Here is a 57671-nt window from a genome sequence, read left to right on the forward strand (position 1 = left end):
GAGATTCATAACGCAATCGAAAACCGGGTGAAATTGCACCGCCCAAATAATTGTTTTGAGCATCGACAAAATCATAGGTAATACAAGTTCCTGCATCAATAATTAAACGATGTTGCTCCGGAAAAAGCAAAGTAGCTCCAGAAGCCAAAACCATACGGTCCACTCCTAAAGTTTTTGGGGTTTCGTATTTATTTTGAAACGGAAAATGGGTTTCGGAAGAAATTATATTCAGATTTGAATGTCTGCGCAGCAAATTTAAAACCGATTCATCCAACTTTCCCACCGATGAAAACACGGAAAAGGTAATTCCAGAAAAATTTTTAAAAATATTTTCAATTTTTTTTTCAGCTTCATCTTTCAGAAAAACAGCGTGCATCAAAATACTATCTTTCTCAAATACAGCAACTTTAATTCGGGTATTCCCCACATCGACGGTTAAAAGCATGTTTACTTGTTTGTGCAAACAAAGATACAAATTGATTTTTTTAAAAAATTGTTTTGCATAAATGAAAAATGGTTCTATATTTGCACCCGCAATCAACAAGCAATACACGCTTAACGAAAGCAACAAAAAGGTACCTTAGCTCAGTTGGTAGAGCAACGGACTGAAAATCCGTGTGTCCCTGGTTCGATTCCTGGAGGTACCACATAAAACCCTTGATATCACTGTGATTTCAAGGGTTTTTTAATGCCAAATACGAAAAATGGTCAAACTTTGCTCGCCAAGTCAATAACGGCAACACTTCGCAAAGATCTCATTCACATATCCGCTCAACTTTTACTGAAAAACTGAAAGCGATTTTCACCTTTAAAGATTCTCTGCAATACATTGTAAATAAACGGACTTAAAGGATGGAATTGTATCGATTTTTGACAGCATCTTCATTCTCGAATCAAAACCAATTAACTTATTTCAAGTAGTCCATATTTAAGAACGATTTACCTCTTAGGTTTTCGAACAAATCAGGTTTTAACAAACTAGACATTTCTTCTGAAACTAACACAAATCTTATACAAAATTTCATAGTAAGTTATAAAGTAATTTTTGAAATAACGAGGAAACCCTAACTTTCAAAAAAACAACTCCATCGTGCGTAAAAACTGTTCGAAAATGATTAAAAAATTATATATTTGAAACAGAACATCAATCAAAGATATCTCTCAAAATACCACTTCTTCATTTAGTTTAATAGTTCAAACAGGCATTTTAGAGGAAATGATATTAAAATATAGATTCAGAAATTAGTTACATTTACAGATCAAGCTTATTCAATCAGCAAAAATGGACAAATACGAACTAGGACGTAAAGTTATAGAAGATTTAAATTGTGAATTTAAATCTTTAGACATTGAAAAATTTAATGAAGCTGACACCAGATTCAGATTTATAGATACCATATTGACACAGTGTCTTGAATGGGATTTAAAAGACATTAATAACGAAGACGTAAAAGATGGCAATTATGCTGATTACAAACTAAATTTATTCAGGCCAGTAGCGGTTTTAGAGGCAAAAAGAGTTGGAAATTATTTCGAATTACCTGTGGGGAAGAAAAAAATAATTATGCCTTTAAAATCTATTTGCAAAGACAATCCAAATATAAAAGCTGCACTATTACAAGTTAGTGGTTATTGTCACGAAAGAGGTATACAAATTGGTATCATCTCTAACGGATGGCAAATAATAGCATTCATAGCCAACCGGAATGATTCAATTTCCCCTTTGGATGGGGTAGCACTTGTAATCCCATCATTAGAAGTTTTCTTGAATAATTATAAAGAGGTTTGGAATTGTCTATCAAAAATTGGCTTTCAAGAAGAATATTTAACAAAGAAGCTTGTAGGCTCAACTGAAGAAGTATTGCCTCCTAAATTATCATCAACAATAACAGATTATCCGGGAATAAAAAACAGAAACCCTTTTCAGGTTGATCTTGAAATTTTAAGTGATTTAGTACTTGAGGATATAATTAGGGAAAAATCAATCGAAAAGGATTTTTTATCTGAATGTTATTGTAAAAGCGGATCGTTATCACAATATTCCATCTTAAGCAAACAAATTCTCAGCACTAGATATACATATTTATTTGAGAGCAATGATAAAAAAGCCACATTAGATCAAATTGCAACCAAAAAAGGAATTTCTGGCGAACTATTAGAACTTTTTGCAAATAGCATGAGCAAAAGACCTATTTTATTGATAGGTGATGTTGGTGTAGGAAAATCCACTTTTATTGACAACTTACTATTAGTTGAAGCACCTCAAGTATTTGAAAAATCTATAACTTTTAAAATTGACTTAGGTTCTAAAGCAATAATCTCATTAGATGTCAGAGTCTCGATAATTAAAATTATCAAGGAGCAATTACAGGATTTATACAACATAGATATTAACGATGATGATTTTGTTCGTCATGCTTATTTTTCTGAGCTAGCAAATTTCAAAAAAAGCGTTCAAGTTAAGCGATTATACGAAATTGATTTAAACAAAGCTATCGAAAAAGAAATAGATTTTTTATCTGAATTAGTTTCTGATGAAATCACACATATCAAGAAGTCATTGGAACACATTTCTAAAAATCAGAAAAAGCAAATAATTGTATTTATTGACAACTGCGATCAAAGAAATGACAATGACCAAGAAACCGCTTTTCTGGTTTCCCAAGAGTTTGCAGCTGATTGGCCTGTGGTTGCATTTTTATGCTTAAGACCTGAAACTTTTCATCGAACCAAAAAGAAAGAAGGTGCATTAAGTGGATATCATCCAAAGGCTTTTACAATTGCACCCCCAAGAATAGATGAAGTTATAATCAGAAGATTATCATTTGCTCAAAAAATCACAAGTGGCGAGATACATTTAAGTAATTTGCAAAATAAAACAAGCTTCTCAAAGCTAGATGAATTGATAGAATGTTTTAAAGAATCCTTAGAGGTAAATCATGGTTTGTATAAATTTTTCGAGAATGTATCTAACGGAAACATACGGATTGCCATTGAACTAATTAAAAAATTTTTTGGTAGTGGGCATGTTGATACTGAAAAAATTCTAAATATTATTGAAACAACAGGAAATTACACAATTCCAGTTCATGAAGTATTACGGAGTGTGATTTTTGGCGATAATATTTATTACAGTCCTTCTAACTTGGAAATAACAAACATTTTTGATGTGAGAACAAATGATTCAAAAGATCATTTCACAATTTCATTTATTCTTGGAATACTCAATGACTGTTCGGTAAACAACAGAAATGAAGGTTTCATCGAAATTACTGAAATTTACTCTCAGATGCAGAAAATTGGCTACATCCCATCGACAATTGATTTAGCCTTAAACTTCATGTATTCTAAAGGGTTATTCGAAACCTCAGAAAAAGGTAATGTATTAAATATAGAGAAAAACAATTTAAAAATTAGAGCTACTGGGACTGGAATTTATCATTTAAATTATTTAATAAATTCGTTTACTTATGTAGATGCTATTATAGTAGATACACCCATTTTTGATATTGAGTCAAGAGGAAAAATCACGAACTCTCATGACATAAATAAAAGACTAGAAAGAACGAAATTATTTACTGATTATCTAGATGGGGTATGGAAAGAAAACAACTTTCAAAACTCTCATTTTCTTTGGACACAAAAATCCAAAGAACTTCGAGAAGATATTGATAAAATTATTGGTCGTGTTAAAACAACACATACTCAGCCATAAAAAACTTAAATGTGATACACTCTGTACCACACAAAATCTTAAATAAACCGCATTAATTGCGGTTTGTTTAAGATGGAAAACAAATGAGGTCCAGAAAATGGTTAATTTTTCTCAAGAAAATCTATTTTATCATTATTATTTTTGTCTACAGCAAAACTAATTAATATGAGATTTTCAGAGCCTCAATTGACTAGAGTGGATCCTATATCTGCTTTAAAAATACTTTCTGTTGTTAGAGACTTCACCAACTATGATATCGAAGCCTTGAAATCTGGAAAAGATTTGAAAACAATTATTGAAGACCCGAAATATACATTAGAAGAAAAATATCTTATTTTAAAGAATATTCTAACGCATCTGGATTTAAAGAATAAAAATTCATTAGCTAACAAAAAAATAAAAGAATTTGAAGCTTTAGGTAATTCCGAAGCTTTTGAAGCTTTAGATAAATTAACTGACTATTATAATAGTATCTGCAAAAGTTGTAAAAGTCAACTCATAATGACAAAAAGACATTATCAAAAAAGCTTGAAATTTGATTCAAAGATTGATAATTTCAATGAAAGTGAGCGAGATACAAAATTCTATGAATTAGGAGAATGGGAAAGACTTCCTTTAATTTATAAAAAACATGAATTTATTAGCTTTTTTCATCAAGAGTTGGGCAATTTTTTTAGTGAAGACCAAATAAATGGAATACTGAACAACTCATTTGACTACACTATTGAACAACCCTCTATTCGTTTATTGGCAATTGAGTATGAAGACAGCGCTGGAGTTCATAGAGCATTTCACAGAATATATAAAAAGTATAAAGAAAGACGAGAAATACTAAAAGATAAAGCGATCAGCCACAGTGTTAAAAAATCCAAATCGAAAGAAAGAAAAAAAGAGGATTTGAAGTTTAGCAGAAATGACTTTATGCAAAAAATTAACGAAAAACACTATATCAAAGCCACCAATAAAATCAACTTCGCTATTATTATGTTTCTGTCTTTTAAAAAGATAAGAGAAAATTATTTAAATAACTGTGATGATAATAAATCAATACAAAAATTTTTTCAAAGCTTATCATGTAATATAAAATGTTAAAATATGTAAAAAGTACGCAAAAAGTAACCGATTACACATTTTAAAAAAATCATAGGTCCAATCAGTTAGTTTTACCAAAAATTAACTAGTGACATATGAAAGAAAAAATACAGTATTACCTAACCAACTTATTTTCAGAATTGGAAAACTCCATTTCTAATAAAGTTGAAAATTCAGTTGAAAGAGCTCTATCAAAACATGATTTTAGCTCAACAAGCACAAATTCATCGTTATTAACCACGGACGAATTAGCCAAACACCTAAGTGTTTCTAAATCACACATCAACAAACTACGAAAGAAACATAAAACCTTTCCGGTTATAAAAATTGATGGGGCAGTTCGTTTTAAAATTTCAGAAGTAGAGACTTTCTTTCATAACCTAAACGACAAATAAGGGTTATGGAGGAACTTATTATATTCGTTGTAAAGCAACGTGGTGCCTATAAGTTGAGAAAGTTTCTCTACTATAAATTTCTAGAATCATTAGGCTTGATGAGATTGTCTTCTAATGCAGGGACATTTATAGTTCTTGAATTAGAAATGTACTATGTAAGAATAGATGAGAAAAATTTAGCTCCTTTCATACAAAAGAAAATTATCGAGTGTTATCCTGATGGAATGGATGACATCTCATTAGAAACAGTTTTAGATTGCGTACTTGACGATTACAATTATGCTTTCAGTGAAAAAGCACTTTCTTTTGGTGAACCAATTCTTTACGAGTCCAATATAGACACCAAACACAAATCTTTCATGCCTTTTCAAAATGGGGTCGTAGAGATTAGCTCTAAAAGTATTGAAAGGTTAGAGTTAGGTTCCTTTCCACACAAACGCATTGACTCAGATATTATCCAGAGATCTGTTGAAATTAAAGGGGCCCAATTTCTCAAAGGAGAGTACACCAAGTTTGTTTGGTTATTAGCTGATAAATCCCTTCATCGTTTTAAGGCATTTGTTACTGTGATTGGGTACTTAGTTCATCGTTATAAAGACCCAGCCAATCCTAAGATAATCATTCTACTTGACCAAGTAGCCAATGACAGTAATGGTGCCAATGGTGGAGTTGATAAATCTTTACTTATTAAAGCTTTATCCTATGCTTTAAGGATTTTTGAGATTGGTGGCAAGTCTTTTAAGACCGATTACACTTTTACTTATGATGGAATTGATGAGCAGACAGCAATTATGCTACTAAATGATGCGCCTAAAAATGCTCATTTGGATTCATTTTTTAATTTCAGCACCGATGCCATCACCATACACAGAAAGTACAAATCGTCATTGATTATCCCTTTTGAAAAATCTCCAAAGGTCGTGATTACTACTAACCACATGATTAAACAGACTCATGGCAACAGTTCTGAAAGACGTAAATATCAGATTGAGCTATCTAATCACTTTGGTGCTAACCATACACCTAAAGATGAATTTGGTCACTTGCTGTTTTTGGATTGGGAAGCCGATAGTGAGCAGTGGCACCACTATTACAATTTCATCTTCTTCTGTGTTCAGTATTATTTGTGTTTCGGACTGATTAACCCTCCTAAAATCAATATTGACAACAGAGCTTTGTTAGCAGAAGTCGGTGAAGAACTCATTGAGTTCTTAGACGAGAAACTAGCCGAAGGCATTACCAAACTTCACAAACAAGATTTATTTAACGAATTTGTTTCAAGTGGTGCAATTATTAACCGTAACAACCTACCTGCTAAAGGTACTTTTACTCGTAAAGTCAAATTGTACTTTAACTATAAAAACATCGATTTCAAAGAGACTCCTTCTGACACCAAAAAGTACTTTGAAATTATTACGGATAAAACCATTGAAGAACTGACCCAAAAAGACATCAATTCAGTGGATACTGACTATAAACTTGTTGATACACCTATCAAACTCAAAAAGGCTATAAAAGACCTAAAAAACTCTTAAAATGAAATATTTAGCGTTCGATTTAGAGACCACAACTAAAGACATCCATAGTTGTGGGTTACTTGGCTTTGCCTTATCCGTGGCTCCCTATAAGGGTTATTACATTGCTTATACTGATGATGAAAATTATAATAAAACAGTATTAGAGACTCTCAAACCATTATTTGAAGATGCTTCCATTGAAAAGATTGGACATAATCTAAAGTTTGACATCAAAGTTTTGAAACGTTATGGCATTACTGTTAAAGGGCGTATTCACGACACTATGGTTGCAGACTATGTTTTATTTCCTAATCGTAAAAAGCATGGACTAAAACTACTTTCCATACTACATTTCAATTACAAACAAATTGAGTTTGGTGACATAGCCATTGGACCACAAAAAAATAAAACGCTTGTTGGTGTCGACCTTAAAAAAGTTACTGATTATGCCTGTGAAGATGTAGATCAGACTCTTCAATTGTATAGCCATCTTGTGCCACAAATTTACGGTAAAAATTTACAAGAGATCTATGATTTGGACTGCGCTTTAGTGTCTGTCATAGCTGATATGGAAAATAACGGCATTACCATTGATACTTTAAAAGTAAATGCTATTGCTGATGATTTAACTAAGGATTGCGAAAGGCTTTTATGTGAAATGCAGTCATACACCAAAAAAACATTCAATATCAATTCTACAAAGCAATTAAATGAATTTCTATTTAATGAATTGCAAATAAATCCTATTGGATCTAAAGGCAAGAATGGACTATATAGTACTTCGCGTAAAGTCCTATTGCGCTTAACCGCTCAACATCCCGTGATTTCAAAAATTATTGAGTATCGTGGTTTGGTAAAAGTGCAAAAAACTTTTATTCCCGCACTTGGTAATATCAATCCTGTAACAGGGAAATTACACACCTCAATTAATCAGACTGTTACCGAGACAGGACGATTGAGCAGCAGCAATCCCAACCTCCAAAACATTCCAAGTCGAACATCAGGCAAAAGGTTACGCGAAGTATTTACAGCCTCTTCACCTAACCACATACTAATTGGAGCTGACTATTCCAATATTGAACTTCGAGTTATGGCTGCAATCAGTATGGATAAAACAATGATTCATTCCTACAAGAACGGCATTGACCTACACAGTTTGACAGCTGCCAAAATATTCAACAAACCATTTGATACTATAACAAAAGAACAACGCAATGTTGGCAAGATTGTCAATTTCGGTCTTATCTACGGTATGTCTGCTCATGGACTCAGAGAAAACCTCTTCGTTAACGGAGGAATGGACTACTCTTTAGAATTCTGCGAGCAAATGATTCATGACTATTTCGAGTTATACCAAGGAGTTGCCAAATGTCGTGAAGAATTAATCTATGAGGCTACAATCAACAGCTATGCTCAGACATTATTGGGTCGCAAAAGACCTCTGAAAGACATTAACTCCCTTGACCCTAAAAAGCGTGAGAATGCAAAGAGACTAGCACTTAACACACCTATTCAGGGAACTGCTGCTGACATCATTAAAATTGCAATGGTCAATATCCATAAGCGCATTCTTTCAGAGAATCTGCAATCAAAAATGATTCTTCAAGTACACGATGAGTTATTATTTGACGTACCCAATGATGAGGCTGGGTATATGTCAGCCCTAATTAAATACGAAATGGAAAATGCATTTACCATGATCATCCCACTAGAAGTTGAACTCAAAACCGGATCTAACTGGTCCGAAACACATTAATAATCTTTAAATATAATATTATGAGGCAATTTGATTACATAAAATTGGAACAAAATGGTGTTTATTACATAGACAAACAGCACCTTATTGAACATCCTACTATCAAAAAAAGGAACCATATTAACACCCCAGAAAATATCTTCGAAGGGAAACCCTTGTTTGGTAAAAACATTGACATTTATTACAATGAGGAAAAATCATTTTTAAGCATTTCTTGCAGTTTACCATATCTAACACATGGTCACAATTATTGCAATTACTATCCTTCTGAAGCATTTGAAACAATAACCCTCCTATCAAGAATCTTAAAAGTTGACCTATTTAAGTCGACTGTAAAACAGTATGAGTTTGCTATAATTCATAATGCTCAAAGTCCAACTTCGGATATCCTTAAAAACATTTTGTCTATACAAGGATCGAATCTGCTAAAAAAGGAGAAATATATTTCTATTTATTCAAATCCAAATTTTGATTTCAAAATCTATGATGTCAAATATAATCTCAAGAAAAAACCACCTAAAGTTCTTTTTGACAGTATAATTTTTGAAAGCGAGAATATTGTTAAAACCGAAGTAAAATTCTTAAAACCTAAAAATCTAACATTAAATCAATTATTGAAATCAGATTTCAGACCTGAAATAGCAATAATTGAAGAAGTTCTATACCAAAAGCTAATTTATTCTTCTATATCAAATGCGATCGTCGGTGAAAAATTTGATGACATCCTTTATTATACACTACAAAAAATTGGACTGATTTGTGATGTTGACATAAACAATTTCGTCCTACAAACTATTGATGAAATGAACATTTCCCACAGCAAAAAAACCGCTAGAAGGAACTCATTAAAAGTAAAACAACTTGTCATTTCAGACTCAACAAAAAACAAATTCATTACCAATGATTTAAACTATGATGACCTATCCTTTTAAAAATTTATTGAATAAAATAAAAAGTAGGGACCTTCCCGAAAAATTGTACCACTTAATAAAATTGTAATTATGGCTATTCTTAAATTGATTGTAAAACAGTCTCAGTCACAAAAAAAGACTAAAAGTAATATGTATATGCTAATGTACCGTTACACACACAAAGAACCATCTGTATATTTTTATACTGGAAAAAATATTGACATTCAATATTTTGATACTAAAAACCAATGCATCAAAAAATCATATTCTGGTTATAACAAATTCAACGTTCTACTTTCCAAACAAAGGCAAAAAATTGAAGATTTTATCAATTCTGCCTTGGCAAACGACATTGATCCGACAAGTACATACATCAAAGCACTTTACAATGGTGATAAACAGGAAAAAATCAAAAAAGTATCAATTACTTTTTGGGATTTTGTAGACTTGTACATTAATGATGCTAAAATGAAATTGAAACCCAATACACTTAGAAGTTATAATAACATCATTAACAATCTTAAAGCCTATGAACTTAATAAAGATGTTACTTTAAATTGGGAAAGTTTCGATACTGACTTTTATTTTTCATTCTTTGATTTCTATACCAATGTTAAAGAACTTGGAAATAATGGTTTTGGAAAGATCATTAAAGTTTTAAAGTCTATTTTAAATAGTGCTACAGAAAGAGGTTATAATCATAGTATGGCGTATAAGAGTCGTGAATTTAAGGCTCTAAGGGAAGAAGTAGACAACATCTACTTAAGCGAGGAAGAACTTAAAACGATAATTGATCTGGATTTAAGCTATTGTAAAAAATATGAACAGGCGAGAGACTTGTTTATTATTGGTTGTTACACTGGTTTGCGCTTCAGTGATTTCTCAACACTTACCACCAATAATATTTCATTGAACAGGATAACTCTCAAAACCCAAAAAACGGGTGCAAGAGTGGTCTTACCGCTATTCCCAGAAGTAAAAGCGATTCTTGACAAATATAACGGAACACTCCCAAAAGTATATTGCAATCAAAAAATGAATCAATATTTGAAAATCATTGCCAAAGAAGCTAAACTTAATGAGATGATTGAAAAAACACATACTAGAGGAAGTAAAACCATTAAGAAGTTTTATCCAAAACATGACATGGTCTGTACACATACCGCAAGACGGAGTTTTGCTACCAATTTATATAAAAGAGGAATTGACACACTGGCTATCATGCAGTTAACCGGACATTCAACTGAAAAGTCCTTTATGAGTTATATCAAAATATCAAAAGAAGAAAATGCACAACGCATTTTAGATCAATTCCTAAGCAAATCGGCTTAAGGGTGATATCTACATATCAGAATTAAAGGATAGCGAAATGCTATCCTTTTTATTTGCGTCAAAAACACATGTTTGCAATTGATTGTAAATTCTTTGTATTTTTACATCTGAAAATATCGAAAATATAAAAGCGTAAGCTATTTTATTCTTGCAAGGGAAAACTGGTAATTTAAATCTGCACTAGAATAAATAGACTCTACGCCCACCCTCTGGCGTGGGCTGTCTGTTTATTTGTGTAGCGGTATACCAGTACCTCCCTTGCAGTAAGCTTTCAGTTCCACGCTTCGTGTTTCTAATCACTTCTGTTCAGGAACTAACAGAAACTAAAAAATGTTAGTTTATGAAAAAAGTTACTGTTTTGACCTTTACATTAATCGGTCTACTATATTTTAACTGCAATTCTTTTAAAAAACCTAAATCCACTAAGTACCACATCGCCGAATTGGAAAGACTTCATGATTCATTAGGTGAACGCAACCGATTACTTTTAAGAGAGTATTCCTATAATGTTGTACATAATAAACTGACCCGCGACCAAGCTTTCGATCGTGCGCAAGAAATGAAAAAAATTGGAGAAAGACGTATCGAGATTCAACACCAGATTGACAGTTTAAAATTACTTCCAACACCAAACAAATAGTTTAAACGCCTTATGAGACTAAGACCTTTGTTAAGTACACTTAAATTCGTACTTATTCTATCGACATTAACAGCACATTCACAAGATATTGAAATTGGGCAAGATGCTGAGTTTGTAAAACAATTTGTAGAATATTCAACCAAGAATCACAGAAAACCTGATCATTTTGGAAATAGAGCAAACTCATATTGGACTTGTGATACAAAATACTATAACGGCGAGATAACAGAAGTCTATCAATGTTATCAAAATCAATTACTATATGATTTTGGCATAAAAGCCAACTATTGCAAACGCTTTATCATGGAAAAAGACAAACTTTCTTATGTCCTGACACAATTTGAAAACGTATCTTTTAATCAATTAAAGCAGAATTATGCTACACTACATTCAGAAAACAAAATTGGTGATTTCTATTTCTTTGATAGTTTCAAACACTACTCTAAAATTTACCTTTCCAAAAATGGTCTGGCTACCATTGAAATGAGGAAAACTGATATTTCCAAGCTACCGAAAAAAGTACAACAAACTATTAATTTAAGACTAAAAAACTTATACGATTCCGGTTTAGATAATCAAAAAAGCAACTACCCTAATGAAATGGTTAGTAAAAGACCTCAAATCAATAACGATTCATTAAATGATGAGCAGATAAAAATTATATTTTTCACTGGTAAATTTGAAAAAATGATTAAAAAGACCTTTTCAAAGTGTGGCAATGAAAAGAAGAGAATTAGCTTGAATATATTTAATCTTGGAGAGGGAGACTCTGAAGCAGATGTAACAGGATATTGCATTGACGGAGAAGACTATGCCACTATCACACATGTAAAATTAATGACTGAAAATTTGTATAATCAAAATTTCTTTATCTTTAGACACTACTATTTTCAAGGCATTCTTAGGCTTATATTCAGAACATATGGGTTAGACTTTTCTGTTGATGAAACTGAAGAGCAATTTTCATATAACAACGATGATAAATCCATGTTGAAATTTAAATTATGGAATTACAACAATCTGAGAAATGCAAAAATTGAATTGTACTTTAATGACAAATTCAACAGAGATTTGATTACAATAACTGAAAATAGTGACAATTCATTTACTGTTCACACGACTTTATGATTCAAAAAACTAAGTTTCTTTCAGTGTCTTTTTTTTATAGAGGAAGGCACTCAAAGAAACATTTGCTATTACAGCATAAAAAGAAATACGACATAACCTCTTTGACTCATTTATAGAGTCGGTATACCTGTTTGCAAAGTCCTCCCTTTAATAAAAGATATGCAACAGGTATTTTTTATGAAAAGTTGTGAAGGTTACCTCAAAAACAAAATCATGGTAATCAATAAAACAAAACAGCTTTTTGGCGAATTCAAATTGCAAGGCAATTGGACAATTAAAACTCAATCCTTCGAGGGTGATTATTGTTTTAACGGTAATATCTATATTTCAAGAGAGGTTCATCTTCGTATCGACAAAAAAATAATTTTTCAGATGGTTCAGATAACCAAATTACTTGTAGAGATTAACAACGGACTGGATTATTTAATTGTCTTTGAAAATTCGAAAACTAAAGAAAAACTATTCTTTATTGACCAACTTAGTAAAGCTATGATTGAAAGTGGTGATTTCTTACCTGAACACAACTATTGTACTTTGCTATTTTCTAACGAATATTAAATTGGTCAACGGACATCTTGTTGGTTCCTTTTTCTGGAACCAACAAGATGTTCGTCATTCATCTTTTTAATTATTCTCTTTAATTCAATTCTTAAATAAGTACTTAATTATAAGTGCAAAATTGGTGTTTTTGAAATGGATGATTGGTTTAAATTGAAGTGCATTTTTGGTGAAACACAAGTGCAAGATTGGTGTGATGAAATGCAAATTTGGTGATAAAAAGTTTCTTTAGTGTTGCGCAGTGTTTGCGCTTTGAGTACAGTTACAAAAATTCTAAACAGCATCGTAATGGGTAATGAATTAGCTCCATACAAACCAAATATCGCTTTTGATAAAAAACTAACAATCATTGTTCCAAGTCAAATCCTAAGCAATCAAGAACTATCATTCAATGAAAAACTTATTTTAGCTCTGGATTTCACTTTAAGCAAAAAGAAAGGATATAACCAGTTTTCTAATGCTCGTGTGGGGCTTCTACTCCATTTGCATCAAAATATCGTTTCATACTGCCGTAAAAACCTTGTCTCGCTTGGTTATCTCAAAAAAGAGAAATCAAAATTTATCTTGACAGATAAATTCAAAGAAAACACAGTTTGTGATTTCCGAGATATCATCCTTCCTTATCAAGTTTACAATTTCAAAATGAATACCGGAGCTAAGTTACTTTGGGGTGAATATAATTCGATGAAAAAAGGCAAAAAAGCCTATTTTGCATCTCGTGAATATTCTGCAAATAGGCTTAATTGTAGTGTTGAAAGTATCTCAAATTGGACAAAGCAGCTTTTTGAAATGGGCTTTCTGAAGCATTATGAAGTAATTTCTGGATATGAGAAAAAGATTAAGATTGTGATGACAAAGGAATTTTGAAGTCCAATCTATGATTTACTCAACTTTCTTATTTACAAACTATGAATCTTTAAAATCATCTGTTTTGCATAAAAAAAAAAACAACATACATTCTGTTTTAAGTACTGTTTTCTAATTATTAAATTTTAAAACTCAATGTATCTCCTGATTATATACACTACCTACCTTACCATCAAAAAACTTTCAGTTGAACACTAAGAAGAGGAGATTATCAATTCAAACAACAGTATTTTCCAAAAACGCAACATACTATAATTCAAATTATTACATTTAAACATTAATTAGTCGTATCTTTGAAGTACACTACACAGAAGACTAAAGACCTTATTTATTTTCACCCGAAAAATAAGACTGGCACTCAAGCTTCCGATATAACAAATATTAAATTTTTAATCGATAAATTCGTAAACCATTTTAAAATGAAGCAACAAGAAATCATAACTGTTTTTACAACTATCCCTGAAGATGTTAAAAAAAAACATACCGTTATAACTACGTATCCTGAACTCGACAAGTTTTTTGAAAAAGGAATGTATGTTGAAAACATTGTACAAAGTTGTTTAGCCGATGGGAGATGTGCAATAACATTTGTTTTAAGACACTACAGCTAATTATTACTTATGTAATGCTCAAACACGTAATATAGCTCTAATATAGTATAGGGCTCATATAACGTTGTTTTGTATTAAAGTAAGTTATCGCAATCAACTTTTATTGGTATTGATTTATATTTACATATGAGATATCGTCTAGTTTTCCGTTTGAAATAAATGCTGTTACTTAATTTCAAGATTTTACATCTCTTTCAATCGGATATCTTTTCTCAATGTTTTTTTTATGAAAAGTTTAATTGTCTTGGCACGAGCAAGTTGCCCATACCGGAAATCTCGAAGTAACAAACCTCGAAGGTGATTTATTCAAAAACAGTACTCTTTTATAATATTTGGCTTCGATTCTTCAACAAACAAAAGAACTAAACATGACACTGATTATAGATAAAACAAAAAAATACAACTATTTTTTAAGAAACTAATTATCATATTTTTACAAATAAAACTTGTTTTTGTAATAAAAAACCCATATACATTAAAATTCCCTACTGCATGAAACAACAAAACAAATTGTCATGGATACTACAGACCTTGAAAAAGAAAAATCTCATATAATTGTTGAAATTATTCAATACATACCCAATGCTGTTTTAAGCAAAACGATTATAAAAAAAGCTACTGGAAACATCACGGCCTCTTCCTTTGATGCAGGAGAAGAATTGGCTGAAAAAACATCACCGTATGACAACTATATTCAAATTATTGATGGATCTGCCGAAATTACCATTAACGAGAAAACACATTTTTTAAAACTGGGAGAAGGAATAATTATTCCGGCTCATGCTAAGCATTGTTTTAATGCCAATGTGCAATTTAAAATGATTTCAACAATAATAAAAAGTGGTTATGAAGACTAGAAAGATTGTCTTATGTTTCCAAAATTGAAACTACAATCACAAACAAATGAAGCTCTACATAAAATACATGGTTAGCATTCGTTGCAAAATGGTAGTAAAATCCGAATTAGAAAAAATGGGAATAGACTATAAAACCCTAGAATTGGGGTTTGTGGAAACCTGTAATGACTTAAATACCTCCCAAATAACAAAGCTAAAAAAAACGCTGTTGAAGTCGGGTCTTGAGCTCATGGATGACAAAAAAGCCGTATTAATTGAGAAAATAAAAAAAGTGATTATTGAAATGGTTCATTACTCCGATGAACTTCCTAAAATAAAATATTCCGACTACATCAGTGAAAAATTAGGTCAGGATTATACACATCTGGCTAAGATTTTCTCTGAAGTAAAGGGTATTACCATTGAACATTATATCATTGCCCATAAAATTGAACGGGTGAAAGAATTGTTGCTCTACGAAGAACTCAACCTCACACAAATATCCTACATTCTTAATTACAGCAGTGTTTCACATCTCTCACAACAATTCAAAAAAGTCACCGGGCTCACTCCTTCCTTTTTCAAACAGCTAAAATCTAAAAAACGCATCGCTTTAGAGAATATCTGAATTATATAACTTTTTTCAAGAATTCCATAACAGCTTGGTTATTTCAAATCTTAACTTTAACTAAATCAGTAAAAATTGAGATTTTGAAACTTTATATCAAATATATGGTAAGTAACAGCTGTAAAATAGCTGTAAAAGAAGAATTAAGGAAACTTAATCTACGTTCTGTTGTCATTAAGTTAGGAGAAGTTGAAATAAAGGGAAATCTGCTTTTGGAAGACAAGCAAAAGCTTAACAAAAGCTTATCAGCTTACGGCCTTGAACTCATGGAGGATAAAAAGTACATTCTGGTTGAGAAAATAAAGAATTGCATCATCGATATGGTTCATTATTCCAATGAAAAAATCAAAATAAATTTTTCGAATTATTTAAGTGAAAAACTGAACCATAATTACACTTATATGGCTAATATTTTTTCGGTAACACAAGGTCTTACCATCGAACAGTTTATAATTTCTCATAAAATAGAGCGCATAAAAGAATTAATAATTTACGGTGAACTCAACATAAGTGAAATCGCCCAAAAGCTGCATTACAGCAGTGTTGCCCATTTGTCAAACCAGTTTAAAAAATTAACCGGAATTTCTCCATCCTGTTTTAAACGACAAACTGTAAGACAACGAAGTCCTATTGAAAACTTAGGAGCGCCGGGATATTTGGCAACATAATTCTTAGGATACGCATGAATTGATTGTGAAATAAAAACATCTGTCATGACGATAACCAATACATCCATTATAAAAAAAATTTTGTTGCTTATCCTTGTTTTCACAGGGATATATTATTCAAAAGTGTTTCTGATGCCTTTACTTTTTGCAGGTATTTTAGCCACACTTTTTTTGCCTTTTTGCAATTGGATGGAAACAAAAAAGCTTTCTAAAAGCATGTCAGTTCTGCTATGTTTTTTAACCCTTACAATTATTGTTTTAGGTATAATCCTGCTTTTATCCTGGAAAATTTCAGAATTAATTAACGATATAGCTTTGGTAAAACAAAAAGCAATTGAAACCGGCATTAACATTCAGGATTATATCTTCAATCATCTGAACATTACTGTCGAAGAACAGTTTAAAATACTGAAAGATGAGCAGCCATCCTATTCCAGCATTGTACAGATTGTAGTGGGGTCTTTAACCTACATTTTCAGCAATTTTATCCTTGTAATGGTCTATTTTATTTTTCTACTGTATTATCGTATACACATAAAAAATTTTATTTTAAAACTTGCCGGTATTTCACAACGAAGCGAGATGGAAAAAGTTATTTACAGTGCTTCAAACATTGCACAACAGTATTTAATAGGCCTTTCCAAAATGATTTTTTATTTGTGGATAATGTATGGTGTTGGTTTCAGTAGTATTGGAGTAAAAAATGCGGTCTTTTTCGCCATTCTTTGTGGCTTGTTGGAAATCGTCCCCTACATAGGGAATATTTTTGGTATCACAATCACTGTTTTAGTAAGCGCCTTACATGGAGTGTCCTTCCCAATATTAATTGGAATTGTGATTATTTACGGTACCGTTCAATTTATACAAGGTTTTATACTTGAACCACTTCTGTTGGGACCACAGGTCAAAATCAATTCGTTGTTTACTGTTATAGCCTTAGTTCTTGGCGGATTGCTATGGGGCATAGCGGGCATCATTCTTGCTATTCCAGTTACTGCAATATTCAAAATCATCTGTGATAATGTGGAAACATTGAAACCTTATGGCTTTTTGATTGGTGTACCCAATGGCATAATAAAAGAAAAAGGGTTTATTGAAAAAGTAAAAAACATGTTGTGGCATTTCAACACTAAAAAACAACTTTAGCCAGACAAGAAGACTGCTGGCTTTCTTTAAAGCTAAATCGGTAATGGTTCCGAAAATCCATAGACAACAGTAATAGTAGGAATTATGCAACTTATTTAAAAAGTTGTATAACACTTATTTACAAAAATATAACCAACTTTACCTATGATTAAGATACTTCAATAGTTCGTGAAAACATATAAATAAGTTTTAAAGCGACATATTAACAGATGAAAGTTCGATTTTGATTAGTTTGTTATTTGACAGGGGCTGTTGGTTTCAATAGCCCCGCTTTTTTTATAACCGTAAAAGGCAATAAAAATAAACACAGGAAATTTCATGTGGTTAAAATACTGGATAAAGTCAACTTCATCTTAAAAAGATTACTACTAAAAAAATAAATTAAAGATAAACTTATGAAAACAATAAAAAAAATCGCGATGCTATTCGTTTTACTTACAGTAACAATATGTTTGGCACCGCAAAAAGCAACCTCTCAAATATCTGTGAGTTTTCAGTTGTTTTACGATGATTTGAGTCCTCACGGGTATTGGGTAAATGACCCAAATTACGGCTATGTTTGGGCTCCAAACGTCCAGCAGGGATTTTCACCTTACAGTACTAACGGGTATTGGGTTTTTACCGATTATGGCTGGACCTGGGTATCTAATTATTCTTGGGGCTGGGCGCCATTTCATTATGGACGCTGGTTTCATGATCCGTATTATGGCTGGCTTTGGGCTCCCGATACGGAGTGGGGACCGGCATGGGTTACCTGGAGACAATCTGAAGGGTATTACGGATGGGCCCCAATAGGTCCAGGCATAAGTATTAACATTGCTTTTGGCAGTAGCTATAATCTGCCCTATAATCAATGGACTTTTGTTAGAGACCGTTATTTTGGAAGCCCTAACATCAATAACTATTACGTAAACTCATCGAACAATGTTACGATAATTAACAATTCGACAGTGATCAACAATATCCAAACCAATAATACCACCCGATCAAAATATAATGCAGGGCCGGATAGAGCCGATGTTCAAAAAAGAACCAATGCCCCGATTCGACAGCTATCTTTAAAAGACAGAGATCAGCCGGGACAACGTTTGAATAAAAATGAACTACAGTTATACAAACCCCGTATTGAGAAAAATGATACGCAAGGTCGAAAACCTGTTCCTCCCAGAGTGGTAAATAAAGAAGATATAAAACCTATATCCGAAAGAAACAAAGAAGCACAAGTTTTAAAAGAAAATCCAAAAGTTAACCAAAACCGTAATAAGGAAGTAATTAAACAGCGGGATATAAAAAATCAGAGTAGCGAACCACGGGTTAAACCACAGAATGTCCCAAAAAAACAAAACGGCCAAAATAAAGAGTCTGGTAACCGACGTGAAACACCTCAAGGAACTCAGCAACAACGAAGTGAAGAGCTAAACAAACAGAAAGAAGCTCAGCAAGAACGTGGGAATCAACAAAATAAACAGAGAGATGTTCAACAACAACGAAGTGAAGAGCTAAACAAACAAAAAGAAGCCCAGCAAGAACATGGGAATCAACAAAATAAACAGAGAGATGTTCAACAACAACGAAGTGAAGAGCTAAACAAACAAAAAGAAGCTCAGCAAGAACGTGGGAATCAACAAAATAAACAAAGAGAGATTCAGCAACAAAAAAGTGAAGAGTTGGATAAACACCAAGAAATACTAAGAGAACATGCTGAAAAACAAAATAAACAACTGGATGTAAAACAAGTCGAGCTTGAAAAACAGAGAGTTGAAAAACAAAGAAAAGAGAAAAAAGATTTTGAAGAGCAACCGGTTAAATAAAATCAACAGTGTTTACTCTCTTTTCGAAATGAAAAATATTTGCACTGCTTTTACTGAATTCTTACTTGTTGATTATGTAAATGGATAACCTGGCAAGTACGAAATACTAAACTCTAAAAGCAGTGCAATTTTATCAAAAAAAACATCTTATATTATACAAAATCACAGTTTATTTAATAAACGTTTTTATTGTTACTAAGATGTTTTTATTCTTCTGATCTGTTTTGTCTTCGTTTATTTTCTAATACTTGTAAAATGAAAACAATCACACAACTATTTTTATTAGTTGTACTAATTACTTTTAGCTGCAACGATAAAAAAGATCTTACGACTAAATCAAGTATCTATACCGATAAAAATTATTCGGATTTACAACTTGAAGAAGCAACCTTAACTGCTTATTTTAAAGTCAATCCAGAGACAGAACCCATTAAAAATGAAGTTTATAGATTTTATCGAAACCGAAATTTTCAATATGCATGGTTTACCAAAAAAGGAATGACACAAGCGGTACCTAATTTTTACAGTCAATTGGAAAGCTACAGCATTACTTTTAAGGATGATAGTTTTAGCAACCCTGAACTGGATACCCTTATTACCCTTATTAAAACAGACAAAACCAGCACCAATCGTCGCGAAAAAAGCAAGGAGCAATTAGAAGTATTGCTTACCACCACATTCTTTAAATACTCCAAAAAAGTATATTCCGGTGTTGCAGAAAATTTGAATCAGTTGGACTGGTTTATTCCCAGAAATAAGAAGAACTATCAGGTTTTGTTAGATTCACTGGTTTTAACAGACAAGAATCATTCAACTTATGAGCCTTTTAACCAATACTATTTAAATTTAAAACAAAAATTGAAAGAATATAGAAGTATACAGGAAAAAGGAGGTTTCCCGAAAATCGAAACTACTAAAAAACTGTTATTACGTAACGATAAAGATTCTTGTTTAGTAAAGGTTAAACAGCTTTTAGTCTTAACTGGCGACTTAAGTATAAACGATAAAACTAATTTTTATACAGACAGTTTAGTTTTGGCAATAACTCGTTTTCAACAGCGATTGGGTTTACCTGAAACCGGTAAAATAGACGCTGAAACTTTAAACGAACTGAAAAAGCCTATAGATTTTCGCATCAAGCAAATTATACTCAATTTGGAGCGATTAAGATGGATTCCTGTCGAATTTGAAAACAATTACCTATTGGTAAACATCCCCGAGTTTAAACTACATGTTTTTGAAAACAAAAAATTGATCTGGACAACCAACGTGGTAGTTGGAAAAGAAGCCAAACAAACCAGTATTTTTAAAGGAGCTCTTTCACAAATCGTTTTAAACCCATATTGGAATATTCCAAACAGTATTGTTCGGGAAGAAATTCTACCAAAATTAAAACAAAACGCCTCCTATTTATCAAAAAACAATATGGAAGTTTTAGCGGGAAATCAAGTGGTCAATCCTTCAAAAATAAATTGGAACTCCTATAAGGAAACTATTCCTTTCGAAATCCGCCAAAAACCCGGGAAAAACAATTCTTTGGGAAAAATAAAATTTTTATTCCCCAATAGTTTTAATATTTATTTACATGACACACCCGAAAAAAGGCTCTTCAATCAAACCGAAAGGGATTTTAGTCATGGCTGTATCCGGGTTGAAACCCCAAAAAAGCTAGCGCTTTATTTACTGCGAAACGATAAAAAATGGAATCCTTCAAAAGTGGAAAAAACTCTAGCAACTAACCAGAATATCGAAATTTCAATTAATCCCTCCATACCGGTTTATATAACTTATTTCACGGCTTGGGTAGATAATAAAGGCCGGTTAAATTTCCGAAATGATATTTACAATCTGGATGAGCAGCTGGAAAAAGAAGTTTTTGCAAACGAACCTTAAAACCAACAGAAATACAAATTAATGACTAATAAATAAACTGTGAATAATGTAAATTATAAAAATAATTATACAACACGTGCTAAGGATAATTGCGGAACTTTACTATAGAAAATTAGCTTAACGTTCATAAAATTTTAGAAGAGATTGTCTGAAACATAATTCAACCGCAATAAACAAAACCTTTGAAGTAGCAGTGATGTTGTCAAAAAACAAAACAATATACTTTAACGATAACTTGTACGACTTGTGCTTCGATTCTGTTAAGGCAGTTTCTTCTTTTTTTTAAATTACAATGAAAAAGGAATCCATAGACAGTCAATTATCGGACGAGCAAAAACACCTCGATAAATTACATAAAATTGTAAAAGACACTCTTGATGCCGAGGAGCTTATTATCCATAACCTTTTGCACCCACCATTAGAAATATTGACTTCAGGACAAAAAGTATCTGATAAAGTAGCGCGTTTTGGAGGGAGTTGGAAATTCATCATCTCGTTTTTCATAGTATTGGTACTTTGGATAATTTTTAATGTTCTGGCTATTGGGTACCTCAAATTCGATCCTTACCCTTTCATTTTACTGAATTTACTACTTTCCTGCATTGCCGCTTTACAGGCTCCGGTTATCATGATGAGCCAAAATCGTCAAGAAGAGAAAGACAGAAAAAGAAGTGAAAACGATTATCTTATTAACCTAAAAGCCGAAATGCAAATCCGGAGCTTAAATAAAAAACTGGATGTGCTGCTGGAAGAACAGATTAAAACATTATTCGAAACCCAGGAAAAACAGTTTGAATTACTAAAAGAGATAAACCTTAAAATCAACAACCATAAAACCGGAAATAACAACACCGCTAAACAAAAGCTGCCATGACAATTGGCTGTCGGTTAGCAGATATAATAACAAACAAGTTTGAAACAATAAAATTAAAAAGATGGAAGCAGTAAAAAAAATAGGAGTTTGTATGGATAGTGCAAGCGCCCATGTAATACAATTTCTTTCAAAACCTTCTGAAATAGCAACAATACGATCAAAATTTACCAAAGAGGAAGAAGAAATTGTTTCACGTAAAGGTGAAAGTCATATGCACAACAAAGAACAGCATATGCAAAACGAATATTATAAAGAATTAGGTAATATTATCCTGAACTATAACGAAGTTATATTGTTCGGCCCAACAAATGCTAAAGCAGAATTGTTCAATATTTTAAGAGAAGACAATCGTTTCAGCAAGATTAAAATTGAAATGAAAGAAACCGACAAAATGGACCATGATCAGCAACTTTCTTATGTCCAAAGCTATTTTTCAAACACCCGTCCATCGGCTTGATTTAAAACTTAAGTAAAGAGTATCTCTTTAAAAAGAGCGGGCAACATAAAACTAGGAATATTGCAAGTATTAAACGGAATGATATAACATAAAGGATATACAATTGATGACCTTTACATAACAACAATTATGTTGTATTAAATAAAACATTATGGAAGAAAACAAAGCAATTCCAACTCCGGTTGCAGGCAACTGGGCGGATCAGAAAAACAAGTTAAAAGGGCAATTTCCAACTTTAACAGATGCCGACTTGCATTTTGAAGAAGGTAAAAAAGAGGAAATGCTAACAAGAGTTCAAGCAAAATTAGGTAAAACGAAAGTAGAGTTCGATACTATAATTTCAAAACTTTAACTGCTTAAAAGTAGGAATCGTTAAGTTTTGAATTTAACGATTCTTTTATACAATATGATTACTGCAAAGCTAATGCGTTTTTATAGCGCAAAGCACATCAAAATATAGATAAAGCGAAAAGGATTCCTATTCTTAAAAATTCGTAATCTAACACAAAATCGTATAATCCGTTCAACGATTATACCCTTCGAAAAAACAACTAAATTAAAACAAATATTATGGGTAGTTTACTTTATACATTAGCTGTGATACTATTGATAATTTGGGCAATAGGCTTTTTCGGTTACAACGCCGGAAATCTTATTCACATCCTGTTGGTTATTGCTATTGTAGCAATATTATTAAGAATCATACAAGGAAAAAAAGTAATATAAATTTAAAAGAACAGATTATGGAATCAGGTAAAGTTATGTTAGGAGTATTAGGTGGCTTGGCTGCCGGGGTTTTGTTAGGAGTTTTGTTTGCTCCTGCAAAAGGATCAAAAACACGAAAAAGAATCCTTAATAAAGGAAAAGGATATGCCAATGGCTTAAAAGATAAATTTGAAAAAATTTATAAAGAGGGAGCCGATAAATATAATGGCTTATTATCAGAGGCAAAAGATAAAATTTCTAAAAGCGAAATTTAACCGATAGAGCATAAACAACTGATTTTAAGATGTCTTTTTTCAACTATTTTACAAGTAATGGAAAATAAAACAACAGCAGTAGAAAAATTAATTGAAAACACAGAAACTTATATCAAAACCACCGTAGAATTGTATCACTATAATATAATCTATAAATCGGCTGATATAGTATCTGCATTAGCAATTAAATTGGTAGTTATTATTGCCGTTGCTTTATTTTCTTTCCTTATAAATACAGGAATAGCTCTATGGATAGGAGAACAATTAAATCGTACATACTACGGTTTTTTTATTGTGGCTACTTTCTATCTTTTGGCATTGATACTAATTTATGTTTTTCGGAAAAATTGGATAAAAAAACCGGTCAGTAATTTCATTATCAATCAATTGTTAAAGAATAGCCAAAAATGAAAACCCTAGATGAAAGTGAAGTACTGGCAAGTAAAATTGCTTTTCTGCAAGTTAAACAGGCGGAAGAATTGCGTTTGCTTAAAAACCAATTTCATAATGTTTATGAAAACTTAAAGCCTTGGGAATTATTAAAAAATACTTTATATGATGTTATTTCTTCTTCAGAAACAAAAAAAGAAATTGCAGCAAGCATTATCGGTTTAGTCTTTGACTATTTATTTAAAAAGAAAGCTTCTAATTTACAAGCCAAAAGCAGTATAATGGGGACTGTTGCCCTGTTTTTGATCAACACTTTCAATAATTGGCGGGCGAGTTAAAACAATAAATACATGACATAGTATTACTTATTTAATTGCTTTTTACTGATACGGAACCAGTAGCGGCTTTGAAATTTCAAAACTCTGCAAACCAAAATCATAGGTTTTTATAGCATTTGTTTTAAATTCGGAACCTGCATCCATTGGAAGATTTGGATAATATGAAAATGAAAACTGAAAAGCATTAAAAACCAGGTAATCATTACTTATGATAATTCCCGCTCCAAGTTGGGAGTAGATTTTACTGCTCTTAAAACCACTATTTTTCTGTCCTAATGCTCCCATGGTAAAACTGAGGTAGGGGTTTAATCTAAAACCCAAAACTTTCCAAGGAGAGTAGCCCTGCGTCTGGAATGTAAGCAAAAAACGTTTGGTTCCGAAAAGTGTTTGGTTTTTAAATCCTTCTATTCCAGGATTTTCATTCAAAGTCAGTTTGTCTGAATTAGACTCCAAACGGTTTGCTCCAGCAATAAGCTGAGGTTTAATAAATTGTCTGAATTTCCAATTTCCCATTTGATATAAATTGGTAAAATAGACCGCGTTGAAATTAAGCGCATTCTGTACTGCTTTTGAATCTTTAAAAAAGGTTCCGTATTCTATACTGCCACTTAAATAACCAAATTTATAATACTTGCCCATCGCGAATCGGGCTCCCGAATAAAATTTATAAACACCATTTTTTCTTTGGTAGCCACTGGTTATGTTGTATAAAATTCCCGATGCAACATCTTCTATGGTATTGTAATTGAAGATAAACTTATCTTGAGTAAATTTACGGGAAGAGATACCAATGGCAACCAAATATAAATTTTCGTTGGTGAATATGCCTAAACTATCGGCTAACACTTCTGATTTCTCAAGATAGTTTTTAGTATAGTAACGGGCACTTGTAATTAAATTGGTGATCCTTTCGTATTCCGTATTTCCCTTAAAAATCTGAAAGGCATGTCCGGCCCAGTAATCCTGAGAAACAAATTTGAAGTTCTGGATATGTGCAACCTGATTTCTGTCAAAAGATGTTATTTTTACATATTGTTTATCAAGATATGCGCCGGCTCCCCAACGGGTATAGGGCGAAAAAAAAGGCCGCTCTACATTGACGGATTTTAAATAATAATCCTCCAAATCCACCTTATACAGTAAGGTAGCCTTGATAAAGGTGTTTAAAATACTGGGAATCGTATAACTGGTATTGTAGCCGTTTCGACTACTATTAAGACTGTTGGTATAGGCATTTAAAAACTCGTGTCCTGTTCCAAAAAAGTTCCTTTCCGTTAGATCAAAAGTAGATTTTGAAGATGAAATTGAAAACACGGGAATCAGACTCCATGAATCCAGAACACGTACATAGACATCCACAGAATCAGAACTTTCTGAACTCAATTCTGTAGTAATTTTAACACCTCTTACATAGCGTTGACTTCGAATCAACCGCTCCGATTCTTTTGCAAGAAGAGAATCCAAAAGAGTATTCTCTTTTAGTAAAAGTATATTTTTTATTGTCCAGTCCCGGGTTTTTAGATGTAGTGAATTTCCTGCTCTGGCGATATATTGTTTAGGTTGCTCGGTACTGTCAACTTCTGAATAACCAAAGGGATCAAGAGTTGTTATAGTTATCCTCCGGATTATTTTACCCTCACTTTGAGTATAATGCTGTTTTTTTATTTTGTGTAATGCGATGTTCTTAAGTTCTTGCTTGGCAACTGGTTCAAAAATTAATTTATGTAAAAATTTGGTGAATTTTCCTTTTTTTGAATACTTCTCAATATTGAGATACATTTTAGAGGTGTCTTTAGCTTTCGGATTATCTTGAGCAAGTATGAATTGACAACTAAAAAGTATCAAAAAAAACAATATCAGTTTATATTTTAAAAACATCACGGCTTTAATTGTCAAAATTACAAAATAAACATTTAACCACCTGTAAATGTGTGAATTATGAAAAATATGATTATAATTCTAAAACTTAATATAACTACATTTATAGAGTATTAATTTTTTAAATAACAGAAACATGAAAACTACATTTATAACAGCAATAGCCTTTTTATTTTCATTAAATTTTCAGGCTCAGAATGTAAACATTAAAGAAACGACTAAAACAACAGTTACCACTGTAAAAAATTCTGACGGAGACAAAAAATTCACAAAAAATGAAAATGTCCGAGAAGTTCAAAATATTGAATTAAAAGATGTGAAGCCTAATACTTTAAATACAGAAATGAAGGAATCACCAACCCAATCAACCATAACAACTAAAATTACAACACCAAACGGAACAGCGACTTCAACTAATGTTAAACAATCTTCTTATTATTTGATAAATGGCAATAAGTATTTGCTAAATCAGGATGGCTCGGGTTATGTTCTTAGTTCCGGAAATAAAAAATCTGCCTTATTAAGAAAAACGTCTACAGACAGTTATGTCTACATTTCAAAAAACAAAACAGCTGTTGGACATTTTGATGCAGAAGGAAATTTGATTGTTGAAACTTATGACAACAAATCTGACAAAGTAATAACTGAAACCTATTTAATTACTAAAAAATAGCTTCCTTGAAAAATTAATTTAAAGTTTCATATACACTGCGAGGTACTAACTTAATTTAGAAATAGAAGAAAAGAAACAATTATCACTAAACGACAAAAAATGGTCAATTGTTCATATAGGTTTATTTGTATTATTTGATTTTTGAAAGTACTGATCAAATTCAAAATCATGCAAAATTAGTACATAAAAGTGTTTAAACTTATATAATCTTAAGATACTGGAGGTACCACTTTAAAAATCCGTAATTAGCTTATAAATAAGTCTTTACGGATTTTTTTGTTTTCAAGGGTGCTGATTTAGGTGCAAATAAAACTCCTAACCACATAGGACAGGTATCTAATTCAATTATTTGTTTAGAAAAAGAAACATCTTGAATAATCCCCAATCACCTACAAATACTAAAGCATTTAACAACTCAACAGTAAAACTTTACATCCAAAAAGGAGGATTTCGTATGTAGGCTAAAAGTCCTGCAAAAGGAAACCCAAAACCTACATGCAACTAACCTAGAATCCTTAAAACCTGCTTAGAAAAGTATTGAAAATAGAACCCACCCCCTCTAAAAAATACCATTTCCTTTTTAAATACAACCCGTAATAATTGGGCATATATCCTGAAACCGGATAGTTTCTTTTCAAATATGTATTTACTCTTTTAAAAAACAAAAGAGAAACATTTACAAACCCTCTATTTCTATTACCCTTTCTTTGGCTGTTCGAAATTTTATACAAATCTTGTCGTTTTATCGAACAAATCTGCATTTTATCGATTTTTGACTTTTTAACAATAAAAAAATTGTCATTTTATTTGACAATAAAAAAATTGTTACTATTTTTGACAATAAAATAATTGTTAAATGAGAAATGTTGTAGGGCAAATAGCTTCAAAAGAAGATTTTTACTATCGTAAAAAAGAGATCGGAACAATCATGCGTAATTTAGATGCAAAAGCAAACATTCAAATTGCCGCCCCACGAAGAGTTGGGAAATCATCTATACTATACTACCTAAAAGACAATCCCTCAAAAGGATATATCAATCTTTATATTGAAGTAGAGAGCTCTCGAAGTAAAAACGATTATTACAGAAAGATATTTCGAGAGATTTTAAAAAGTGATGTGATAAGCTCTACAAAAAAAATAGCTGAACAGTTTAAATCAAATAAAAATGGTTTTCTAGGAAGACTTAAGGGAATAAAACTAGCCGGATTAGGATTTGATTTTACAGAACCCGAAGCTATTGATTATGAAGAAGAGCTAACTAATCTCCTCTTAGGAATTGATTTAGGAGAAGACAAATTAATATTAATGATTGATGAATTTCCGGAAGTAATGTTAAATATAGTTGAAGACTGTAATGGAGACATAGTTGAGGCAAAGAAATTCCTTCAATCAAACAGGGAATTAAGGAATAATCCAAAGCTACATGGAAGAATTCAGTTTATCTATACCGGATCAAACAGTCTTAATTTAACGGCAGCAAATCTAGAATCAACATCTTTAATCAATGACTTAACTGCCATTTCTGTAAATCCTTTATCCGCTGATGAAGCAAAAGACTTAATATTAGAAATTTTAAAAACCTATAAATACACCATTTCACAAGAACAACTTGATTATATGGTGTCTCTTGTAGAATGGAATATCCCTTTCTATTTTCAATTATTAATTCAGGAAATAATCAATCAAATTGAGCCAGAAGATATCATTACAAATAAGATAATAGATGAATCATTCTTTAAAATAATGGATCAAAGAAATGATCATCATTTTGAGCACTACGTTAGAAGGCTAAAAAGAGTATTCAATGAAAAAGAATTAAGATTTGTCAAAATATTTTTAAATCAACTAGCTCAAAATGAAAAAATATCAAAAGGGGATGCGCAAAATATGTCGCATGGAATATTAACAGAAAGTGAAACAAAGAAAGTACTCGAAGCCTTAAGGTATGACGGCTATGTAATTAATCAAAGTGAAACCGGTAATTTAGAATACAAATTCAATTCTCCAATTTTAAAACAATGGTGGTATAATCATGAATGCTAAAGAAGTAAATATATTTCTACGAAATAACACAGGCAATAAAGCTAAAGAGGCACTTATTGACGGTTTTGTAATACGAACAAAAGTTTTCAACAATATTTTTTCCGAAATTATGTTGTCAAAAACCGATAAACCTGAGCAAAATTATCTTGTAATAGGTCAAAGAGGAGCCGGTAAGACAACATTGCTTTACCGTCTCAAATATGCTATTGAAGATGAGCCAAAGTTAAGCCCAAGGATCATCCCAATTATGTTTTCAGAAGAGCAATATAACTTAATGGATCTTATAAATTTATGGGAAAGCATTGCAGAACATCTAGAAGAACATGAAGGATTTGAATTTTTACAAAAAGAGATTACAAGTATAGATATAAATCATTCATACAGAGAGGAAGAAGCTTATGAATTAATTGAGAAAAAATTAAGTGATCTAAATAAAAAAGTTATAATCTTTATCGAAAACATTGATGTTTTTTTTAAAAAAATCGGCAAGAATGGGCAAAAAAGATTAAGGGAAGTATTAACAACCTCTAAAACTATAAGGCTCATATGTTCGTCTACAACTTACTTTGAAGGCATAATAAATTATACAGATCCATTTTATGAGTTTTTTAAAATAATTCAATTAGACGGCTTAAATAGAGCCGACAGCGTAAAATTGTTAGGCAAATTAGCCGAGCAAAGAAATCAAACTTTACAAATTGAAGAAATAATAAATAATTACCCAAAGAGACTTGAATCATTGAGAAGATTGACGGGTGGAAATCCTAGAATAATTTCGTATTTGTTTCAAATATTTTTAGATAACGAAGACGGGAGGGCAATTATTGACTTATATAAATTATTAGATGATATAACTTATTTATATAAGGCAGAATTAGACCAACTTTCAGCTCAGCAACAAAAAATTGTAGATTCAATAGCAAGAAACTGGGATGCAATTTCTACGAAAGAAATATCTCAAAAAACAAATATAGATAGTAAACACATTTCTTCTATTTTAAACACTTTAGAAAAAAATCAAATTGTTGAAAGTGTCTCAACGAGAACTAAAAACAACTTATATCGTCTAAAAGATCGCTTTTTAAACATTTGGTATCTAATGCGATTTGGGAAGAAAAGAGAAAAAGAGAACGTTATTTGGTTAGTTCGCTTTTTTGACACTTGGTGTGACCAATCTGAATTATCTAAAAGAATCGACTCCCACATAATGAATCTCAAAGCAGGAAAATACGATGTTATTGCGGCTTTAGATATGGGAAATGTTTTTCTCTCGTGTGAAAATGTTCCACATGAACTGAAATATAATCTATATCAGACAACTAAATCAGTCTTACCTAAGCAATTAATGAAAGACTTAATAATTTCTGATGATTCACTAGGTGATTCTATCCGAAAATTAGTTAAACAAAAAGATTGGGAAAAGGCTATTGAAGCTTTAACAGAAATCAAATCTACTGAAAAAAGATTAGCACTAACCAGTTGGATATATTTAAACAAAGGCGAAGTTAAAACCGCAATTGATTCCCTCGAAGAGCTTTACAAAATATCTCCCGATGGGGATTTAGCATCTTTAATTGGGGATTTATATAAAATGGAACATTTGAGTAGCAAAGCCATTTACTATTACAACGAAGCATTGAAATATGACATTTGGATTTCTTATCACAAATTAGGGGGGATCTATTCAAATGAATTAGGGAATTTCTCTGAAGCTGAAAAATATTACAATTTAGCTATTGAACATAACATTGATGAGTCTTTAATAGAGTTAGCTGAAATTTATTTTTTAAATAACCAATTAACCCAAAGTCAAAAATTAATTCAATCAGCAATTGTAAGTGGGAAAAAAGACTTAAAAAGCACCCTTGCTGCTATTTTTATGAGACAAGACAAAATTGAAGAAGCCATTTCAACCCTGGAAGAAGCCATCAAAGACGGCGAAAAGGATGCCCTATTAAATCTCGGAAAATTATATTTAACGAAAGATAATCCAGAAATAGAAAAAGCTAAAGAAATATTTGAAAATGCCATAAAAAAAGAAACTCCGGGAGCATATAATGCACTCGCAAAACTCTATTTAAAACAGGACAATAAAGAAGAAGCAGAAAAAGCATTATTAAAAGGTATAGAAAAGCATGATGCTGAGTCGGCACATTTATTAGCCCACTTATACATTGAAAAAGATAATTGGAAAAAGGGAGAACAATTTTTTCTAAAATCAATAAAATGGGGAAAAATTTCATCCATAATGTGTTTAGCAGAATCTGTTTTCTTTGAAAAAAAGAATGAAAAAAGAGAATTCATCCTAAATCTATTTGAAAAGCATTATCCAAAAATCCAAATTAAACCAGCGATGGTTATTGGATATGCAAGATTTCTTCTTTGGGATGATCAAATTGAGAAATCAATAAATATTATAAAACAAATCAACTCAAAATTAATCAATGTTCTTGAGAAAGATGGGGCAGATAAATCTAAAGAAAATATTATAGATGAATTAACTGTCTACTTAATACTATTAATATCTAAAGGTCAATTAAATATTGCATATGAGTTATTTTCCAACAATGAATTTGACTACAAACAAATTCTAAAGCCTGTTTATTATGCATTAATGAATTATATGAAAGATGATTATCCCAATGAATATTTAAAAGCTGGAAATGAACTTAAGGAAACAATAGACGAAATAATAGAAGAAATAGAAAATTTTAAAAAAAATTATTAATGTAGTATAATGTAAAAATAAAAAAGCTCCAGAAAAGTACCAGTTTTCTGAAGCTATAAAGAATTGGATAATGAAAGCTTGAGACTTTACTTCACCGGATTACTCCGACTGTTACACCTATTCTATTGTACAAAGGTAAACATTGAATGCCAATGTTCAAACCCTACACTACAATATTTCTTTTGTAAATCAACAAGTCTCCGTCATCAGTATCCTCACCGACGTTATCAGATTGAGAAATAAATTTAATAAATCATAAAGAATATGGCATCAATTGTTACCTATGATATTCCATCAAAACATGTGGAATTCAAAAAAGAAATGTTTGCATTAGGCTATAAAGATCAAATCTCTGGAAAAACCTGCAAAATAATTTATTTCCCTAACACTACCTTGTATCATCCAACCAACACTGCATATACTGCACGTGTTGAAGTTCAGAAAGTATGCAAAAAACTAAATGTAGAATTAGAAAGATGTATTGCAACCATATGGGAAGATTGGTCAGCAATTTGCGGAGAGCCTTTTAAGTAATATTAATATATAAAAAACAAATTATGAGTAAATCAAGCCATTATTATATATCCGGTGTATGGAAAGATACACACGGTAGAATTACAGATGTGATGTTAAACGAAGTAATCGATGACAGCTCGTTTAAAAAAGGGATAAAGAAAACCAAAGCTGAAGTTATACAATTAATAAAGAACAACTATATAGTTAAAACTGTTGTTTGGGAATACCCTCGCTGGTCAATTGGCGCAAAGGTGTCCTATGAAACGGTAAATTATGTAGAGTATTTAAGAACAGTTCCTGATTTGAATATTAAAAACAATATAGATAATTCAATCAGAATGGAAGCCTTTTTTTAAAAGCAAGAGCGGAACTCCACAGCTCTAAATGGAGAAGTAATAATCAAAAAAAACAACATGTCAAAAAAATTACAATCAAACGGAGATGTAAGCATTTGTCACAATGGCAATTGCATTCATGCAACCGGTCAGAATGCAAATTTAATTGCCACTGGAGTATTCACAATGTTCTTACTCATTGGCATCGCTGCATTAATTAAAGACAATTAAAAAACATAAAGGGGTGAAATGCCCCTATTTATAAACTAAAAAAAATAAAATGGGTGAATTATTAATTACAATTTTAAAAACACTTTTTACAAAAGGCGTTACAGTCTTATGGGAAAACAAGAATAACCTTTCTCTGTATGTAAAAACACTATTCTGACATATCGAAATAAAGAAATCAGATTTTCTATTAGTTATCTTTTTCGAATAAAAATTCCTAATACAAATTCTTATTTACTGGTTTTAAATAGAAGGATAGATAATCAATTACAACCAGTTGGAGGTGTTTACAAAAGATATGGGGACGATAAGCTATTCGAAAAATGGGAATATACACCGGACAGTAAGAAAAATGGACTTGATGTAGATGAAGAAAGCTCAGAAGATTTAAGATTTAAAGTAAAAGGCAAACATGTCATAGATGTTATTAAGTGGTTCGAAGAAGGAAAAGAAAGAGAGATAAGCGCTGAACGAGAATTTTACGAAGAACTTTTAAAACCAGGAATTTTAGATAAAAACATCTTTAACAATATTAAGTATAAGCATCTAAAAAGAGTTTCGAAAAATTTAAAATGGAGTGAACATTTCAGTTGTTATGAAGTTTTAATATATGACATATTGGAGTTATTACCTTCAGAGCAGCAAAAGGAACATTTGAAACAATTAAGCACACAAAGCTTAGATTTAAACAAAGGATATGCTATTGTCAATTTTGACGATATAGAACAATTAAGATTGCTTAACAATGGTAAACAAATTGCAAGAATAGGCGAACACACTAAATTAACAATAAACAAAAATTAATATGATTGATATATTCCATAATTATAGATTACAAAGAGAAGAGCTTTTAGCAAGAATTGCTCAAGAACTTCAATTAGATAAAACAAGGTTAGAAAAAATGGAAAGCGCATATAATGCGGTTTATGATTTACTTAAAAAAGATGAGAGTTTCTTTCAAGATTTAGATATAGAGATATATGCTCAAGGATCAAAAAGAATTGGCACGACAGTTAAACCAATAAATGATGAAGATTTTGATTTGGATACTGTAATGCATATTTACGATTTATTTTCTAAATATAATCCAACTCAAATTTACGATGCTTTAGTTAAAGTAATTGAAAGCAATGATTACTATAAAAGTATCTATGAAAAAAAGGATAGATGTATTAGACTTAATTATAAAAGTGATTTTCATATGGATATATTGCCTGCATGTATGCAAGATATTTATGATAAAGAAAAAATTGCAATTCCTGAGAAACGATTGCAATCTTGGTCGTCTGGAAACCCAAAAGGATTTGCAGAATGGTTTTTAAAAATTGCTGAAAGCATTCAGACATCCATGCTAAGATCTTATTCCGGGCAGCTATTAGAAGCAAAAATTGAATCTGAACCATTACCCGATGAATTATACATTAAGACACCTTTACAAAGATCTGTACAGCTTATTAAAAGATACAGGGATCTATATTACCAAAATAGAGAATATCGAGTTTCAAGTATAGTATTGACAACATTAATGGCGAGGTTTTATAATGGCGAAGAATCAATATTTGATTCTATTGACAATATTACTACGAAAATTAAAAGCAGTTATTTGAATGCGGTAAATTCCAACTTAAGATTCAAAGTACTTAATCCTGTTGACGAAAATGAAGATTTTACCGACTCATGGACTAATAAACATTACCAAAGCTTTTACACCTTTATTGATGATTTTTACAATAATTGGCAAAAATTAAAAGATGATTTTGAAATAAGTGGCAAAGATTACATTGAATTGTTCGGAGAGGGGATTTATAAAAAATCATTAACTGAGCAGATAAAAACCTTCTCAAACAGCTCTACAGATGTTTTTGCAAAAGCTAATGGATTAATCTTAGGAAACAATGCTTTTACTAATCCACAAGGACAAATTAACGAAACTAAAGGAACAAAGAATGAGCCTCATCACAATTTTGGAGAATAAAAGAATAGAAAATTATAAAAAAAACTATCGCATTTTATTGGAAATTGAAAAATACAACGTTGAGAAAAATTGTAATTGGTTAAATATTGAAATAAAAAATAGAGTTCTAACCGGAAAAGGAACATTAAAAATTGGTGGTAAAACTTATCCGATTGAACTCTATTATTCTCCTTTTTTTATCGACACAATAAGAAGATTTGACCTGATTTACATTAGAGATAAAAATATCCAATATAACAGTAATATACATTTGTATGGAGATTTAAGCCTTTGTCTCTACCATCCAAAAATTGACAAACCAATGTTAGGAACAATACCTTTAGCAAGAATGATTCCCTGGATATCTGAATGGTGTGTTCATTACGAAGAATGGAAGAAATATGGTGTATGGCTTGGAAGGGAAATAAAGCACTAACACTATCAAATTTTATTTTTAGACTTAGATTTTTTTACTAAGATTAGGATCAAATATATTTAAGCAGACATTTTTAAGAATGAAGAAACCTACGTTAAAACTCATTTCTTCATTTATAACAAATGGTAGTAAATTTGAGAATGACACAAAGATTCCTAATAAAAAATGTACTTATCCTTTCCAGTTAATCCAGACTAAATACTTTCATAAAATATATTCCTGCTAGAAATAGTATGAAGATTATAAGTAAATAAATAAATTTCTCATAATTTGGTCTTTTTTCTTTCTGTTGATATCTTCTTATCCATTCCCCAAAGAGAATTATAAAGAACAATATACAGAATGGAGTAGTGTAATTGTCATCAAAAGCAGTATGGTCAGATATTATGATAAACAACCTGCACAGTATTAGAACTATTGTAAGCTCTAATATATTAATCATTATTTTAATGATTTTTGATGGCTTATTCGGTTCCATATTTCTTGTGTTTAGTTTGTTTTTTCATAAATTCTTACTTCTTGCCCTTCTGAATAATTAGTCGTGTGAGGATTAGTACCGGTGGAACTTGTTTCATACAAATACAACAGACTCAATTTTAAGCTTGTTTGTGTTAACTCCAACACTTTATATCTGGCTTTGTATATAATTACATTACTACTATTTCTCTGGACATCTTCGACGATGTTATTTGTGAGGGTGTATTTTCCAATCTCAGTATATTGCACACAGGCACCACTTGAATTTGTATCACCATACTTTGTTATACTACTTCCATCATCAAAAAACTGTGTTACGTCAAAATTTGTATTGCATGTATAACCGGAAAGAGGAGTTCCGTTTTCAACTATTGAGGTTAAGTGCCATTTATTAACGATGTTCCCTTCTCCGGCGGGACTATTATCACTATCACTTGAACATGAAAATAATGTAATTACTGAGATTAATAAGATTAGTGTACTTTTCATAATTGATGTTTTAATTGTTTTACTTGACTTTATTGCATAAAAAAAGGACGTGAGGTTTCCAACCTTGCAGTCCAAGCGGTATCGCCAAATACCAAGCAACAAACAAGTACTAACTCACGCCCCGTAAGGGCGGAGCATCAGACTTATTATTTTGTTGCTTTTTAAAATTTGGCGATTTTCTTGAACAAATAACAGCTTAACGCTTCCGATAAATATATTTTGACACTCTAGTTTTCTATACTCCTTGATTTTGAATTCAAACAAAAGTAATAAATCTAACTAGATATTTCTGACCTTTTTAAAGGTTCACCTCTTGGTTTTAAATTTGGATTCATATTGAATTTGTGAGAGACATTGTTTGTCTGCAAAAGCTAACAAAGTATCGTTCCCTTTTTTATTGTGTTCGTAGACGGAAATCTCAACAGGAAATCTGTCATGCTCGAACATGTACTTAAAAGTTACAACTGCGTAGTGCTGCTTATCTCTCAATAAAGCAAACTCAATACCGCCGTACATAAACTCTATTTTATCTTTATTTATAAATTTCAGGTATGTTTGAATACCAACAACAGTACCATTAAGAAATTCGTCATTGTAATCTCCAACGTAGGTAATAGGCATTCTAGATAAGTCAATTGTATAGAATCGACCATCCAAGTCTAGTAAAACTTTAAAAGTAATATCCTCAAAAAAGCTTTTTTTAAATTCAGTATCAACCATTAAAACCATAGTAACAGCAATGTTAGATTATAACATTACAGAAACAAGAACAACTTAAAAAAGGGAAATAACATATTTTTCCAAGTATGGCTCATTGTTTTAGCACCTTCGCCTGTTTAGGCAGGTTGCTATCCCACCGAAGGGATTCGTAATGATTAACAAATATAAAAACTCTATTTATTTAAACAAGTTTTTACGTCAATAAATAGACCATAATTACCGTTTAACACCTCAACTAGTTCTTTTGCTACTATCTACTATATTTGGATAGTTAACCTTAAAGTGAATTTACACCATTTAAAAATCATTAAAATAATTCACACTATTTACTTAATCAGTAACTAAAAAATATCCTACCATTTTTTTACCTCCATTCTTGGAGCAACTGTGAAGAGATTCGTAAACTCTTCTACCATAACATCCTTTAGCTTGGCACCATAATCTTTTGTTGTAATTAAACAATCATGTAAGCTGAAAAGTGGTGCCTCCCTCCAAAATTTCCTATTAAAAACTTTGCCAACAAAACCTAGCATCACTTCTGATTCAAACTGAAATAGAATATGAGAAAATTTTTTATACCCCCACGTTTCCTTAAACTCACATATTACACATAAGACATTTGGAAAAAATTGTCCTACAATTTTTTGTACTTCCACGTACTGCATATTATCAGCAAAAAACATAGACAAAACTTGTTTCTTTACAATTTCACGATTTTGTTCATTGCTGCCTACATATTCATCATCTTTAATCCTCCTATACATATCAGCCATTTGTTCAAAGTCAAAACTAGCCTCAAAGGATTCAATAAAGCACTCGTAAAATTGTCCATTAACTGCTAATTCAAAAAGGAGTTCACTCTCAGCAATATCAAGGGATTCCAAAGATTTGTAAAACATATATAGTAGGCTTGCTTCCTTCATAGTATCTTCTTTAATCAATCTATTAAAGAGTATAGCTAAAAAATATATTACTGAATTTGATAAATCCACCTCAATTAACTGTTTACCCTTAAACCTAACAAACTGTCTATAAACTTTTGGCAAACAACTGATGTTACTATGAATCCTACCGTCTGTTTTTTCCACATGATAAACCTTATAAACACCATTGTAAAGCTCAACTACTGCTGTCATTTCAGAAGTATATTTGAGTCTATCCTGATGTTCAGTGTATCTTTTATTGCAAAGTGCAACGGCGGCATCTAAATCAATAGTCAAATTTTCAGAATTAAAAAATTTTTGCAAATAATTATATTTACCATTTCGGCTAGCCACTTCTAATGGAAAGACCGTCTCCCTATCTTTTATTTTCTTTATCAACTTACTATCATTGATATATGAAATCTCAAGAAATTCATTTCTATATTTCGGACTAAAACAATAACTATAACAACTCCCTTCTTCATAGCTCTTTCTGTGCAATATATTTTGTTCCCCACCCCAACAAGTACCTAAAAAAGCAATATGCTCTTTATGCTTGTCGTTTCGAACTAGTAACTTCTGTGAACAGATTGGAACATATTCTAAAGATGTCTTATCTCTATTTTTTTTTCCACCGACAGAAACAACATAATGAACAAGGTGCTTTAAATAATCTACATCCAATTTTGGAGCAAAAGCACTTACTAACTCTTCAATATTTGCCCCTTTTGGTATCAAAACAGCAAACGGTTTCATTATGAAAAACTTAAAACTGCTTTAGACAATTCAATTTGTTTTAATAAGTCTTGTTTGCTATACAGAACTCTTCTACCGACTTTGTGAGATGGCTTTAAAATCCCATTATTTTTATGATTATTCAGCGTAACCAATGAAATACTTAGAAACTTAGCAACTTCTTTTCTTGTCAACATTACATCTTCAACATTGTTCGTTGTTACAACTCCTCTAGAGTTTTCAACTTTTTCTTTTACATTATTCATAGTATTGATTTTAAAATTCAATACAAATTTTGTGAGTATAGAAACGAATCGAAAAGAATGGGAATAACGGGAATACTAATAAAAAAGGGCTTACATGTTATATGCAAGCCCTAAAACAATTTTAAATAAAGTAAATAAAATAAAGAGGGGAATAAAAAAGGGAATGCTTATTGAAGAAAATAAAATTCAGCTCTATAATTTTTAAGCTTTTTGAATTTTGAAGGTTTCTTCTGGTCTCCAAGCTCTATGCTGTAGCGTTCCTCAAAAAATCTCAAAACATCAGTTTTTTGAGCAAATATTTTCTTAATCATTTCCTTATTGACACAGAACAAAAAGAACTTAACCAAATCTATTTTGTCCTTCTGCCAAACTAAATCTTCATTCAGATACCCTTTGTCTTGTAATTTTTTCTCAAAAACAATTAATTTTTGTACCGCCGACGGATTTTCGAAATATCTCTTAAAATCTTCTTTATCTGTAGAATCTTGAGCAATAAACAATTCCGGTGCAAATTCTTGATATTTAACCTTAAGCTCTTTCAACACTCGAACATAGCTTTTTCTATATAAATCAACAGCAACCTTTTGAACTCTATTAACTGTAATACTCCCTAAACTACCCATTGATTGATTCAACATCTGAATACACTCTCTAAGATTAATTTTAAAGGATATATCACTAGTAGATGACGACAAGAGCTTATCTAAATCAGCCTTAAACTCTGCTTCTTGAGCTTCTATAATCTCAAACAATTCATCTTTAAAAACCCCATAATTTAAAACCTGAGAGAGTTTATCGTAATCAAGTTTAAAACTATGACTAGAATTTTTAGGGTTGTATTCACGAGCCAAAATCTCTCGTTTTTCAATCTCCTCCTCAAAACCTTCGATGGAATAAAATGTTACACAATTTTGAATTACCTCAATACAAAGTGGCAATTCTGGAAAAATATCAAGCAACGGATTTTTCATATTGATATAATCAGGTATAAATTCCTTTTCGATATCAGATAATTTTTCTTTTATATAAGCCATAATTAATCGTAAAAACCAGAATCAACTAAATGAGAAGCTCTCTCTTCTCCTTGAATTCTAATATACTTATAAAACTCACGTTCTGTGGTGTGTCCTGAAAAAAACATTATATCCATCGCCGACTTCCCAGATTTATATTTGTTAGTACAGAAACTTCTTCTAGCTGTATGTGTTTTAATCAATTCATATTTCGGATGTACTTCAATTAATTCCTTTCCCCCTTTGGTAGATTTACAAACAATTTTTTCATCAATCCCTGCCATTTGTCCCACTTGTTTTAAATAATCATTTATTCTTTGTTCAACCATCTTAGCCGGTGGAAATCCGTCATAACGTTCATTCATTATCTTTCTAATATGAGGCTCAACTAAACAATTAACTGTTTTACCTGTCTTCTGTTGCTTAATTCTAAAATACTCTCTCCCTCCTATTTCAATTATATTACTTGCAGTTAAACCATTATAATCACTTATTCTCTGTCCAGTGCTTAATCCTATTAAAAAAATATCTCTAGCTCTTTCCAAATCCTTGTACTTAGATAAATCCAACTTTAAAATTTTATCAATCTCTAAATCTGTCAAATATATTTCCGTAGTCTGTTCTGTCGAAGTCCTGAAATCTCTCCCTTTAAATTTTTGATTAACATTATAACCATCTGAAACAGCGGAATTAAGTATTCCTTTTAAATTTTTTGTATGCTTTACAATCGTGTTTTGTGAAAAATTTTCTTCCTCTAGAAATTTTTTAAATTGATTATAAAAAACTTGGTCAAACGTTTCAAAGTCAACTTTTATACTATATCGTTCAGAAAAATTCCTTAATTTTTCAATAGTTTGTCTATATGACCTTATTGTAATAATACTTATTGTAGATTTTTTCAACTCAATAAAGAGTTCAGCATAAGCAAAGAAATCTAATTTCCCGCCATCCTTAACCTCAACAAAATTCTTGTTTGTAAACGAATCTAATTTTGATTTTAAAGCTTCTTTTGTAACTGGAATCTGTTCAGATATCAATCTAGAGACTTCTCTGTTAAGTTCATTCTCTAAGTCTGTCAGAAAGTCGTTCAGATTGTCTCTATCTAAAATACCTGCTTTGTTTCTCACTCTTTGTTTCTCGGAATCCCAATTTTCAAAGCAAACCTTAAAACCAGTTGAATACTTAAATCTTAATGCTCCATAACTAAAGTGCATTAAAAGGAGTGAATCTCTTCTTTTATCCCTTTTAAGCTCAGATAGAGGTTCTTTAAATGCAAACCTCACTGTCCCTTTACTTCTTTCAGTAGTCACTCTCATAATTAGATATTTAATTCTATTTACAAAGTTGTGAATTTTTTACATAGGGTGCAAGTTTGGGTGCTAATAAATCTTTACTATTATGCACTTAATTTTACTTTAACATCTCAAAACAATTTACAAATACCTTTATTTACAGTGGCTTATAAAAAAATAAAGTAAACTAACGTAAATCTGAATAAAGGCAAAAGAAGTACTGGAGGTACCACATCAAAACCCACTCAATGAGTGGGTTTTTTGTTTTATTCAATTTTCCCCATTAAAAAAGCCAATCATTACGATTGGCTTTTTATTATTTACCGGTTTTTATCCAGCTGCTTATTTTTTCTTCCAAAAGCGCCAGCGGCATCACACCCGATTCCAGCACCTTTTGATGAAACACTTTGATATTAAACTTGTTTTTCATTTGATCTTGAGCCTTTTGACGCAATTCCAAAATCTTCATTTGTCCTAGCTTATACGATAAAGCCTGTCCCGGATAAGCCATATAACGCTCAATTTCCGAAACAATACTCGCCTCGCTTTCTGCTTCGTTCTCTAATGAATATTTAATAGCCTGCTCACGGGTCCAGCCTTTGGAATGCAATCCGGTATCGACCACCAAACGAATGGCGCGGTGCATCTCATTACCCAACATTCCAAAATATTGATACGGATCGCTATACAAGCCTAATTCTTTTCCTAAACTCTCGGTATAAAGCGCCCAGCCTTCACCATAAGCTCCAAACCAATTAAACTTCCTAAAATCCGGCAATTCTTTATTCTCCTGCTGCAAGGAAATCTGAAAATGATGCCCCGGAATCGCCTCATGCAAAAACAAATCCTCATCTCCGTAATAGTTGTAATTTTTTACGTCCGGAATCGGCACATAAAAAATTCCGGGACGTGTACCGTCTGCACTTCCCTGAATATATTCCGCACTGGCTGTCTTCTCACGAAACGCCTCTGTCCTTCTTATTTCAAAAGGGGTTTTAGGTTGCAGGGAAAACAACTTATCTACGTTTGGCTTTATTTTCTGATGAATCGCTTTAAAATTTGCAATTACTTCCTCTGGCTTCTTAAAAGGCTTTAGCTCGGGTTTATTTCGGACATAATCGAAAAACTCCACAATACTTCCCTGAAAACCTACTTGCTGCTTTACTTTTTCCATTTCAGCCTTAAGACGCACTACTTCGTTCAAGCCTAACTCATGAATTTCTTCAGGCTTCTTACTTGTGGTAGTCCATTGCTTAACATAAACCGCATACAACTCTTTTCCACCGGGCAAACTACCAATACCGCTGGTGTTTCTGGAAGCCGGCAAATATTCATCCTTTAAAAACTTTGCCATTTTCTGATATTGTGGCACCAATTTCTCTGTAATTACCTTTGTATAATCATTTTTAAGAGAAGTCTGTACTTCGGGCGAAAATGCTTTAGGCATTGCTTTAATGGAAGAATAAAAGATGTTGTCTTCAACCTTAGAAAGTGCCTGCTCTTCAAACTGCGGAATCAATTTCTCCGTTAATGCCCTAGGCAAAACCACTCGTTTTTGAATCCCTTTTTTCATGTAAATCATTGCAGAATCAATCCAAACGGAATACAACTCCATACGTTTTAGAAAGTTGCGGTAATCCTTTTCGGTTTTAAAAGGCTGTGCTGCCGTTGCGCTGGCAAACTGCATGATTTTTAAATGGGTACTTTCAAATTGGTTGATCGGCATTAAATTCGCCTCTTGCTTGAGTAAATCTTTCCCGATTTGCGTTTCCCACTGAATGATTTTATAACTTATTTTTTCTTCCGGACTAAGCGCAGTGGTATCTACATCGGCCAATTCGGATTCGAACTTATCAAAGAATTTAGCCTGCTTTGCACGAAAAGCATCGGTCATTTCAAAAACCAACTGATCGTTGTACTCACTTTGCCCGTTTAGGGTTGCCTCAAGCGGATTCAGCTCGTTTTTACCGTCAAAATATTCCTGGGTTAGCTTTTTAAAATCAACCATTTTTGCTTCTTTTTTACAGTTCACGAAAAACAAAGAAAAAACCAAAGCGGCTGAAAGAAAAACTGTTTTTTTCATAATTCTGATTTGAAGATTCAAGAGTAAAGCTACAAATTTTATCCGTGATACACTCGTGATGAAATAATTTTCCCTTCGCGAACCTCCAGAACCTCAGCCACCAACATATCTTCTTCTCCTTCCACCTGACGGATGTATTCCATAAAAACCCTATCAGAATTAGCCGTTAAGGAAGTTACTTTATAATGAAGTGTCGGCAATCGGTCAAAAGCATCTTGCCACCAGGTGCGCATTGCTTCTTTTCCCACCACTAACCCATTAGTTTCCGGCTGACGGATTTTCAGTTTCGGACTGAAATGCTGCGCCTCATCATCATAGAGCGACAATAATTTCTCAAGGGTTTTGTTGTTAAAAGCTTCAAACCAACGGTAGGCAATAGATTGTAAATTCTCTGGTGTCATAGTTGTATTAAAAAATCCCGACAGTGCGGGATTGGGTTATTATATGTTTTTTAAATTGATAATTTCCTGATCGGTTAAAAATCGCCAGTTGCCACGCGGCAGGTTTTTCTTGGTAAGCCCGGCAAAAACCACACGATCTACTTTTAACACATCGTATTTTAAATGTTCAAAAATAGAACGCACTACTTTTACATTAGAGGTTTTCATCTTCAAACCGATTTCGCTTTTCGGCTGATCTTCAATATAAGAGATCTCCTCTACAAAAATGCGGAAGTTGTCAATGGTCAAACCTGAGGCAATTCGTTCTAAATCTTCAAATTTCAGATTCTTATCCAAAGAAACCTGATAAACCTTCGATGAACGCTGATTAGGCGTAGTAAATTTACGAACCATATCGGTATCGTTGGTAAACAATAACAAACCAGTAGTGGATTTATCCATTCTCCCCACAGCTTGTAATTTTGCACGTGTTGCATTACGCACTAAATCCAAAACGTTGTTGGAATTCATGTCTTCGTCTTTAGAAGTTGTGAATCCTTTTGGTTTGTTAAGCAAGATATATTCTTTCTTCTCAGGAGTGATAACGGTTCCGTCAAAATTAACCACATCGCCCGGCATAACCTTGTACCCCATTTCCGTAATCACCTCGTTGTTTACTTTTACATTTCCGGATTGGATGTAAATATCGGCATCGCGACGGGAACACACCCCAGAATTAGCAATGTATTTGTTTAAACGGATTTCATCAGGATTAGATGGCTGTTTAGGGGTTTTAAGTCCTTTTGGCTTATCAAAAGACGGTTTAGGCTTTGGAAAACCTGATTTTTTTTCGTCTTTTTTGAAAGTTGGTTTTCCTGTTCCACTTGGTTTTTTGGGTCCAAATCCGGTTTTCCCTTTTCCTGCAGACGTTCCTCTTTTGTTATTCCCTTTTCCGTTGATCATTTCGCTTTATTTTTTGCAAAGATAAGAATTTAGAAATTGGGTTTCGGCGATGGTTTTCGGATTTTATATTTTAAGAAGGCTTCTTCCGTGGATTAAAACCACCGGATCAATCAGTACAATGCAAAAAACCCCAGCCACAATCAATGACTTCAAAATATTATGAAGCTGTAGGTATTCACTTTGTGTTTGCGATTTCCAAAGCTTTAAAAGAAAAAAAATCAACACCATAAGACTGATATAGAAATAGATGTCCATATAACCCACATCGTATTTATCAATCAAAATAAACACCGGAATCACCGTTGAAATTGTAAGAACAGTAATAAGCTGCTTGGAAATTTTTTCACCAAAACGCACCGGTATGGTTTGGTAATTGTTTGCCACATCACCTTTGATATTTTCCAGATCTTTAATCATTTCGCGAATCAGAATCAAAAGAAAAAGGAAGGTGGCATGCGCAAAAATCACATGGTAAAAATTCTTGAAATACAACAAAATACCAAAGAAAGGCAACACCGCCAACAATGAAGCGGTTAAATTCCCAATCATGGGGTATTTTTTCAGCTTATGAGAATAAAACCAAATCAGGAAAATGTACACGGCAAAAAACAAGGCCGCTCGCCAGGAAATAATATACGCCAAAGCCGTAGCCAGAAAGTTCAATCCGAAATAGACCTGTAATTTTGTTTTCTGACTTACCAAACGGTCCAACATCGACTTGCTGGGACGGTTAATCAAATCTTTCTCAGAATCGTAAAAATTATTAATGATATACCCCGAAGCTATCGTTAAAGTGGAGACGAAAACAATGATAAAAAGTCTCCAATCCAGAAGCACATCGAGCGCTCTTCTTTCAGGAGCCAAAATAAAGATTGACGATAAATATTGCGCTAAAACAATAATGGGAATATTATAACCGCGCACCACAGAAAACAAACTGAGAATTTTCATCAGCAGCAATTTTGTTTTTCGTGTGAGCATGGCTTGGAATTGAAAATTTGGTTAACGTTTAAAATTACTTTTTAAAACTGATACACCACTTCCAATTTATAATCTTTTAACGATTGTTTGGCTTTTTCAAGGTCTTGGGTAAACCCTAAAATATAACCACCGCCACCGGAACCACATAATTTCAAGTAGTAATCATTGGTGTCGATTCCTTTTTGCCACACTTGATGAAATTGCTCCGGAATCATCGGCTTAAAGTTGTTTAACACCACTTTTGAAAGTTTCTTGGTGTTGGCAAACAAGGATTTCATGTCGCCGTGCAGGAAGTTTTCCACACAGGCATCGGTATATTTAATGAATTGGGATTTGAGCATTTTGCGAAACCCTTCCTCTTTTAAATTCTCCATAAAAATGCTTACCATCGGAGCGGTTTCACCCACAATTCCGGAATCAATCAAGAAAACCGCACCTTTACCCAGAGCGCTTTGTGAAGGAATTCCCGTTGGCTCAATATTATCTTTGGAATTGATTAAAATCGGCAAGCTTAGATAACTGTTTAAAGGATCCAATCCGGAACTTTTCCCATGGAAAAATGATTCCATTTGAGAGAAAATTGCTTTTAACTGAAGTAGTTTTTCACGGGTTAAATTCTCTAAAACTGTAATTTTATTGTTAGCATATTTATCGTAAATCGCTGCAACCAAAGCTCCGCTGCTTCCTACTCCATACCCTTGCGGAATACTTGAATCGAAATACATCCCGCGTTCCACATCAGCTTTTAAATCTTCCAAATTGAACGTGACTAATTCCGGTTGCTCACTTTGCAAATCTTTCAAATACACCACAAAACGTTTCAAACTCGTATTCGATTTTACTGCTTCTTCCGACGGATTCTCGTCCACCTTTAAAGCACCATTGTAAAAATTATACGGAATTGACAAGCCTTTGGAGTCTTTGATGATTCCATACTCTCCGAAAAGTAGAATTTTTGAGTAAAAAAGCGGTCCTTTCATTTTTTGTTTTGGTTTTATTTTGGTCTTTACAAAGTAAATGTACTAAAAAAATCAATTGCATCTTACGGCACCAGCACCTATTTCGTCGCAAATGTACTGACCATTTTGACAATAGCCAACTAATTCGTCTTTAATAAATTGCAAAACGTTTTCTTTTACATTTTCCGGATACAACACGTGTACATTGGCTCCGGCATCAAGGGTAAAACAAACCGGAATTTGCATTTGGGTCCTGTATTTCCAGATTTTATTTATGATTTCCAAGGTATTTGGTTTCATCAAAATAAAATACGGCATCGAAGTCATCATCATTGCATGCAGCGTCAGGGCTTCACTTTCCACAATTTTGATAAACTGCTGCACATCACCGTTTTCCAAAACGATTTTTAAAGCTGATAAATTGAGATGTGCCTGTAAAAAACGCTGCTGGGCAAACGGATGCCCAAACATCAAATCGTGACCCACCGTACTGGAAACCTGTTTTTCACCTTTATCTACTAACAATATCGTATCCTGATAGTTTTTAAAATTGTCATGGATGTTCGAAGGAAATTCCACACCAAACAGATCAGAGCTTCCCGAGATTTCTTTATGATTTCCCCAAACAACCACTTCCCCTTTAATGCTTCTACAGGCACTTCCGGAACCTAATCGGGCTAAAAAGGAAGCCTTTTGATTAAAATATTCTTCTGAAATAGAAGGATTCAGCAATTTCTCCAAACTCATCACATTGACTGCTAATGCCGCCATACCGGAAGCCGAAGAAGCAATTCCCGAACTGTGCGGGAAAGTGTTTTCGGTATCAATAGTAAAATGAAACTCTTTTAAATAAGGACAGTATTGCTCAATACGCTGAAAGAATTTTAAAATTTTAGGCTTAAAATCTTCTTTCGGTTTTCCTTCAAATAACAAATCAAACGAAAAAGTACCGTTGTTTTGTTTTTTGGCAAACGTTAATTTAGTGATGGTTTTACAATTGTTGAGCGTAAAACTAATGGACGGATTGGCCGGAATCTGATGTTCCTTTTTTCCCCAATATTTCACCAAGGCGATGTTGCTGGGTGCACTCCACTGAAAACTCCCGTTTTCCACCTGTAAATTATACTCGTTTTGGACAAAATTCTTTTCAGAAATCATATACTTGAAAATTTGAGCAAAGATACTATTTTCGGCTGTTTGATACTCAGCTGTTTTATATTCTTGAAAATTTTCTATTTTTGGAGAACAAGCAATCCTATGAATAAAATTACTAAAATCCTCACTGTTGTTGTAACCTGCCTTTGTGTTGGCTATTTTTCGAGCCTCTTCACAAAAGAAAGTATTGAAGTCTGGTATCCCACACTTACAAAACCAAGTTTCAACCCACCTAATTGGCTTTTTGCTCCGGTTTGGTCGGTTTTATATGTACTGATGGGAATTGCCGCAGGGTTGATTTGGGATAAGATGGATCTGGATCGCATCAACACCCGCAAAGGATTGCAGTTCTTTGTCATACAATTGGCACTTAATTTTCTATGGTCATACCTTTTCTTTGGATTGCACAACCCCTTATTGGCTCTTATCGAATTAGCGTTGCTTTGGCTCATGATTTTCGAAACCTATATCGTTTTTAAAAGAGTAAGCAAACTAGCCGCTGGGCTTTTGCTCCCTTATTTGGCCTGGGTAACTTTTGCCGGGATTTTGAACGCAGCTATTTTTTGGCTGAACCGTTAACCTTTCGTCGTTTATTTTTGCTTTTCACCCTTTAAACAAAAACACAACTTACTGATAATAAATATTTTAATTAATTTTATAGACTCTCGAATTGGATTCACTCTTTCATGAAACCGATTCGCAATTCACTAAAAACAATTAAAATCGTTAGGTTATGGGCGCATTAATAGTGGTTATTATCGGCTTAATTGGTGTTTTATTAGGCTATATCATCGGAAAATCAAGCAGTACGTCTTATCTTGAAAAAGAATTGGATAAATTCAGGCAAAAAGCAGCACATTTACAAACAGAATTGAATGCCATACACGCAAAAAGCGAATCAGGCAGCCATATTTTAGGATTTTCTTCCGGGCCCGCAGTTCATGCAAATTTCAATCCAGATTTGGCATCTTCTGTTATTGGTAAAAAAGTAACAGAAAACGATTTAACAGTAATTGAGGGCATCAACCCGAAAGTAGACCAACTACTTACCACTTCTGGTATTTTAAGCTGGAAAGCACTTTCCGAAACCTCTGTTGATCGTTGTAATGAGATTTTATCCAAAGCAGGTGAGCGCTTTACCAAGTACAATCCAAGTACCTGGCCAAGGCAAGCCCGTTTGGCTTACGAGGGAAAATGGCGGGATTTGAAAGCCTGGCAGGATTCACTGGTAGGCGGGGTTGAGTAACAATTCAGGGTTCTTTTACAGAACCTTTTTTTATGCACTTCCGGATATCGCTTTAGCCACTAAATAACCACCCGTCCAAGCATTTTGAAAATTAAAGCCCCCTGTAATGGCATCGATGTTTAAAATTTCTCCGGCGAAGTACAGCTTTTCGTGAAGCTTACTTTCCATGGTTTTGAAATCGACTTCTCTCAAATTGATACCGCCAGCAGTCACGAACTCTTCTTTAAAAGTACTTTTCCCGTTCACCTGAAATTGACCGTTAGTGAGTTGATTGGTTAAATCGGTAAGCTGTTTTTTAGAAAGATCTGCCCATTTGGTTTCTGAAAAAATACCCGAAGCCAGAAGCAAACTCTCCCACAAACGTTTAGGAAAATCAAACGGGCAAAACTTAATTACCTGTTTTTTGGCATTTTCTTCTTTGAGTTCTTTAAGCGTTTCCAATGCAGATTCAAAATCAATTTCATTGAGCCAATTTACTTGCAAAACGAACTGGTAGTTTTTGTCTGCCAATTCGCGGGCGCCCCAAGCTGAAAGTCTTAAAATTCCCGGACCACTCATTCCCCAATGGGTTATCAGTAAAGGCCCTGAAGCTTTTAATTTAGAATCTTTTACTTTCACGGATGCAAGCGCAGAAACCCCCATCAAGTCTTTTATTCGGGCATCTTTTATATTAAAAGTAAAAAGTGAAGGAACCGGTTCAATAATAGAATGTCCGATAGACCTAATTAGTTCCCAGATTTTAGGATTACTCCCTGTGGCCATGACCAATTGTTCGCATTTAAAGTTTTGATGGTTGGTTTCCACTTTCCAATAACCTTCTCCTTTGAAAACGGATTGCACACTTTGTCCAGTTAGAACTTCGATGCCTAATTGCTTTGTCGCTGAAACAAAACAGTCGATTATGGTTTGGGAACTATCGGAAACGGGAAACATACGACCATCATTTTCAATCTTCAGTTCCACCCCGTGTTTTTCAAACCATTCAATGGTGTCACCGGAGCAAAACTTATGAAACGGCCCTTTAAGTTCCTTCTCGCCTCTCGGGTAAAATTTCACCAATTCATTGGGTACAAAACAGGCGTGCGTAACATTACAGCGTCCACCTCCGGAAATCCTTACTTTAGTCAAAACCTCTTTTCCGCGTTCAAGTATTGCTATTTTGAGTTTCGGATTGTTTTCCGCAAGATTGATTGCCGTGAAAAAACCGGCCGCACCACCGCCAACAATAAGCACATCGTAATTCATCATCATAATCTATCGGGAAAATCGGAAATTATACCATCAATCGTGAAGGATTCCAAACGCTGAATATCTTCCTCATGATTCACAGTCCAAACGTTGATTTTATAACCTTTTCGTTTGGCTTCGGCGATATTGTCATCGGTAAGCAGTGAAAAATGAGGATGGATCGCATAAGCCGAAAGCTCATCTGCCCATTCCAGAGCCTGCTCTACACTGGCCTGAGACAAAGCCGCCAATCGAATTTTAGGGTTCATTTTTTTTACTTGTTCCAATTCTTCTTTCTGAAAACTGGAAACCACAAAATCTTCATATTGCCACCCTTTTTCCACTACATACATCTGGATTAAATCACAGGTGGGCTGTGCGGTTTCGTGGCCTTTAAGCTCGACATTTATCCAGCATTTTCGGTTAATGAGATCGAAAGTTTCTGCCAAAGTTGGAATTTGAAATTCTCCGGATATCTTTAATTCTTTAAGTTCGGACAGGCTTAGTTTGTGTACTTCGCCCGAACCATCAGTCATTCGGTCTACCGTAAAATCATGAAAAACAACCAATTCGCCACATTGTGTCACGTGAACATCTAATTCAATGGCATCCACACCCAAATCCAATGCTTTTTGAAAGGATTCCAAGGTGTTTTCGGCTACATAACCTTTTGCTCCACGATGTCCGATTCTGTGTACCATTAAACTTTGACATTTATTTAACGCTACAAAGATACTAGATTGTTGCACGGTTCGTTACACTTAAACCATGAAGATTGAAAATGATTATGAAAAAAGTACTCTTGCTGATGGCTTTAGGCCTTATTTTAACCTACTGTTCTTCCAAAAAAGCAGCTGCCGAAAAAGTGGGCGAACCTGTAGTGCAATACCGTGACGACTTTAAATCGGTTTCTGATAAAAAGAAAGTGGAGTTTCTGAACCAGTTGAATGCCCAAAACAAAACGGCCTCCGTAATCATACTCACCAAAGGGTATAAAGGAGAAGACGTAAGTATCTCCAACGAAAAGAAACAGTTGTATAATGGAAACCCGATTACCAATTTAGGAACGGGAATCGCGGGGTACATCAAAATTGACAACACTTCGAATACGAAAATCGTGGATAAATTCAGCAAGAAAGAAGCGGTAATTGATAGTGAAAATGCGAAAAAGTACAAATTCATCTATATAATGCAGGATTATACTCTGAGTAATCCTTTTAAAATTACCTACAGTAATACGTTAAGGCCGTTGAAATAAAAAAGCCTCTCGAATTGAGAGGCTTGTGCGGGTGATAGGACTCGAACCTACACACCGTGAGGCACCAGATCCTAAGTCTGGCGTGTCTACCAATTTCACCACACCCGCAGGCTTATAAAACAAGTAGTTGTTTCAATAAGTGGGTGCAAAGATAGACATATTTTTCAAAATCCAAAATCTAAATTCTAAATTCCAAAAAACTTTTTGGTAAGTCTTTCATTTCTAAAAAATTAAAAATCACTTTTTTTTTGATTCCCTAACCCGACAACCTCAATTTAATTTCAAAATTTGGGTTTTGGATTTTGAAATTTGTTTTTCGATTTTTTGTACATTTGGCTTTCATCATTTTAACAACATAATGGACACTATCAAACAGTACGTTCAAAACAACAAAGAACGTTTTCTTAATGAGTTAATCGAACTATTAAAAATACCATCGGTAAGTGCAGACAGTGCTTATTCCCAAGACGTTATAGACACGGCCAATGCGGTAAAAGCTAGTCTTGAAAAAGCAGGATGCGATGTAGTAGAACTTTGCGAAACCCCAGGCTATCCAATTGTTTTCGGAGAGAAAATCATTGATAAAAATTTACCAACGGTTTTGGTTTATGGCCATTACGATGTACAGCCGGCAGACCCAATCGAATTATGGACTTCCCCACCGTTTGAACCGGTAATTAAAACTACGGAATTACACCCGGAAGGCGCTATTTTCGCCCGCGGAGCTTGTGACGACAAAGGTCAGATGTATATGCACGTGAAAGCTTTCGAGTACATGATTCAGAACAACTGTTTGCCGTGCAACGTGAAATTCATGATTGAAGGGGAAGAAGAAGTCGGTTCGGCAAGTTTAGGCTGGTTCGTAGAACGCAATCAGGAGAAATTAGCCAACGATGTGATTTTGATTTCGGATACCGGAATGATTTCCAACCAACAACCTTCCATCACCACAGGTTTACGAGGTTTAAGCTATGTTGAAGTGGAAGTTACCGGACCAAACCGCGATTTACATTCAGGACTATACGGTGGAGCGGTTGCAAACCCTATTAATGTACTGACAAAAATGATTGCGTCAATGCACGACGAGAACAACCATATTACCATTCCGGGATTTTACGACAAAGTGGAAGAACTTTCCATGACTGAAAGAGAGAAAATGGCTCAACGCCCTTATTCTGAAGACGCTTATAAAAAAGCTTTGGACATAGAAGAAGTGTATGGTGAAGCCGGATATACCACCAACGAGAGAAATTCCATCCGTCCAACTCTGGATGTAAACGGAATCTGGGGTGGTTATACCGGAGAAGGCGCCAAAACTGTAATCGCAAGCAAAGCCTATGCAAAAATCTCGATGCGTTTGGTGCCAAATCAAGACTGGGAAGAAATTACGGAATTGTTCAAAAAACATTTCGAAAGTATTGCTCCTAAAGCGGTGAAAGTAAAAGTAACTCCTCATCACGGAGGACAAGGTTATGTAACCCCAATTGACAGTATTGGTTATCAGGCTGCTGCTAAAGCTTATGCTGATACTTTTGGTGTTCAACCGATTCCGGTGCGTTCAGGAGGAAGTATTCCAATTGTAGCGTTGTTTGAAAAAGAGCTGAAATCGAAAACCATCATGATGGGCTTCGGACTGGACAGCGATGCAATTCACTCACCAAACGAGCATTTTGGGGTGTTTAACTATTTAAAAGGAATCGAAACTATTCCTTTGTTCTATAAATATTTCGCAGAATTAAGCAAATAAAACCTTCTTACAATGAGCAAAAAGTTCATTTCAGAAGTTATCAAATCAAGAGGAACCATCGGAGCACTGTCTCCGAGTTCCTCTTTTTTGGCTAATAAAATGCTCCAACCCATTGATTTTAGTCAAAGTAGATGCATTGTAGAATATGGCCCGGGAACAGGCGTTTTCACTGAAAAAATCCTCCAGAAACTCAATTCAGATTCTTTATTACTGGCTTTTGAAATCAATAACGAATTTGCAGACGATTTAAAGAAAATAAACGATAAGCGACTGATTATCATCAATGACAGTGCCGAAAAAATCCAACAACACCTCGATTTGCACAATCAAAAAACAGCCGATTACATTATTTCGTCTTTACCCTTAGCCGTGTTGGAAAACGATGTTGTCAGTACCATTCTTTACAATTCCAGCAAATTACTTTCAGAAAAAGGCAAGTTCATCCAGTTCCAGTATTCTTTGAGTGCCAAAGAACAATTGGAAACTTTTTTCCCAAATGTAGAAATCGGATTTACACTTTTAAACTTTCCTCCTGCCTTTATCTACGTCTGTTCTAAATAAATTATTTTTTAAGCTCGGGTACCGATTTATAGATGTAATCGGCATGAAACCCTGTAAAATATTTGTCTGACTTTTCTTCAAAGGCTTTACGCTTGTTTTCATCTTTCCAGTTTTCTTTGTACAGCTCTTCCATTTTTTTGTAGGCATTTTCCAAATCAGCTAAAGATTCTACCGCAATAACTTCTACAAGTTGTCGTTTATCGGAACCCCAAGCATGGACAAACGGATAATAGGCCTTAACATAAGGGTTTTTATAAACAACCGCCTTGTTGAACTGATCCGACAATTCCATAAATTCCTTTTCAGAACCTTTTTCCGGGAAGGCCAAATGACTGATACGCATATGATAGAAAATCGATTTTCCTTCCAGTCCTTTATCTTCTTTCATACCGGGAATGGAAACATAAATTTCATCCGAATGTTTGGTATCATAATATTGATCCAAATCTTTAAAAAATGCTTCTCGTTTTTTTTCATCGGGCCAAGCTGCTTTTTCCAGTTCCCGATTTTTCTCCCAGGCTTTTTCAATATCACCCCAGTTTTTATAGGTTTGAACAAAAAGAATCTCGGTATTGTCGTCGGTTAAATAATGCGTACAAACATCACGAGAGAGAATCAGGTCGTTTTTCTTGATGACCTTATCCAGGTATTCCTTTTCGCCTGCTTTCCATTTATCTACCGATGGATCTTTAAGACCAAGATTTTTGTGCATTTTGGTAATGGTGATGTACACTTTTTCATCCTCTTTGGAAGTTTGTCCCATTGCCGAAAAGTGAAACAGAAGCGCCGCTAGTAAAAGTACCGCCATTTTGGAGTAGTGATTGGTTTCCATATTTTCAAAATTTATATTAATGAATTGAATTCGTATTTAATTTTGAAATCCGAGGCAGTGTGGCTTTTGAAAATTGTGCGGTATTTGACACAAATTTACAATATTTTAACATAACTTGTTAAAAATCAATATATTAATCTTTTTTTTTAAAAAAATAAAATTTAATCTCTACATTTGTAGAATATACTCTATATTTGTAGAGATGAAATCAAAATTACTTGCTTTACTCCTTTCCATTTTATTTCTGCAATGCGGAATCAATAAGCAGCGCAATGGCGTTAAGGTAGGTAAATGGGTTTACAAACAAACTTTTGATGGAATCGTTTGCAAATCCAAAGGGCGTTACGATAAAAACGGAAATGAAAAAGGGGTCTGGAAGCAATATTTCAACGGAAAACTCTACAAGAAAGAAGTTTACAAAGGCGTTGTTTGTACCACGACCTTTTACTATCCAAACGGAAAGATCAAAGAAATGGGACTCACCCGAACCGATGAAACCGAACAATACATCACTTGGTATTATACCGGGGACTGGTTTTATTTTGATGAAAACGAAAATTTAACAGAAGTACGGGTCTTTGAAAAAGGACTTCAAATTGAACAACTAAAAATAAACTGATATGCAACTTACCAAAGCAGAAGAACAGCTTATGCACCATTTATGGACGCTGGAAAAAGCCTACATGAAAGATTTACTCGAAGCATTTCCAGAACCAAAACCTGCCACAACAACCGTTGCTACTTTATTAAAACGAATGGCCGACAAAGGTTTTATCGGGTATAATGAATTTGGGAAATCCCGCGAATATTATCCGCTGATCCAAAAAGAAGCCTATTCCAAAAAGGAAGTAAGCGGCTTTATTAAAGACTTTTTCAATAATTCCACGGCGCAATTTGCCTCTTTTTTCACTAAAGAAACCAATATGAGTACCGCAGAATTGGAAGAACTGAAAAAGATAATCGAAAACGAACTTCAAAAAAAGAACAAATGATTCTATATCTTATCAAATCCGGACTTTGTCTAATGCTGCTTTTCGGAGTTTATCATTTTTTTCTGGGAAGAGAACGCATGTACCGCTTCAATCGTTTTTATTTGTTGATTAGCTTATTCTTTGGGTTATTAATCCCACTAAATACAATTGAGACAAAAGCCATCTCAGTGGTTCAAGAGGCACCTCAAGCAATTGAACCAATTATCCCTCAGCAATTTACAACAGCTCCTCAAACAACTAGTTATTTAAGCCCTGAAAATATAATTTTGGCCTTTTATCTTGCAATCACTTTGGTTTTACTAATTCGTTTTACGAATAATTTGGCCTCAATGTTCCTTAAAATCTATCACGGAAAAAAAGTCAGCCATAACGACTGCACCTTAGTTTTAACGGAAGAAAAATCGCTGCCTTTCACATTTCTAAATTATATTTTCATCAACCAAGACGATTACCTTCACAACAACATTGAGCCCGAACTTTGGGAACATGAAAAAGCCCACGTTCAACAGCACCACAGTTTTGACATCATTTTTATTGAATTACTGCAAGTATTTTTTTGGTTTCAGCCTGCACTATATGCTTACAAGAATGCACTGCAGTTCAACCACGAGTTTTTAGCCGATCAGGCGGTACTGCAAAATTCCGTTCCAACACAAAGCTATCAAAACTTGATTTTAGCCAAAATCACCGATAAAAAACCTTTGCCGTTTTCAAGCAATCTCGCCTATTTAGTAACCAAAAAACGCTTTATTATGATGACAAAACAAACCTCGACACTTAAATCCGCGCTTTTAAAACTGGCCGTTCTTCCGCTTATTGCCGGACTGACCGCATCTTTCAGCGCCTATGAAGAAATCGAAATTACTCCTGCAGTTCCTTCACTTTCAAAACCAATTTTGGCTCCTGATTCCGTAAAAGAAAATTCTAAAAATCAAGAAGTTACCGACGCTGAATATTTTGCAGGCGTTCGCTTTAATGTTTACGAAAAATTCAACGGTTTTAAAGGAGTTAACTTAAAATGGAGTAAAACCTACGAAGAATTTACACCTGAAGATTTCCAAAAACACGGAAAATGGTTAAAAATTTGGCGTCAAAAACCACTTGAAAAAAAATCTCCAACAGCAAAAGAACTAACCGATTTTAAAAACAGTAAAAAATATGCCATTTGGATTGACGGTGTAAATGTTTCAAACAACAAGTTAAACCAATACAACCCAACAGACTTTGCCCATTTCTCGGGAAGTGTAATTCTGAAAAATGCACGTACTAAAAAACATCCACAACCTTTTCAATATTGGTTTTACACACACAATTATTACAACGAAAAGAAAATGGGCGAAGCGTTGAAGAAATATCCAGGCAATACCATTGATATGTGCATTGAAAGGAAATCTGAAGTTCAAGACAAAGCCACAACAGCTGTACCGGTTCAAGAGACAAAAAACCCAGAATTTCCAGGTGGAATCACTGAGTTTATGAAATACTTCGCAACTAATTTCAAGTATCCCGAAAACTTAAAAACAACAGAATCCTTGCGTTTAGTAGCCAGTTACAATGTAACCAAAGACGGAACAATCAATGATATTAAAATTCTGAAAGGCCATTCGCCGGAAGTAGACCAAGAAATCATCCGGGTATTGAAAGCTTCCCCTAAATGGATTCCTGGAGAAAAAGACGGCAAAAAAGTCGATGCTCAAATGACGCTTCCAATCCAAGTACAGGCGAAATAAATTACTTGAAATCCGTTCCTTCCCGAGCGGATTTTTCCTTTAACTAAAATTGTATCAAATATTTACACCAAAAATTAAAATTTGGCGTTACATTTGCAGTATCATCATCAATCAAAATCATCATCATGTTAAAACGTTTTTTTATTCTGTGCTCCGGCGCGGATAGAACTTTGCTCGACACTTGCAGCGAAGGAGAACAAACCAAGTATGTCGGTGTAGGTGCCACTGTGTTTTTTACTGCAGTTATGGCTTTTATCGCCGGAAGTTATGCCTTATTTACCGTTTTCGACAATGTGTATTACGCCGT

The 57671-nt window shown here is 33.3% G+C and carries 60 protein-coding genes, 2 tRNA genes and 1 riboswitch (2 of these 63 running past the window's edge); of the genes, 44 read left to right on the forward strand and 18 right to left on the reverse strand.

What is annotated here, in order from left to right:
• On the reverse strand, positions 1 to 445 hold the 5' portion of the coding sequence (locus LZZ90_RS00505; protein ID WP_237788726.1) for a type III pantothenate kinase. It extends 290 nt beyond the left edge of the window; only the first 445 of its 735 coding nucleotides appear in the window; its start codon is at positions 443 to 445; its stop codon lies beyond the left edge, outside the window.
• Positions 446 to 574: 129 nt separating this feature from the next.
• Here LZZ90_RS00505 and LZZ90_RS00510 point away from each other — a divergent pair.
• The 26 genes from LZZ90_RS00510 to LZZ90_RS00635 all read left to right on the forward strand — a co-directional run bounded on the left by LZZ90_RS00510 (position 575) and on the right by LZZ90_RS00635 (position 24543).
• Positions 575 to 647: transfer RNA gene (locus LZZ90_RS00510), tRNA-Phe, on the forward strand.
• 635 nt (positions 648 to 1282) lie between these two features.
• Positions 1283 to 3715 carry a hypothetical protein gene (locus LZZ90_RS00515; RefSeq protein ID WP_237788727.1) on the forward strand — a complete coding sequence of 811 codons (2433 nt, stop codon included), beginning with the start codon at positions 1283 to 1285 and terminating at the stop codon, positions 3713 to 3715.
• A gap of 165 nt (positions 3716 to 3880) precedes the next feature.
• A complete protein-coding gene (locus LZZ90_RS00520) occupies positions 3881 to 4807 on the forward strand; it encodes a hypothetical protein (protein ID WP_237788728.1) in 927 nt (308 codons plus the stop codon).
• Between the two features lie 95 nt (positions 4808 to 4902).
• Complete coding sequence (locus tag LZZ90_RS00525; protein WP_237788729.1) at positions 4903 to 5202, forward strand: AlpA family transcriptional regulator; 300 nt, start codon at positions 4903 to 4905, stop codon at positions 5200 to 5202.
• Between the two features lie 98 nt (positions 5203 to 5300).
• Positions 5301 to 6737, forward strand: coding sequence for a hypothetical protein (locus tag LZZ90_RS00530; protein WP_237788730.1), 1437 nt, complete (start codon positions 5301 to 5303; stop codon positions 6735 to 6737).
• A gap of 1 nt (position 6738) precedes the next feature.
• The gene (locus tag LZZ90_RS00535; RefSeq protein ID WP_237788731.1) at positions 6739 to 8475 is read left to right on the forward strand and encodes a DNA polymerase; all 1737 of its coding nucleotides are present in this window, start codon (positions 6739 to 6741) and stop codon (positions 8473 to 8475) included.
• A 20-nt stretch (positions 8476 to 8495) separates the two neighbouring features.
• Positions 8496 to 9407 (forward strand): hypothetical protein, encoded by a 912-nt coding sequence (locus LZZ90_RS00540; RefSeq protein ID WP_237788732.1) that lies wholly within the window; start codon positions 8496 to 8498, stop codon positions 9405 to 9407.
• A 69-nt stretch (positions 9408 to 9476) separates the two neighbouring features.
• The gene (locus tag LZZ90_RS00545) at positions 9477 to 10718 is read left to right on the forward strand and encodes a site-specific integrase (protein ID WP_237788733.1); all 1242 of its coding nucleotides are present in this window, start codon (positions 9477 to 9479) and stop codon (positions 10716 to 10718) included.
• Between the two features lie 340 nt (positions 10719 to 11058).
• Entirely contained in the window at positions 11059 to 11358 is a 300-nt protein-coding gene (locus LZZ90_RS00550) for a hypothetical protein (RefSeq protein WP_237788734.1), read from the forward strand.
• Between the two features lie 12 nt (positions 11359 to 11370).
• Entirely contained in the window at positions 11371 to 12486 is a 1116-nt protein-coding gene (locus tag LZZ90_RS00555) for a hypothetical protein (protein WP_237788735.1), read from the forward strand.
• 213 nt (positions 12487 to 12699) lie between these two features.
• Complete coding sequence (locus tag LZZ90_RS00560) at positions 12700 to 13044, forward strand: hypothetical protein (protein WP_237788736.1); 345 nt, start codon at positions 12700 to 12702, stop codon at positions 13042 to 13044.
• A gap of 288 nt (positions 13045 to 13332) precedes the next feature.
• The gene (locus LZZ90_RS00565; protein ID WP_237788737.1) at positions 13333 to 13911 is read left to right on the forward strand and encodes a hypothetical protein; all 579 of its coding nucleotides are present in this window, start codon (positions 13333 to 13335) and stop codon (positions 13909 to 13911) included.
• 419 nt (positions 13912 to 14330) lie between these two features.
• Complete coding sequence (locus tag LZZ90_RS00570; protein ID WP_237788738.1) at positions 14331 to 14522, forward strand: hypothetical protein; 192 nt, start codon at positions 14331 to 14333, stop codon at positions 14520 to 14522.
• A 515-nt stretch (positions 14523 to 15037) separates the two neighbouring features.
• On the forward strand, positions 15038 to 15379 hold the full coding sequence (locus LZZ90_RS00575) for a cupin domain-containing protein (protein WP_237788739.1): 342 nt from the start codon (positions 15038 to 15040) through the stop codon (positions 15377 to 15379).
• A gap of 46 nt (positions 15380 to 15425) precedes the next feature.
• Positions 15426 to 15986 (forward strand): AraC family transcriptional regulator, encoded by a 561-nt coding sequence (locus tag LZZ90_RS00580; RefSeq protein ID WP_237788740.1) that lies wholly within the window; start codon positions 15426 to 15428, stop codon positions 15984 to 15986.
• A 104-nt stretch (positions 15987 to 16090) separates the two neighbouring features.
• Complete coding sequence (locus LZZ90_RS00585; protein ID WP_237788741.1) at positions 16091 to 16654, forward strand: AraC family transcriptional regulator; 564 nt, start codon at positions 16091 to 16093, stop codon at positions 16652 to 16654.
• 45 nt (positions 16655 to 16699) lie between these two features.
• Positions 16700 to 17800 carry an AI-2E family transporter gene (locus tag LZZ90_RS00590; protein ID WP_255702301.1) on the forward strand — a complete coding sequence of 367 codons (1101 nt, stop codon included), beginning with the start codon at positions 16700 to 16702 and terminating at the stop codon, positions 17798 to 17800.
• A 395-nt stretch (positions 17801 to 18195) separates the two neighbouring features.
• Positions 18196 to 19611: a DUF6600 domain-containing protein gene (locus LZZ90_RS00595; protein WP_237788743.1), complete on the forward strand. Its 1416-nt coding sequence runs from the start codon at positions 18196 to 18198 to the stop codon at positions 19609 to 19611.
• A gap of 255 nt (positions 19612 to 19866) precedes the next feature.
• The gene (locus tag LZZ90_RS00600) at positions 19867 to 21504 is read left to right on the forward strand and encodes a murein L,D-transpeptidase (RefSeq protein WP_237788744.1); all 1638 of its coding nucleotides are present in this window, start codon (positions 19867 to 19869) and stop codon (positions 21502 to 21504) included.
• A 292-nt stretch (positions 21505 to 21796) separates the two neighbouring features.
• Positions 21797 to 22378, forward strand: a complete 582-nt coding sequence (locus tag LZZ90_RS00605) for a DUF1003 domain-containing protein (protein ID WP_237788745.1) — start codon at positions 21797 to 21799, stop codon at positions 22376 to 22378.
• Between the two features lie 61 nt (positions 22379 to 22439).
• Positions 22440 to 22835: a hypothetical protein gene (locus LZZ90_RS00610; RefSeq protein WP_237788746.1), complete on the forward strand. Its 396-nt coding sequence runs from the start codon at positions 22440 to 22442 to the stop codon at positions 22833 to 22835.
• Between the two features lie 151 nt (positions 22836 to 22986).
• Entirely contained in the window at positions 22987 to 23187 is a 201-nt protein-coding gene (locus LZZ90_RS00615) for a general stress protein CsbD (protein WP_237788747.1), read from the forward strand.
• 218 nt (positions 23188 to 23405) lie between these two features.
• A complete protein-coding gene (locus LZZ90_RS00620) occupies positions 23406 to 23561 on the forward strand; it encodes a lmo0937 family membrane protein (protein WP_237788748.1) in 156 nt (51 codons plus the stop codon).
• A gap of 17 nt (positions 23562 to 23578) precedes the next feature.
• Complete coding sequence (locus LZZ90_RS00625; protein ID WP_237788749.1) at positions 23579 to 23815, forward strand: YtxH domain-containing protein; 237 nt, start codon at positions 23579 to 23581, stop codon at positions 23813 to 23815.
• Between the two features lie 57 nt (positions 23816 to 23872).
• A complete protein-coding gene (locus tag LZZ90_RS00630) occupies positions 23873 to 24226 on the forward strand; it encodes a hypothetical protein (protein ID WP_237788750.1) in 354 nt (117 codons plus the stop codon).
• On the forward strand, positions 24223 to 24543 hold the full coding sequence (locus LZZ90_RS00635) for a hypothetical protein (RefSeq protein ID WP_237788751.1): 321 nt from the start codon (positions 24223 to 24225) through the stop codon (positions 24541 to 24543). Before LZZ90_RS00630 ends, LZZ90_RS00635 begins: the two co-directional genes overlap by 4 nt.
• A 42-nt stretch (positions 24544 to 24585) precedes the next feature.
• Here the strand turns inward: LZZ90_RS00635 and LZZ90_RS00640 are convergent, their stop codons facing one another.
• A complete protein-coding gene (locus LZZ90_RS00640) occupies positions 24586 to 26322 on the reverse strand; it encodes a hypothetical protein (RefSeq protein WP_237788752.1) in 1737 nt (578 codons plus the stop codon).
• A 235-nt stretch (positions 26323 to 26557) separates the two neighbouring features.
• Between LZZ90_RS00640 and LZZ90_RS00645 the strand changes: the two genes are divergently transcribed.
• The 9 genes from LZZ90_RS00645 (at position 26558) to LZZ90_RS00685 (ending at position 35335) form a co-directional block, all read left to right on the forward strand.
• Complete coding sequence (locus tag LZZ90_RS00645; protein WP_237788753.1) at positions 26558 to 27094, forward strand: hypothetical protein; 537 nt, start codon at positions 26558 to 26560, stop codon at positions 27092 to 27094.
• Positions 27095 to 27950: 856 nt separating this feature from the next.
• Positions 27951 to 29138: a hypothetical protein gene (locus LZZ90_RS00650; protein WP_237788754.1), complete on the forward strand. Its 1188-nt coding sequence runs from the start codon at positions 27951 to 27953 to the stop codon at positions 29136 to 29138.
• The gene (locus LZZ90_RS00655; RefSeq protein WP_237788755.1) at positions 29128 to 31866 is read left to right on the forward strand and encodes a hypothetical protein; all 2739 of its coding nucleotides are present in this window, start codon (positions 29128 to 29130) and stop codon (positions 31864 to 31866) included. Before LZZ90_RS00650 ends, LZZ90_RS00655 begins: the two co-directional genes overlap by 11 nt.
• Positions 31867 to 32130: 264 nt before the next feature.
• Entirely contained in the window at positions 32131 to 32400 is a 270-nt protein-coding gene (locus tag LZZ90_RS00660; protein ID WP_237788756.1) for a hypothetical protein, read from the forward strand.
• 23 nt (positions 32401 to 32423) lie between these two features.
• Positions 32424 to 32738 carry a DUF3892 domain-containing protein gene (locus LZZ90_RS00665; protein ID WP_237788757.1) on the forward strand — a complete coding sequence of 105 codons (315 nt, stop codon included), beginning with the start codon at positions 32424 to 32426 and terminating at the stop codon, positions 32736 to 32738.
• A gap of 57 nt (positions 32739 to 32795) precedes the next feature.
• On the forward strand, positions 32796 to 32948 hold the full coding sequence (locus LZZ90_RS00670; protein WP_237788758.1) for a hypothetical protein: 153 nt from the start codon (positions 32796 to 32798) through the stop codon (positions 32946 to 32948).
• Between the two features lie 174 nt (positions 32949 to 33122).
• Positions 33123 to 33749 (forward strand): hypothetical protein, encoded by a 627-nt coding sequence (locus tag LZZ90_RS00675; RefSeq protein WP_370640601.1) that lies wholly within the window; start codon positions 33123 to 33125, stop codon positions 33747 to 33749.
• 1 nt (position 33750) lies between these two features.
• Positions 33751 to 34920, forward strand: a complete 1170-nt coding sequence (locus LZZ90_RS00680; protein WP_237788759.1) for a nucleotidyltransferase — start codon at positions 33751 to 33753, stop codon at positions 34918 to 34920.
• Positions 34892 to 35335 (forward strand): hypothetical protein, encoded by a 444-nt coding sequence (locus tag LZZ90_RS00685; RefSeq protein ID WP_237788760.1) that lies wholly within the window; start codon positions 34892 to 34894, stop codon positions 35333 to 35335. The genes LZZ90_RS00680 and LZZ90_RS00685 overlap by 29 nt, the downstream gene beginning before the upstream one ends.
• A gap of 489 nt (positions 35336 to 35824) precedes the next feature.
• On the opposite strand, the gene LZZ90_RS00690 is transcribed toward LZZ90_RS00685, so the two are convergent.
• From LZZ90_RS00690 to LZZ90_RS00745, 12 genes are all read right to left on the reverse strand, one after another.
• A complete protein-coding gene (locus LZZ90_RS00690; RefSeq protein WP_237788761.1) occupies positions 35825 to 36301 on the reverse strand; it encodes a lipocalin family protein in 477 nt (158 codons plus the stop codon).
• 306 nt (positions 36302 to 36607) lie between these two features.
• Positions 36608 to 36922, reverse strand: a complete 315-nt coding sequence (locus LZZ90_RS00695) for a hypothetical protein (protein ID WP_237788762.1) — start codon at positions 36920 to 36922, stop codon at positions 36608 to 36610.
• Between the two features lie 163 nt (positions 36923 to 37085).
• A riboswitch (SAM-I-IV-variant riboswitch) is annotated at positions 37086 to 37181 on the reverse strand.
• Positions 37182 to 37374: 193 nt separating this feature from the next.
• The gene (locus LZZ90_RS00700; protein WP_237788763.1) at positions 37375 to 38700 is read right to left on the reverse strand and encodes a hypothetical protein; all 1326 of its coding nucleotides are present in this window, start codon (positions 38698 to 38700) and stop codon (positions 37375 to 37377) included.
• Positions 38700 to 38945, reverse strand: a complete 246-nt coding sequence (locus tag LZZ90_RS00705; protein ID WP_237788764.1) for a helix-turn-helix domain-containing protein — start codon at positions 38943 to 38945, stop codon at positions 38700 to 38702. The genes LZZ90_RS00700 and LZZ90_RS00705 overlap by 1 nt, the downstream gene beginning before the upstream one ends.
• A gap of 167 nt (positions 38946 to 39112) precedes the next feature.
• The gene (locus LZZ90_RS00710; protein WP_237788765.1) at positions 39113 to 39979 is read right to left on the reverse strand and encodes a hypothetical protein; all 867 of its coding nucleotides are present in this window, start codon (positions 39977 to 39979) and stop codon (positions 39113 to 39115) included.
• A 2-nt stretch (positions 39980 to 39981) separates the two neighbouring features.
• Positions 39982 to 41274 carry a site-specific integrase gene (locus LZZ90_RS00715; protein ID WP_237788766.1) on the reverse strand — a complete coding sequence of 431 codons (1293 nt, stop codon included), beginning with the start codon at positions 41272 to 41274 and terminating at the stop codon, positions 39982 to 39984.
• A gap of 292 nt (positions 41275 to 41566) precedes the next feature.
• Entirely contained in the window at positions 41567 to 43333 is a 1767-nt protein-coding gene (locus LZZ90_RS00720) for a DUF885 family protein (RefSeq protein ID WP_237788767.1), read from the reverse strand.
• Between the two features lie 38 nt (positions 43334 to 43371).
• Positions 43372 to 43734 (reverse strand): nuclear transport factor 2 family protein, encoded by a 363-nt coding sequence (locus tag LZZ90_RS00725; protein WP_237788768.1) that lies wholly within the window; start codon positions 43732 to 43734, stop codon positions 43372 to 43374.
• A 39-nt stretch (positions 43735 to 43773) separates the two neighbouring features.
• Positions 43774 to 44676 carry a pseudouridine synthase gene (locus LZZ90_RS00730; RefSeq protein WP_237788769.1) on the reverse strand — a complete coding sequence of 301 codons (903 nt, stop codon included), beginning with the start codon at positions 44674 to 44676 and terminating at the stop codon, positions 43774 to 43776.
• Positions 44677 to 44739: 63 nt separating this feature from the next.
• Entirely contained in the window at positions 44740 to 45657 is a 918-nt protein-coding gene (locus tag LZZ90_RS00735) for a geranylgeranylglycerol-phosphate geranylgeranyltransferase (RefSeq protein ID WP_237788770.1), read from the reverse strand.
• 41 nt (positions 45658 to 45698) lie between these two features.
• A complete protein-coding gene (locus LZZ90_RS00740; RefSeq protein ID WP_237788771.1) occupies positions 45699 to 46637 on the reverse strand; it encodes a mevalonate kinase in 939 nt (312 codons plus the stop codon).
• 51 nt (positions 46638 to 46688) lie between these two features.
• The gene (locus LZZ90_RS00745) at positions 46689 to 47774 is read right to left on the reverse strand and encodes a diphosphomevalonate/mevalonate 3,5-bisphosphate decarboxylase family protein (protein ID WP_237788772.1); all 1086 of its coding nucleotides are present in this window, start codon (positions 47772 to 47774) and stop codon (positions 46689 to 46691) included.
• Between the two features lie 99 nt (positions 47775 to 47873).
• Here LZZ90_RS00745 and LZZ90_RS00750 point away from each other — a divergent pair, with 99 nt between their 5' ends.
• On the forward strand, positions 47874 to 48350 hold the full coding sequence (locus LZZ90_RS00750) for a TspO/MBR family protein (protein ID WP_237788773.1): 477 nt from the start codon (positions 47874 to 47876) through the stop codon (positions 48348 to 48350).
• A 154-nt stretch (positions 48351 to 48504) separates the two neighbouring features.
• Entirely contained in the window at positions 48505 to 49017 is a 513-nt protein-coding gene (locus tag LZZ90_RS00755) for a hypothetical protein (protein WP_237788774.1), read from the forward strand.
• 30 nt (positions 49018 to 49047) lie between these two features.
• Here LZZ90_RS00755 and LZZ90_RS00760 read toward each other — a convergent pair whose 3' ends face one another.
• Both LZZ90_RS00760 and LZZ90_RS00765 read right to left on the reverse strand, forming a co-directional pair.
• Positions 49048 to 50268 (reverse strand): NAD(P)/FAD-dependent oxidoreductase, encoded by a 1221-nt coding sequence (locus LZZ90_RS00760; protein ID WP_237788775.1) that lies wholly within the window; start codon positions 50266 to 50268, stop codon positions 49048 to 49050.
• A complete protein-coding gene (locus LZZ90_RS00765) occupies positions 50265 to 50945 on the reverse strand; it encodes a glycerophosphodiester phosphodiesterase family protein (protein WP_237788776.1) in 681 nt (226 codons plus the stop codon). Before LZZ90_RS00765 ends, LZZ90_RS00760 begins: the two co-directional genes overlap by 4 nt.
• Positions 50946 to 51031: 86 nt before the next feature.
• Here LZZ90_RS00765 and LZZ90_RS00770 point away from each other — a divergent pair, with 86 nt between their 5' ends.
• On the forward strand, positions 51032 to 51502 hold the full coding sequence (locus tag LZZ90_RS00770) for a hypothetical protein (protein WP_237788777.1): 471 nt from the start codon (positions 51032 to 51034) through the stop codon (positions 51500 to 51502).
• 26 nt (positions 51503 to 51528) lie between these two features.
• On the opposite strand, the gene LZZ90_RS00775 is transcribed toward LZZ90_RS00770, so the two are convergent.
• Positions 51529 to 51610, reverse strand: a tRNA-Leu gene (locus LZZ90_RS00775).
• A gap of 250 nt (positions 51611 to 51860) precedes the next feature.
• On the opposite strand from LZZ90_RS00775, the gene LZZ90_RS00780 reads away from it, so the two are divergent.
• Together LZZ90_RS00780 and LZZ90_RS00785 are read left to right on the forward strand one after the other, a co-directional pair.
• Positions 51861 to 53249, forward strand: coding sequence for a dipeptidase (locus LZZ90_RS00780; protein ID WP_237788778.1), 1389 nt, complete (start codon positions 51861 to 51863; stop codon positions 53247 to 53249).
• Positions 53250 to 53261: 12 nt separating this feature from the next.
• Positions 53262 to 53810, forward strand: a complete 549-nt coding sequence (locus tag LZZ90_RS00785; protein WP_237788779.1) for a class I SAM-dependent methyltransferase — start codon at positions 53262 to 53264, stop codon at positions 53808 to 53810.
• Position 53811: 1 nt separating this feature from the next.
• Here LZZ90_RS00785 and LZZ90_RS00790 read toward each other — a convergent pair whose 3' ends face one another.
• A complete protein-coding gene (locus LZZ90_RS00790) occupies positions 53812 to 54642 on the reverse strand; it encodes a hypothetical protein (RefSeq protein ID WP_237788780.1) in 831 nt (276 codons plus the stop codon).
• Between the two features lie 202 nt (positions 54643 to 54844).
• Here LZZ90_RS00790 and LZZ90_RS00795 point away from each other — a divergent pair, with 202 nt between their 5' ends.
• The 4 genes from LZZ90_RS00795 to LZZ90_RS00810 form a co-directional block, all read left to right on the forward strand.
• Positions 54845 to 55261: a hypothetical protein gene (locus tag LZZ90_RS00795; protein ID WP_237788781.1), complete on the forward strand. Its 417-nt coding sequence runs from the start codon at positions 54845 to 54847 to the stop codon at positions 55259 to 55261.
• 1 nt (position 55262) lies between these two features.
• Positions 55263 to 55634, forward strand: a complete 372-nt coding sequence (locus LZZ90_RS00800) for a BlaI/MecI/CopY family transcriptional regulator (protein WP_237788782.1) — start codon at positions 55263 to 55265, stop codon at positions 55632 to 55634.
• Positions 55631 to 57364: an energy transducer TonB gene (locus LZZ90_RS00805; protein WP_237788783.1), complete on the forward strand. Its 1734-nt coding sequence runs from the start codon at positions 55631 to 55633 to the stop codon at positions 57362 to 57364. Before LZZ90_RS00800 ends, LZZ90_RS00805 begins: the two co-directional genes overlap by 4 nt.
• Before the next feature lie 125 nt (positions 57365 to 57489).
• Positions 57490 to 57671 carry the beginning of a DUF4407 domain-containing protein gene (locus LZZ90_RS00810; protein WP_237788784.1) on the forward strand. The gene runs 919 nt beyond the window's last position, so the window shows 182 of its 1101 coding nt (coding positions 1-182); it begins with the start codon at positions 57490 to 57492; its stop codon lies off the right edge, out of view.

Origin of the sequence: Flavobacterium sp. SM15 (assembly GCF_022012335.1) — a bacterium.
Classification (GTDB): Bacteria; Bacteroidota; Bacteroidia; order Flavobacteriales; family Flavobacteriaceae; genus Flavobacterium.

Coding starts and splice junctions, on each gene's coding strand:
- LZZ90_RS00515 (WP_237788727.1), top strand. CDS start 1,283: ATGGACAAATACGAACTAGGACGTAAAGTTATAGAAGATTTAAATTGT.
- LZZ90_RS00520 (WP_237788728.1), top strand. CDS start 3,881: ATGAGATTTTCAGAGCCTCAATTGACTAGAGTGGATCCTATATCTGCT.
- LZZ90_RS00525 (WP_237788729.1), top strand. CDS start 4,903: ATGAAAGAAAAAATACAGTATTACCTAACCAACTTATTTTCAGAATTG.
- LZZ90_RS00530 (WP_237788730.1), top strand. CDS start 5,301: ATGAGATTGTCTTCTAATGCAGGGACATTTATAGTTCTTGAATTAGAA.
- LZZ90_RS00535 (WP_237788731.1), top strand. CDS start 6,739: ATGAAATATTTAGCGTTCGATTTAGAGACCACAACTAAAGACATCCAT.
- LZZ90_RS00540 (WP_237788732.1), top strand. CDS start 8,496: ATGAGGCAATTTGATTACATAAAATTGGAACAAAATGGTGTTTATTAC.
- LZZ90_RS00545 (WP_237788733.1), top strand. CDS start 9,477: ATGGCTATTCTTAAATTGATTGTAAAACAGTCTCAGTCACAAAAAAAG.
- LZZ90_RS00550 (WP_237788734.1), top strand. CDS start 11,059: ATGAAAAAAGTTACTGTTTTGACCTTTACATTAATCGGTCTACTATAT.
- LZZ90_RS00555 (WP_237788735.1), top strand. CDS start 11,371: ATGAGACTAAGACCTTTGTTAAGTACACTTAAATTCGTACTTATTCTA.
- LZZ90_RS00560 (WP_237788736.1), top strand. CDS start 12,700: ATGGTAATCAATAAAACAAAACAGCTTTTTGGCGAATTCAAATTGCAA.
- LZZ90_RS00565 (WP_237788737.1), top strand. CDS start 13,333: ATGGGTAATGAATTAGCTCCATACAAACCAAATATCGCTTTTGATAAA.
- LZZ90_RS00570 (WP_237788738.1), top strand. CDS start 14,331: ATGAAGCAACAAGAAATCATAACTGTTTTTACAACTATCCCTGAAGAT.
- LZZ90_RS00575 (WP_237788739.1), top strand. CDS start 15,038: ATGGATACTACAGACCTTGAAAAAGAAAAATCTCATATAATTGTTGAA.
- LZZ90_RS00580 (WP_237788740.1), top strand. CDS start 15,426: ATGAAGCTCTACATAAAATACATGGTTAGCATTCGTTGCAAAATGGTA.
- LZZ90_RS00585 (WP_237788741.1), top strand. CDS start 16,091: ATGGTAAGTAACAGCTGTAAAATAGCTGTAAAAGAAGAATTAAGGAAA.
- LZZ90_RS00590 (WP_255702301.1), top strand. CDS start 16,700: ATGACGATAACCAATACATCCATTATAAAAAAAATTTTGTTGCTTATC.
- LZZ90_RS00595 (WP_237788743.1), top strand. CDS start 18,196: ATGAAAACAATAAAAAAAATCGCGATGCTATTCGTTTTACTTACAGTA.
- LZZ90_RS00600 (WP_237788744.1), top strand. CDS start 19,867: ATGAAAACAATCACACAACTATTTTTATTAGTTGTACTAATTACTTTT.
- LZZ90_RS00605 (WP_237788745.1), top strand. CDS start 21,797: ATGAAAAAGGAATCCATAGACAGTCAATTATCGGACGAGCAAAAACAC.
- LZZ90_RS00610 (WP_237788746.1), top strand. CDS start 22,440: ATGGAAGCAGTAAAAAAAATAGGAGTTTGTATGGATAGTGCAAGCGCC.
- LZZ90_RS00615 (WP_237788747.1), top strand. CDS start 22,987: ATGGAAGAAAACAAAGCAATTCCAACTCCGGTTGCAGGCAACTGGGCG.
- LZZ90_RS00620 (WP_237788748.1), top strand. CDS start 23,406: ATGGGTAGTTTACTTTATACATTAGCTGTGATACTATTGATAATTTGG.
- LZZ90_RS00625 (WP_237788749.1), top strand. CDS start 23,579: ATGGAATCAGGTAAAGTTATGTTAGGAGTATTAGGTGGCTTGGCTGCC.
- LZZ90_RS00630 (WP_237788750.1), top strand. CDS start 23,873: ATGGAAAATAAAACAACAGCAGTAGAAAAATTAATTGAAAACACAGAA.
- LZZ90_RS00635 (WP_237788751.1), top strand. CDS start 24,223: ATGAAAACCCTAGATGAAAGTGAAGTACTGGCAAGTAAAATTGCTTTT.
- LZZ90_RS00640 (WP_237788752.1), bottom strand. CDS start 26,322: ATGTATCTCAATATTGAGAAGTATTCAAAAAAAGGAAAATTCACCAAA.
- LZZ90_RS00645 (WP_237788753.1), top strand. CDS start 26,558: ATGAAAACTACATTTATAACAGCAATAGCCTTTTTATTTTCATTAAAT.
- LZZ90_RS00650 (WP_237788754.1), top strand. CDS start 27,951: ATGAGAAATGTTGTAGGGCAAATAGCTTCAAAAGAAGATTTTTACTAT.
- LZZ90_RS00655 (WP_237788755.1), top strand. CDS start 29,128: ATGAATGCTAAAGAAGTAAATATATTTCTACGAAATAACACAGGCAAT.
- LZZ90_RS00660 (WP_237788756.1), top strand. CDS start 32,131: ATGGCATCAATTGTTACCTATGATATTCCATCAAAACATGTGGAATTC.
- LZZ90_RS00665 (WP_237788757.1), top strand. CDS start 32,424: ATGAGTAAATCAAGCCATTATTATATATCCGGTGTATGGAAAGATACA.
- LZZ90_RS00670 (WP_237788758.1), top strand. CDS start 32,796: ATGTCAAAAAAATTACAATCAAACGGAGATGTAAGCATTTGTCACAAT.
- LZZ90_RS00680 (WP_237788759.1), top strand. CDS start 33,751: ATGATTGATATATTCCATAATTATAGATTACAAAGAGAAGAGCTTTTA.
- LZZ90_RS00685 (WP_237788760.1), top strand. CDS start 34,892: ATGAGCCTCATCACAATTTTGGAGAATAAAAGAATAGAAAATTATAAA.
- LZZ90_RS00690 (WP_237788761.1), bottom strand. CDS start 36,301: ATGAAAAGTACACTAATCTTATTAATCTCAGTAATTACATTATTTTCA.
- LZZ90_RS00695 (WP_237788762.1), bottom strand. CDS start 36,922: ATGCCTATTACCTACGTTGGAGATTACAATGACGAATTTCTTAATGGT.
- LZZ90_RS00700 (WP_237788763.1), bottom strand. CDS start 38,700: ATGAAACCGTTTGCTGTTTTGATACCAAAAGGGGCAAATATTGAAGAG.
- LZZ90_RS00705 (WP_237788764.1), bottom strand. CDS start 38,945: ATGAATAATGTAAAAGAAAAAGTTGAAAACTCTAGAGGAGTTGTAACA.
- LZZ90_RS00710 (WP_237788765.1), bottom strand. CDS start 39,979: ATGGCTTATATAAAAGAAAAATTATCTGATATCGAAAAGGAATTTATA.
- LZZ90_RS00715 (WP_237788766.1), bottom strand. CDS start 41,274: ATGAGAGTGACTACTGAAAGAAGTAAAGGGACAGTGAGGTTTGCATTT.
- LZZ90_RS00720 (WP_237788767.1), bottom strand. CDS start 43,333: ATGAAAAAAACAGTTTTTCTTTCAGCCGCTTTGGTTTTTTCTTTGTTT.
- LZZ90_RS00725 (WP_237788768.1), bottom strand. CDS start 43,734: ATGACACCAGAGAATTTACAATCTATTGCCTACCGTTGGTTTGAAGCT.
- LZZ90_RS00730 (WP_237788769.1), bottom strand. CDS start 44,676: ATGATCAACGGAAAAGGGAATAACAAAAGAGGAACGTCTGCAGGAAAA.
- LZZ90_RS00735 (WP_237788770.1), bottom strand. CDS start 45,657: ATGCTCACACGAAAAACAAAATTGCTGCTGATGAAAATTCTCAGTTTG.
- LZZ90_RS00740 (WP_237788771.1), bottom strand. CDS start 46,637: ATGAAAGGACCGCTTTTTTACTCAAAAATTCTACTTTTCGGAGAGTAT.
- LZZ90_RS00745 (WP_237788772.1), bottom strand. CDS start 47,774: ATGATTTCTGAAAAGAATTTTGTCCAAAACGAGTATAATTTACAGGTG.
- LZZ90_RS00750 (WP_237788773.1), top strand. CDS start 47,874: ATGAATAAAATTACTAAAATCCTCACTGTTGTTGTAACCTGCCTTTGT.
- LZZ90_RS00755 (WP_237788774.1), top strand. CDS start 48,505: ATGGGCGCATTAATAGTGGTTATTATCGGCTTAATTGGTGTTTTATTA.
- LZZ90_RS00760 (WP_237788775.1), bottom strand. CDS start 50,268: ATGATGATGAATTACGATGTGCTTATTGTTGGCGGTGGTGCGGCCGGT.
- LZZ90_RS00765 (WP_237788776.1), bottom strand. CDS start 50,945: ATGGTACACAGAATCGGACATCGTGGAGCAAAAGGTTATGTAGCCGAA.
- LZZ90_RS00770 (WP_237788777.1), top strand. CDS start 51,032: ATGAAAAAAGTACTCTTGCTGATGGCTTTAGGCCTTATTTTAACCTAC.
- LZZ90_RS00780 (WP_237788778.1), top strand. CDS start 51,861: ATGGACACTATCAAACAGTACGTTCAAAACAACAAAGAACGTTTTCTT.
- LZZ90_RS00785 (WP_237788779.1), top strand. CDS start 53,262: ATGAGCAAAAAGTTCATTTCAGAAGTTATCAAATCAAGAGGAACCATC.
- LZZ90_RS00790 (WP_237788780.1), bottom strand. CDS start 54,642: ATGGAAACCAATCACTACTCCAAAATGGCGGTACTTTTACTAGCGGCG.
- LZZ90_RS00795 (WP_237788781.1), top strand. CDS start 54,845: ATGAAATCAAAATTACTTGCTTTACTCCTTTCCATTTTATTTCTGCAA.
- LZZ90_RS00800 (WP_237788782.1), top strand. CDS start 55,263: ATGCAACTTACCAAAGCAGAAGAACAGCTTATGCACCATTTATGGACG.
- LZZ90_RS00805 (WP_237788783.1), top strand. CDS start 55,631: ATGATTCTATATCTTATCAAATCCGGACTTTGTCTAATGCTGCTTTTC.